We start from the raw sequence: 41,846 nt of genomic DNA on the forward strand, positions 1-41,846 counted from the left end.
CGCCGCTGACCGGTGGACGGCACCGAGCCGTCTGATGACTTGAAGAAGGGGGAGGCCTCGCGGCCTCCCCCTTTTTTGCGTTTTATAAAGAGCTGTAATACAAGAACTCGCCTTCTTTTAGCTTGTCTTACTGTTTGGCTGTATTTTGAGTCCTTCTTTTGTATTTGCGCGATAATAACTCCCATTGGCGTTAGGGAGGACTTGATGTTTACCGTTTTTGTCTTGGGCAATATTGCTTCGGGTAAGTCGACTGCCTGCCGCTATCTCGAATCTCATGGCGCCATGCTTATCGATCTGGACGAGCTTGCCAAATCGCTGTATGTGCCAGGCTCCGATATCGTCAATGCCCTCGCGGAAGAATTTGGCTGGGATATTTTGGATGAGGAGGGCGGCATTCGCCGCAGCATCCTCGCTTCTCGAGCTTTCGCTTCTCCTGATTCGGTCGCACGGCTCAATGGCCTTGTGCACCCCGTTCTCATTGAACAGCTTTCGCTTAGGATTCTCGATCCGGTTTGTTGTACGGTTTCGTCCCCCCGTTATCCCTTTGCGGTTGTCGAGGTTTCTGCCCCGACTGGTTTTGAGGATGCTTTTGGCCTGGCTGATGAAATTCTGGTTATCAGTGCTCCTTTGGCAGTTCGTCGCGAGCGTGCCATTCATCGTGGTATGGAGTCCTCTGATTTTGATGCTCGCTCTGCATGCCAACCTGATGAGGCTTCGCTTTGCAATCTCGCTACGACGGTAATCGATAATGCGGGAGGCGATAATTCGCTCTTTGAACAACTGGACGCATGGCTTGTGCGCCATGGCTTCGGGGATGTAACGGATAAGGAGGAGGCCGATGCCTAAGACACGTTTCTTTACGTGGTATCGCGTTGCGCCACTTGCCGTTGTGCTCGTCTTCGGCTTTATTTCGCTCGTCTACTCGTATGCTCCTGCCGCCTTCTTTAAGCCTTTGTATCCAATTGACTACGAGGCGTATGTAAAGCAATCGAGCATTTCGCACAATCTTGATCCATATCTGGTGTGTGCTGTCATAAAGTCGGAATCGAATTGGGATCCCGAGGCTGAGTCGAATCAAGGCGCTCGGGGATTGATGCAGCTGATGCCCGAGACTGCCCAGGATATGATTGCCAAGGGTCTTGTCGAAGGTAGCGAGTATTCCGCCGACAACCTTAACGATCCCGCTACGAACATCGAGTTTGGCTGTGCGTATCTTTCGTATCTTCTAACGTATTTTAACGGGTCGACTGACAGCGCCATTGCCGCCTATAACGCCGGCATGGGCAATGTCGACGGATGGGCGCAGCAGAGCACGTCGCTTCATAATGCAATCACCTTTCCCGAGACGCAGGCGTATCTGATTCGTGTCAATAATGCCTGGGTTCGCTACAAGACCCTCTATCCCGATCGGTTCGTATAGGACTATGCCTGCCGCCTGCGTATACTGCAGATATATGAGTTAGGAGTATCCATGGCGGAATTTGAAGTTGAGCGTGTTGGAGGAGAGCTCAAACGTTTTGGCGTTGAGGGCTCTGAGGTGCCGTTTGAGGTCGTGTCTCCCTATGAGCCTGCAGGTTCTCAGCCTAAGGCCATTGAGTCGCTTGTGCAGGGTGTGAGGGACGGAGATCGCTATCAGGTTTTGCTGGGCGTGACTGGTTCGGGCAAGACCTTCACGATGGCTAAGACTATTGAGGCCCTGGGGAAGCCGACGCTGGTCATGGCTCCCAATAAAACGCTCGCCGCTCAGCTTGCGAGCGAGCTCAAAGAGTTCTTTCCCAACAACGCTGTGGTCTACTTTGTCTCGTACTACGACTACTATCAGCCCGAGGCGTATGTGCCGCAAAGCGATACATATATCGAGAAAGACTCCTCGATTAACGAAGAGGTCGAGATGCTGCGCCATCAGGCGACCGCGTCACTGCTCTCTCGACGCGATGTGATCGTTGTCGCATCGGTCTCGTGTATCTATGGCATTGGCTCTCCTGAGGACTATGCGGGTCTGGCTCCAAACGTCGACAAGAAGGTGCCGCTCGAGCGCGATGACTTTATCCATGCACTTATCGACATTCAATATGATCGCAATGACTATGACCTAGCGCGCGGCACGTTCCGCGTGCGCGGCGATGTTGTCGACGTGTATCCGCCTTATGCCGAGCATCCGTTGCGGTTTGAGTTCTTTGGCGACGAGGTTGAGCTTATTGCCGAGATCGATGAGGTTACCGGTGAGATGCTTCGTGAGTACGAGGCCATCCCCGTATGGCCGGCATCGCACTACGTGACCGAGAAGCCGAAGGTCAAGGCGGCTCTGAAATCAATCAGTGAAGAGTGCGAGAAGCGTGTGGCCGAGCTCAAGGCGACCGACAAGTTGCTCGAGGCACAGCGTCTGCAGCAGCGCACCGACTATGATCTCGAGATGCTCGAGACCATGGGTTTTTGTAACGGTATCGAGAACTACTCGCGTCATCTGGACGGTCGAAAACCGGGCGAGCCGCCGTTTACCCTGATCGATTACTTCCCTAAGGACATGCTCTGCATCATCGATGAGAGCCATGTGACGGTGCCGCAGATTCGCGGCATGCACGAAGGTGACCGCTCGCGTAAGGTGACGCTGGTGGAACACGGTTTTCGCCTTCCTTCGGCACTCGATAACCGCCCGCTTCGTTTCGATGAGTTTGAGGCAAGGATCCCCCAGTTCATCTACGTTTCGGCCACGCCGGGCGACTACGAGCTGCGGGTGAGCCAGAACGATGTTGAGCAGATTATTCGTCCGACCGGCCTGCTCGATCCCAAGATCGATGTGCGTCCGGTTCGCGGTCAGATTGACGATCTTGAGGACGAGATTCGCGAGCGCGTTGCCCGCAAGGAGCGCGTGCTGGTGACCACGTTGACCAAGCGCATGGCCGAGGACCTGACCGACCATCTGCTTGATGCGGGCATTAAGGTCAATTACATGCATTCTGATACGGCGACAATGGACCGTGTCGAGATCCTGCGAACGCTGCGCGAGGGCAAGATCGATGTTCTCGTTGGCATCAACCTGCTTCGCGAGGGCTTGGATCTTCCCGAGGTCTCACTGGTGGCAATTCTCGATGCCGATAAGGAAGGCTTCTTGCGCAACCGCCGTTCGCTGATTCAGACGATTGGCCGCGCGGCCCGTAACGCCGATGGCGAAGTCATCATGTATGCTGACGTTGTGACCGATTCGATGAAAGAGGCCATCGAGGAGACGCAGCGCCGTCGCGAGATTCAGATGGCATATAACGAAGAGCATGGCATTGTGCCCAAGACGGTGCGCAAGGCCATCAACGACATCTCAAGTTTTATTGCCGAGGCCGAAAAAACCGTGGGTTCCAAGGGACGCTCGAAGGGCGACTCTCTTGGCCATGGCGCATTCTATACGCCCGATGAGTCGGGCGAGGGTGGCGTGCCGGAAACGGTGGCGCCCGAGCAGACACTTGCGGAGCAGTTGGAAGAACTGCCGCATGACGAGCTCGTGCGGATCGTCGAAACCATGGAAGAGGATATGCGTAACGCTTCTGCCGCCATGGACTTTGAAGAGGCGGCGCGCCTGCGCGATGCCGTCGTTCAGATTCGGGCGATGCTCGAGGGTGCGTCTGAGGACGAGACGATCGAGCGCTTACGTTCGCAGGCTCGCAAGGGTTCCACGTTCGCATCGGGCAGAAAACGCCAGGGTGCACGGTTTAAGAAATAGCGAACATGCCCCGAGTTCCCTGCGGAGCTCGGGGCATGCGTCTTTTGCGCGCTGGAATTCGTGCGTTAGAGGTCTGCGATCAGGGCTTCGGCACAACGGATGCCGTCGGTGGCGGCGCTCATGATGCCGCCGGCATATCCAGCTCCCTCACCGCAAGGGTAGAGGCCCGGGGTCGACACGGCATGGCATGTTCGGTCTCGGGTGACGGTGACCGGTGAGCTCGAGCGAGTCTCCACGCCGGTAAGGACAGCATCGGAGCGGTCGTAGCCTCGTAGCTTTTTTCCAAGTAGGGGAAGTCCCAGGCGGAGCGACTCGACGATATGCTGCGGCAGGGCTTCGTCAATTGCCGTCCAGGTCACACCGAGCGGATAGGTGGGCTTTACCTTTCCGGGCGCCTTGCTGGCGCGTCCTGCGAGGAAATCTCCGACGAGCTGTGCCGGTGCGTTCCAGTTGGAACCGCCCAGGCGGTAGGCGGCCGCCTCGCAGGCGCGCTGGAGCTCGATGCCGGCGAGTGGGTCATCGTTGGGAAGGTCCTCAGGCGTGACGTTAACGAGCAGGGCGGCATTTGCGTTGCGTCCGTCGCGGGCATTGAGACTGGCGCCGTTGACGCACAAGTGGCCCTGCTCGGAAGAGGCGGCGACAACCTGCCCGCCGGGACACATGCAAAACGAGAACACGCTGCGGCCGTTGGGAAGATGGGCGACGAGCTTGTAGGGGGCTGCTCCGAGGGCAGGATGTCCCGCCGAGGCTCCGAATTGGGCTCGGTCGATGTCGCGCTGCGGATGCTCGATGCGAACGCCCATGGCAAAGGTCTTTTGTGCGAGGACCACGTTGTGGTCCTTAAGGAGCTCAAAAATATCGCGAGCAGAATGCCCGCAGGCGAGGATGAGGTGCTTTGTCTCGATTGGCTCGCAAGCGGTGTCTTGGGACGATTGGACATCAATACCGGTGATGGCGCCAGACGCGTCGATGCGAATGTCGACGAGCTTCGTTCGATAACGGACGACACCTCCGAGCTGCTCGATGCGCTGGGATATAGCGGTGACGACCGTGGGAAGGATGTCGGAGCCAATGTGCGGCTTGGCATCCCACAGAATATCGCGGGGCGCACCCGCCTCGACGAAGGTTTCGAGGATAAGGCGATGGGCGGGATTTTTGGTTCCCGTATTGAGCTTGCCGTCCGAGAAGGTCCCCGCGCCGCCCAGGCCAAACTGGATATTGCTCTCGGGGTCGAGGATGCGCTCCTTTAGAAAGAGGTCGATCGCCTGCGAGCGGCGAAATGCCGGGTCGCCGCGCTCGATGAGCAAGGGCTTAAGACCTGCTTCGGCGAGCGTAAGCGCAGCGAAAAGGCCGGCGCATCCGGCGCCGACAACGACAGGGCGTTCTTGAGGTACGTCGGAGGCGGGGGAGGGGAATGAAGGCTCATCGTCTTCTATCGCGCGTACGCGCGAGCGGTCACGCTCGGCAACGCTGTCGACCGCTTCTCGCTCGAGGTGGGGACTAGTCAGCTCAACACGAAAGCTCAGGATAAAATGGACGTCTCGTTTTTTGCGAGCGTCGATTGACTTGCGGTGGAGCTCGATGGACTTGATCTCGGAGTCCTTGCAACGTAGGACGCGCTTGGCGACTCGCTTGCCAACAATGAGACAGGCATTTTCATCGTCGGCTTCATCGAGCGACGCGTTGACTTGGGTGATTTCGATCATCGAGGTCTCCTTAGAGGCAAGAAAGAGGCCGTCCGGTATCCCAGACGGCCCGAATGCGTTTTTGATTATAGACTGCGCGGCTACAGGCTGCTTGCAGCGCGAATGCCCGAGATCCAGGCCCACGCAAGGTTAAAGCCTCCGCAATCGGCGTCGATGTCGAGCGCTTCACCGCAGACGTAAAGCGGGGCGTCGACAACGCTGCGCGCGCGTAGGCTGGGTGTTGAGATGCTCTCGACAGATACGCCACCACGCGTGACCTGCGCTGAGCGCTCCTCGGCTGTTCCCTTGACGAGCAACTTAAAGTGCTTGAGGATCGAGACCAGGTGGATGACATCGTTGGAGCCTGGATGGCACTGCTCGAACGCTGTGCAGACGACGCGGGAGAGTTGCGGGGCGAGCATGCCGTCGAGCCAACGGGGATCGCGGGGCGAAAAGCCGCCGAGCAGCTCAACGCGCCGGTTGAGCGTATCGAGCAACTCGTCTTTGGAGAGGTCGGGGAAAACGTCGAGCAGGATCGTATCGCCGTGCTGGATACGACGAGAGAGGTTGAAGACAGCGACGCCCGAGATACCGAAGGTTCGAAACAGCACTTCACCGTCTTCGTGCCAGAGCTCATTATGATTGCGGGCGAGCGTCAAGCGGGCGCGGACGCGCAGGCCATCCAACGTCTTGAGCGCCGCCCGATCGCCAAAGACCGTTGCCGATACGGGGCAGAGGATGGGGCGCAGCGAAGTGAGGGGGAGGCGAAACGTATCGGCGATACCGGTGGGGTTGCCGCCCGTGGCGATAATTACGGCATGTGCCTGCAGGGCCACGTTCTTGCGAGGGACATCAGCGAGCGCTTTCCGAAGCGAGCGGAGCTCCGATTTTCGGTCGTCGTGCTTTTTTGCCTTGAGCGCCCGCGCTGGACGGTCTATTTGGAGTGCCCAGCCTTCGGAAGCTTTGTGCGCCGAGGCAACGTAGGCTCCGCAGATTAAGGTGATACCTAGGCGGTCGCAAACGTTGAGAAGCGCGTCGCGCACCGATTCGGCGCGAAGGGAGCGCGGGTACAGCCGGCCTTCCTCGGAGGTTGTCATGATACCCAGCGAGGAGAAGAAACCCATAAGCTCTTGTTCGGGCTGGGGGCCCATGACGGATGTGACGAATGCTGGGTGGTTATACCGCTGAGGATCGATCGATTCGTTGGAGAGGTTGCAGCGGCCGTTACCGGTCGCAAGGAGCTTAAGGCCGCAGGCGACATCGCGCTCAACGATGCAGACGCTTTTGCCAACGCGTGCGGCCGTAATGGCGGCGGCGAGGCCTGAAGCCCCGCCGCCGATTACCAGGACGTCATAGAAGGCGCTCGCGTTCACTTAGGCCTCGTCGGTCTCGTGCGGGGTAATAGCCTCGACGGCAGAGACTGCCTTGGGCAACATGCCATCGGGCAGCGCGGTCTCGACCTCGCCCTTATCGCAGGCCTCGGCGAGTGCCGGATTAATGGGAAGCTGCCCCAAGATGTCGAGGTTATAGCGCTCTGCGACCTCGGGGAGCTTGCTCTTGCCAAAGACCTCGATCTTCTTGCCGCAGTCGGGGCACTCAATATAGCTCATGTTCTCGACAATGCCCAGAATGGGGACGTTCATCTTCTCGGCCATGTTGACCGCCTTGGCGACGATCATCGAGACCAGATCCTGCGGGCTCGTGACGATGACGATGCCGTCGACGGGCAGCGACTGGAAGACGGTGAGCGCGACGTCGCCTGTTCCCGGAGGCATGTCGACCAGCAGGTAGTCGATGGGGCCCCACGAGGTCTCGCTCCAGAACTGCCTAATGGCGCCTGCGATGACCGGACCGCGCCAAAGGACGGGGTCGGTCTCGTTTTGGAGCAGCAGGTTGGAGCTCATGACCTTGACGCCGTGCTCGGAGATTTCGGGCAGCATAAGGTTGCCAAGGGCATGGACGTGGCGTCCACTCATACCGAACATCTTGGGGATAGAGGGACCGGTGATGTCGGCATCGAGGACGCCGACCTTGTGGCCGTGACGGGCAAGCTCGGTGGCGATGGCACCGGTGACAAATGACTTGCCGACACCGCCCTTGCCGGAAAGCACGGCGATGACGCGCTTGACCTCGGACAGCGTGTTCTCCTCAAATTGCGACGGCGACGTTTGTCCGCCGGCGGCCTGTGCGTGTTCGCAACCCATGTATGACTCCTTTGTATATGCTGGGGCCGGGGCCCCGCGATGTGACACGAGCGTCATTGTACCCTCGTTTGCGAGCGGGAGTCATTTGCGATGCGTTTGGGCCGAGCGTGCTTGCAATACGATGGGCCCAAGCGAATGGGCGGGCTTACTGAACTTTGCTGGCGAACTCGAGGTATTGCATGCGCTGCAGCTTGTCGATCGTCGAGGCGTAGGGGCTGTCTTCCGATTCCAAGTCGTAGCGCAGCCCGTCGGCACCGAGATAGCCGGCGACATTGATGGTGGGCACATCTGACCTTGTCGCAAGCAGGGCCTTTTGGTAATTGGTGAGCGGGGCGCCGATCTTATTAAGGGTAATGGCTGCAATCTCGTTTGCCCCGACGGTGTCGTAGACGTTGAGCTCGGTATTGCCGGCGATCTCATAGTTAGCCCAGACGAGATATGTCGACTGATAGATACGGAAAGCGTGGCTTGCCGTATCTTCCTGAGGGTACAGCTCGTCGTTGAGAGTCGTTGCGGCGCTCGGCTGATGGTCGCCAAAAAAGACAAGAACAACCGGTCTGCCGATGTTGCGGAGCTCGTTGATAAAGTACTCGAGGTCCCGGTCGGATGCGTTGATGCAGGTGAGATAGGTGTTGAGCGCGCTGTTGGCGCCTTCGCTGGCTCCCTCGACCCAATAGTTTGTCAGCTCTTCGGCGGGAACGGTGCCATAGTCGTAGCCGCCGTGATTTTGCATCGTGACGTCAAAGATGAACTGCGGCGCTTCGTCGGTTCTAAGCAGGTCGAGTATCTTGTCGTAGGTGGCGTAGTCGCATACGCCGGCATGGTAATAGGGCGCACCTTCGAAATCGCCGATTGAAAGAAAGTCTCCAAAGCCCAGCTGCTGATAGATTTTATCTCGATGGTAGTTGACGGGGTTTTGCGGGTGCATAGCGGTAGTGGTATACCCAAGCTCTTTAAGGTCCTTTGCCAGGCTGTTTACGCCATTCATCTGATACAGCTGATAGGGGATCTTGCCTAATCCGACAAAGGCCGTTGTCGCTCCGGTCAAAAATTCGAATTCGGAGTTCGCCGTTCCGCCACCGGCGACCGAAGCGAGCATGGTGCCGCGAACAAGTGTGTCGGGAAGCGAGTTGTAGAATGCGGGGCCGGAGTACCCGGCCGCCTGGAGCTGCTCAAAGCACGAAAGGTCGCTAAAACTCTCGTTCATGATGGCAACAATCGTCGGCTTGATTTCATTGAACTGGGCAACGGCCGCCGCGCGCTGTTCGCTCGAGCCATATGTGCTGTCGTAGACGGCGGCGAGCTCCTGCTCGATGCTCTGCGCCTCATCGGGCGTATAGTCTTCGGGCTTCTCAATGGGCAACTCGTTGACCATTTCGGTGAACGAAGTGATAAAACCCTGAGACGCATACGTGGTGATGGGCTGCCAACGGTCAAATCCAAAATCCAGCGCCTGCTCCAAGTCGATGTTGGAAAAGCCTGAGAGCCCCACAACGGTCACTAGCAGAAAAGCACAGAGGTTAGCGGCGATAGCGGGGAAGACATGGGTGGGCGTACGGAGCTTTCGCGGTCGGATGAGCGAAAGAAGCCCCAGGGAAATCTCCAGCAGGGCGAGAGAGGTTACGATTCCGGCGGTAAAGGTAAACTCGTATCCCTCGCTCACTTCCATTGCGGTGCCAAGGGCCAAGATATCGCTTGGCAGGATGGCTTCGCCTTTAAACGTTATGACGAAGTGCTCGGCAATGCCAAGGACGCAACAGACGACGGGCACGAGGACCATGACGCCTCCATGACGCTGTCCCAGCAAATAAAGGGAGAGCAGAACCGTCGCGAGCAACCCGACGGAAAACCCGAATGAGTTGGCGGGAATGCGATAGAACGTTTCGTTGCAGGCAATTTCGATTGAAACGAACGAGAGCGCTGAAACAGCGGCGATGACAAGGATGTCGCGGCAAATACAGGCAACCGTTCCCGTCGCAAGGTCGGTTTGGTCGATAAGTCCCGAAACCAAGGGCTCGACAAGAAGTATGACGGCGGTAGCACCGAGCGCCGAATAAGAAAGGACCCATAGGGAATTGTCCTCATTTACGAGCAATTGATTCGTAATCCATGCAGCTACCATGCCGAGCGGGATGAGGAGCGTCGCGCACCAAAAGACGCGGGCAATGGGCGGCTTTTCATTGTGTTTGATTGAAAAATATACGCGCACCACGACGATGGCCACGATAAGGACGGCGATGAATATGGGCAGATTGGCCATGTCGCTCGAAGTGATTTCAAGGGGGATATCTTCGGTCATGGACGTTCCTCTGTTACGGCAAATTAAGTTCAGTATTAGATTACTGTAACCTTTCCACGGCATTTCGAGAAACAAAGCGCCCGATACGCAAAGCTAAAGGTCTGCGAATCTTGTATTACGAACATCTGTGCGCGTCGAGTGCGCTAAACTCATCGGCAGTATGATTCGATGCAATAGGAGGCAAGGAGCTTCCATGTCTGATTCTTCTATCGTTATTCGCGGCGCTCGTGAGCACAACCTCCGTGATATCGATGTTTCCATTCCGCGTGACCAACTCGTGGTCATTACCGGTCTTTCTGGCTCGGGCAAGAGTTCGCTGGCATTTGACACTATCTATGCCGAGGGCCAGCGTCGATACGTCGAGAGTCTTTCGAGCTATGCGCGCCAGTTCTTGGGCCAGATGGACAAACCCGACTTGGATTCAATCGACGGCCTTTCGCCGGCGGTGTCGATCGACCAAAAGACGACGTCTAAAAACCCTCGCTCGACGGTTGGCACCGTAACCGAGATTTATGACTATCTGCGCCTGCTGTTCGCCCGTGTGGGCACCCCGCACTGTCCCGAATGCGGCCGCGTCATTGAGCGTCAGACGACCGACCAGGTTGCCGACAAGGTCTTGGCGGCGGGGGAGGGCCGTCGCGCGTTTGTGCTGGCACCGGTGGTGCGCGGGCGAAAAGGCGAGTACACCAAACTGTTTGAGGACCTTCGCGCCGAGGGCTTTAGCCGCGTGCGTGTCGACGGTGAAGTGCGCTCGCTCGACGATCCGATCGATCTGGACAAGAAGTTCAAGCACGATATCGAGGTCGTGGTCGATCGCATCGTGATCCGTGAGAACTCTCTGGGCCGTATCGCCGAGTCTGTTGAGCAGGCGACCGCGCTGGCTCACGGCAATGTAAACGTGTACATGCTGCCCGATCGTGATGCTCCCGAGGGGACCGAGGGCGAGCTGCTGGAGTATTCGTTGACCTTGGCGTGCCCGGAGCATGGTCACTCCATTGACGATCTTCAGCCGCGTGATTTTTCGTTCAACGCTCCCTATGGCGCATGTCCTGAGTGCGACGGCCTGGGCTTTAAGAAAACCGTTGATGCCGAGGCGCTGATCGAGGACCCCTCGAAGTCCATTGCCGACGGAGTCTTTGGTAGCCTGTTTGGCAATTCGAACTACTATCCGCAGATTTTTGCTGCGGTCTGCAAACACTTTAAGGTGAGCACCGATACGCCGTGGGAGGACTTGCCCCCTCGCGTGCGTCGTGCATTCTTGGATGGCCTGGGCGATACGAAGATCTCGGTCGACTACCAAAAGCTCGACGGACGTCGCAGCCAGTGGGATACCAAGTTTTCGGGCGTTCGCAACATCCTGTACGAACGCTATACCGAGACGACGAACGAGAACACCAAGGCGCGCTTGGAGAAGTACATTCGCGAGGAACCGTGCTCGAGCTGCCACGGCGCTCGTTTGCGCCCTGAGATGCTCGCCGTCACCGTGGGTGGCAAGTCCATTTACGAGGTTTGTTGCCTGTCGTGCCGTGAGTCGCTCGAGTTTTTTGAGGGCCTGGAGCTCACCGAGCGCCAACAGTTTATCGGCGGGCGCATCGTCAAGGAAATCCTGGAGCGCTTGCGTTTTCTGGTCGATGTTGGACTCGACTATCTGACGCTCGATCGTGCCTCGGCGACGCTTTCTGGTGGCGAGGCACAGCGTATTCGCCTGGCAACGCAGATCGGCGCGGGTCTCATGGGCGTGCTCTATATTCTGGACGAGCCCTCGATCGGTCTTCATCAGCGTGACAACGAGCGCCTGATCAAGACGCTCGAGCGCCTGCGCGATATCGGCAATACCGTTATCGTCGTCGAACACGACGAGGATACAATCCGTGCCGCCGATTACGTGATCGACATGGGGCCCGGCGCCGGCGTCAACGGCGGACACGTAGTCGCGGCGGGAACGCCTGCCGATATCATGGCGTGTCCTGAGTCGATGACGGGCGCTTATCTGACCGGCAAACGAATGATCCGGGTGCCTGATGAACGGCGCAAGCCCGGTCGCGGCTGCCTTAAAATTACGGGCGCTCGAGCCAACAACCTCAAAAACGTTACTGCCAAGATCGAGTTTGGTACGCTTACGGTTGTTACCGGCGTGTCGGGATCGGGCAAGAGCTCCCTGGTTACCGACACCATTGCGCCTGCCCTTACGAACGCCATTCACCGTTCGACGCGCCCTGTGGGTCCGTATAAGAAAATCGAGGGCATCGAGTGTATCGATAAGGTTATCGATATCGACCAGTCGCCGATTGGCCGCACGCCGCGTTCCAACCCTGCTACCTATATCGGCCTGTGGGATGATCTTCGCGCGCTGTTTGCGAGTACGCCGGAGTCGAAGGCGCGCGGCTACTCGCCGGGTCGTTTCTCCTTTAATGTGAGTGGCGGGCGCTGTGAGGCGTGCAAGGGCGACGGACAGATCAAGATCGAGATGCACTTCCTTCCCGATATCTACGTTCCTTGCGAAGTTTGCGGCGGTAAACGCTACAACCGCGAGACACTCGAGGTCACCTACCGTGGCAAGACCATCTCGGACGTACTTGACATGAGCGTGGCCGAGGCACTGGCTTTCTTTGGGAATATCCCGCAGATCAAGCGAAAGCTCCAGACGCTGTACGATGTAGGCTTGGGCTACGTGAGCCTGGGCCAGCCCGCCACGACGCTTTCGGGCGGCGAGGCACAGCGTGTGAAACTCGCCAAGGAGCTTCATCGACGCCAGACGGGCAAGACGTTCTATATTTTGGACGAGCCGACGACCGGCCTTCATTTTGAGGACGTCCGCCAGCTGCTCGATGTGCTGCAGCGCTTGGTCGATGCGGGCAACACAGTGCTGGTGATTGAACACAACCTTGATGTCATCAAGGTTGCCGACCGCCTGATCGATATGGGTCCCGAGGGCGGTAACGGCGGCGGAACCGTCGTGGTTTCGGGCACACCGGAGCAGGTTGCGGACTGTCCGCAGAGTTATACGGGCCAGTTTTTGGCGCCGTTGCTCAGGCGTGACCGGGAGCGTCAAGCTCAACTTGATGCTCAATAAATAGGCGATTCAGTTTATGGGCGCCATCGACTCCTTGTGATTCGATGGCGCTTGCTGTGCCGAAGTGACGTATGCAGCCGAATTGGACATATACTTAATCCTTGCGTCCGAATGCGAGGGAAAGGATATGTCATGGCAAAGGCTGTAAAGACGCCAAAAACCAATGCGATGCGCGAGCTGGAAAGCGCCGGCATTTCCTATGTTCTACATACGTACGAAGACGATGGCGATGAGTCGGTGGGCCTGGGGGTCGCGATTTCGGAGCAGCTTGGCGAGGAGCCCGGTCAAGGATTTAAGACTTTGGTCTGTGTGACACCGTCCAACGACTATGTTGTGTGCTGCATCCCTGTTGCCGACGAGCTCGATTTAAAGTCCGCCGCGCGTGCCGCTGGGGAGAAGTCCTTGGCCATGATGCATGTGAAGGATTTGCTTGCAGCGACTGGCTACGTTCGCGGCGGCTGCAGCCCGGTCGGTATGAAAAAACGCTACCGGACGCTTATTGATGAGACATGTGTCCTTTGGGATACCATTTTTATTTCGGGAGGCAAGCGTGGTTATCAGCTCGAGCTTGCACCCGATGATTTAATTGCATTTTGCGGGGCGACGGTTGCCGCGATTACGAGAGAGGACTGAGCGATGCCGCAGGAAGAATTGAAGCGCGGAGCTCATTTTGCAAAAGAATCTGCGCCTCAGACACCCTCATCCGAAGCTTCTTCGTCGCGAGACGACACTGACGACATGGGCTCGTCGGACTACTCCACGGTTGGTCGTTCCGCCGGGCTTATGACCATCCTGACCATCGTGTCTCGCGTCACCGGTTTTATCCGCACGTGGGCAATGGCGGCCGCTATCGGCATGTCGCTGCTCTCGTCCTCCTATCAGGTCGCCAACAACCTGCCCAATATGCTCTACGAACTCGTGATGGGTGGCATGCTCGTGACGGCGTTTTTGCCCGTGTACATGGGCGTGAGGCGTGAGCAGGGTCGCGAGGCCTCGAACGAGTACGTGGGCAACCTGCTCGGCATTCTGCTTTTGGTGCTGGGTGGCATTTCGTTGCTGGGGACCGTGTTCGCCCCGGGCTTTATCTGGACGCAATCGTTCCTTTCGGGTGACGGCGGCAGCATGGATACCGCTGCGTTCATGTTCCGTTTCTTTGCCATCCAGATTCTGTTTTATGGTTTGGGCTCGGTGTTCTCGGGCGTTCTCAACGCACACCGCGACTACTTCTGGTCGACGTTTGCCCCGGTCCTCAACAATGTGATCGTCATTGCGAGCTTTATGGGTTTTGCGCCCGTGTCCGCACAGTTTGGCGAACGTGCCGGCATCATCTTGATTGCGGCCGGTACGACCCTCGGTGTCTTTGTTCAGATGGCATGTCAGATTCCCGCGCTTGGCAAGCACGGCGTGCATCCCCATATCCATATCGACTTTAAGGACCCCGCGCTTCGCCAGACGATTGCGCTCGGTATCCCGACGCTGCTTGCCACAGTGTGCATGTTTGTCTCGACTTCTATCACCAACGCTGCCGCGCTGGTTGTCCAGCCCGAGACTGGTCCTTCCGTCATCGCCTATGCGCGCCTGTGGTACACGCTGCCCTATGCGCTGATTGCCGCCTCGCTTTCGACGGCGCTCTATACCGAGCTCTCTCATGACGCACAGGAGAAGGATTACGACAGCGTTCGCACGGGCATTTCGCGTGGCGTCGCCCAGATGCTGTTCTTCCTGATTCCGTTCGCGCTGTACCTGATTGTCTTCGCGCGTCCGCTCAACATGATTTACTGTGCCGGCAAGTTTGATGAGTCCGGCGTGGCGCTGGTGTCCGAGTTCCTTGTCTACCTGGCGTTCTCGCTGCCGCTCTACGGCGTGGTCGTGTTGATGCAGAAGAGCTTCTCTGCCTTGCTCGATATGAAGCCCTATAGCCGCTATTGCCTGTATTCCGCCATCGGCCAGGCCGGCTCGGTTCTGCTGTTTGGCGTTGTGCTGGGCTTCGGTATGCCGGCAATCGCGCTTTCGTATGTCGTCGACTACGTGATCTTGGTCGGCTGTTCGCTGTGGTGGCTGCGTCGTCGCCTGCGTGGTCTTCAGGTCAAATCTATCCTGCATGGCGGCTTCTTTGGCCTTTTGCTCGGTGGCCTGGGCGCTGCCGCAGGCGCCGGCGTCATGTGGGCGCTTGAACTCTTTGTCGGGGCACTTGGTGGCTCGATTCTGATTACTCTTGGCTACGTTTGCGTTGCGGGTGTCGTCTCGCTTGCTGTTACCTTTGGCCTTGCCGTCGTCCTTAAGATGCCCGAGGTCTCGGCGTTGCTTCGTCGCAAGTAGGTGCGCGTGGCCGGTCACGACAACATTCCAACGCTTGCCGAGCAGGTTTCGCGCGTTCCTACACAACCCGGTTGCTACCTTTGGAAAGATGCCAAGGGCGATGTCATCTATGTGGGCAAGGCAAAAAACTTGCGTGCCCGTATGCGTCAATACGTGACGCTGCAGGACGAGCGTCAAAAGATCCCGCTCATGATGCAGCTGGTGGCGAGCTTCGACTATATCGTGGTGGAGACCGAGCACGAGGCATTGGTGCTCGAGCGCAATCTGATCGGCCAGTACCATCCGTACTTCAACGTCGACCTTAAGGACGATAAAAGCTATCCCTTTATCGCCATCACTAAAAGCGATCTATTTCCCGCTATTAAATACACGCGCGAGCGCCATAAGCCCGGCACGCGCTATTTTGGCCCCTATACCGATAGTCGTGCGGCGCGTGAGACCATCGATACGCTACGCAAGGTCATTCCTATTTGCTCGGCATCCTGTGCGGAATGGCGCCGCTGCCGCCGCATCGTCGAATCTCATAAGGGCGAAGAAGACATCGTCAATATGATTTGCGCGCAAAACGGGCGTCCCTGCTTTGACTACCATGTCGGGCGCGGCCCGGGTGCGTGTGTCGGCGCGATTTCCCCGGCAGACTATGCCAAGAACGTCAAGCGTGTCGAGCGCTTTTTGTCGGGCCATCGCAAGGATGTCGTCGATGAGCTGACCTCCGAGATGACGGATGCCGCCGAGGCGCTCGACTTTGAGCGCGCGGCACGCGTCAAACGTCGTTTGGAGGTCATCAGGGGTCTGGACGATCGTCAGCAAGTCGTTTTTCCCTCCAGTGTCGATATCGATGTCATCGGTTTCTATCGCGAGGAGACCATCTCCGCCGCTTGCGTCTTTGTCGTGCGTGAGGGTCGAACGGTTCGAACCTGCGAGTTTATTCTCGATAAGGGTTTGGATGTCGACGAAGAGGAACTTCAATCGGGCTTTCTTAAGCGCTATTACGACGAGACGGCTGATATTCCAGCTGAGGTCAACCTTTCCGTCGAGCTTGAGGATGCGGAGGCGCTGGGGGAGTGGCTTGCGGGCAAGCGTGAGCGTTCCTGCCATCTCCATAGGCCGCAGCGTGGCGAAAAGCACCGTCTGCTCGATATGGCATCCAAAAATGCGCGCCATGCCCTCATGCGCTACATGATGCGAACGGGGTACGCTGACGACCGCACCAATCAAGCGCTCCTGGAGCTCGAAAGTGCGTTGGCGCTGCCATCGCCGCCGTTGCGTATCGAGTGCTTCGATATCTCTACACTGCATGGCACCTTTACGGTCGCCTCGATGGTGGTGTTTACCAACGGGCGCGCCGACAAGAGCCAGTACCGTCGTTTTAAAATTCAGGCCGAATTGGACGAGGCAAACGACTTCGTGTCGATGTCCGAGGTTTTGGGACGACGCTATGCTCCCGAGCGCATGGCCGACGAGCGCTTTGGCTCGCGCCCCGATTTGCTCGTTGTCGATGGCGGTAAGCCGCAATTGACCGCTGCGATCAAGCAACTTGAGGCTCTTGGGCTCGATATACCAGTTTGTGGCTTGGCGAAGGCCGACGAGGAAGTTTTTGTGCCTTGGGACGAGACTCCTGTCGTGCTGCCGACCGGGTCTGCTTCGCTCTATCTAATTAAGCAGGTACGCGATGAGTCCCACCGATTTGCCATCACGTTCCATCGCGAATTGCGCGACAAAGCCATGACGGTTTCGGTACTCGATGACGTTCCAGGCGTGGGACCCACCAGAAAACGTGCCCTTATGCGCCATTTTGGCTCGATGAAGCGTTTGCGCGCGGCGAGCGAGCAAGAGATCGCGGAAGTTCGCGGCATACCTGCCGATGTTGCCAAGGCGGTCCACGAGGCGCTCGTTGCATGGAATGCCGAGCGCGCCGAGGCGGCGGCTGGCCATTCCGATAGCTAAACACGAGCCTAAACTACTGATATACATGATTGCGTGATTTTCAACCATTTATTTCGCCATGATTGCATGCTGGTTTCGGGTTTTATTAACGCTAAAACGTTTGACTAGTCATGGTGAACAACCCTGCTATCCTGCGGGTTGACGAAGACTGATATCTCACCTCGTCGATACATACTGTCTGGCGAATCATTTGTCAATGAATTCGGTGAACGGTAGTAAATACCGTTCAAGCGTATGTATGTATCGGTCGCCGAGCGCGGCACCTCAGTTGGGTTCGTCGGTAGGTAAGGTATATATCGTCCGCAAGTTGCGCGGGGGCACGTCTAGGTGCTCCCGAGTAAGATTCTCTATTGATAGGAGAAGACATGGCCATCATCAACAAGGGTATGTCCAGGCGTTCGTTCCTCGGCCTCACCGGCAGCGTCGCTGCTGTCGCCGGCCTTGGTCTCACTGGCTGCGGTGGCAGCTCTAGCGACGAGGGTTCCGCTTCCGGCTCCACCGATTCCGCCAACCGTGGCGGCGGCGTGATCACCGCTGGTTCCGCTTACGCTCCGTCCAGCTTCGATCCCGCCAGCACCGGCTCCGCTGTGGGCCTGGGTGCTAACTGGCACGTCGTCGAGGGCCTCTACGGCATCGATTACCACGACTACAGCACCTTCAACGAGCTCGCCACCGACGATCCCAAGTCTGTGGACGACACCACTTTCGAGGTCACCATCCGCAAGGGCGCCAAGTTCTCCGATGGCACCGAGGTCACCGCTGATGATGTCGTTGCCTCCTACACCGCTTGCGCCGCTTCCGCTACCTATGCTCCGTTCTTCCAGCCCTTCGAGTCCATCGAGGCCAAGGACGCCAGCACCGTGACGGTCAAGACTAAGGTCCCCAACTTCTCCCTGCTCAAGGATCGTCTGGCCATCGTCCGCGTTACCCCGGCCACCCAGACCGAGGAGGATCGCGCCAAGCAGCCGATCGGTTCCGGCCCCTGGATGTACGACTCTATCTCCGATACCGAGATCACCTTGGTTCCCAACCCCGAGTACAACGGTGAGTATGCTGCCGAGGATAAGAAGATCCAGTACAGCATCCTGACCGACCCCACCGCTCGCGTTACCGCTCAGCAGGAGGGCTCCACGCTCGTTATGGAGCTCGTTACCGCTGACGCCGTCGACCAGCTCGAGAGCGCCGGCTGCAAGATCGATAACGTTCAGGGTTTCGGCACCCGCTTCATCATGTTCAACGTCGCCAAGGAGCCTTGGAACAACGTCAAGGTCCGTCAGGCTGTCATGTATGCGCTCGACACCGAGAAGATGGTCAGTAACACCTTCGCCGGCCTTGCCACCGCTGCCAGCTGCTACCTGCCCAAGAGCTTCACCAACTATCATGAGGCTTCCACGGTGTACAAGACCGACGCCAAGAAGGCTAAGAAGCTCATCGAGGAGTCTGGCATCACCCCGGGTGCCATCACCCTGCGCACCACCGACAACGAGCAGATTAAGGGCATGGCCGCCCAGGTCAAGAACGACCTAGATGCTCTCGGCTTCGATGTGACCATCCAGACCGATACCTCGCCGGCTACCTACGCTGCCATCGACGGCGGCGAGGCCTACGATATCCTTCTTGCCCCTGGCGATCCTTCCTGCTTCGGCGCTGATCCCGACCTGCTGCTCAACTGGTGGTACGGCGACAACGTCTGGATGCAGACCCGTTGCCCGTGGAAGGAGTCCGCTGAGTGGCAGAAGCTCCACGGTCTCATGGACGAGGCTCTTGCCGCTGAGGGCGATGAGCAGCAGAAGAAGTGGAACGAGTGCTTCGACATCATTGCCGACAACGCCGTTCTGTACCCTGTTGTTCACGTCAAGACCGTCTCCGCTTTCTGGGACGATCCGTCCACTGCGCCCAACGGCGAGGCCCTCGATGGCTTCAAGGGCATCGGCACGACGAGCATGTCCTTCAGGGGCGTTGCGACCGTCAAGGCGTAAGACTCGCTTGAGTCTGTATGCAGGATGTCGGTCGTTGGGACCGTATCCTCATAGTTGAAACAAAGACCCGGGCGGCCTCGATGTCGCTCGGGTCTTGTAATGAGTATCCATACTCATATACCAGTTGGTCCTACCGACAAAAGAAAGGGGAGAGAACGTGAACAACTTTCTACGTTTGATTGGAAGGCGTCTCGTGGCGCTGCCGATCATGGCATTGGGCGTCACCGTCCTGGTGTTCTTCCTTATGTCGTTCTCCAAGACCGACCCCGCCTATACGGCGTTGGGTGACGGTGCCTCGCCCGAGGCGGTTGCCGAGTACCATGAGAAGTATGGTCTGGACGACCCCTGGCCCGTGCGCTACGTGCGCTATATGGGCGATTTGATCCATGGTGACATGGGCACCTATGGTGCTGCTCGCAACTCCGTTGCCAAGCGCATCTCCACGGCCCTGCCCGTCACGATGCAGCTGACCTTCATCGGTCTTGCCATCGGCGCGGTCGTCTCGTTTTTGCTCGGCGTCATCGCGGCACTGTATCGCGATAAATGGCCGGACCAAGTGATCCGCGTCTTCTCCATCGCCGGCTTGGCAACCCCGTCGTTCTGGCTTGCCGTCCTGTTGATCCTGCTGTTCTCTTCCTACCTTAAGGTGCTCCCGGCGTCCGGTGCTCTGCCTCACTTCACCACTAACCCGGCTGGCTATCTGGGACGTATGATCATGCCCGCTATCGCCCTGGCATTCCCGCTGACGGGCCAGATGACTCGTATCGTGCGTACCGCCATGGTCGAGGAGCTCGACAAGGACTACGTCCGCATGGCCCGTGGCGCCGGCGTTCCCGAGAAGGTCGTCGTCGGCATCAACGTTTTGCGCAACGCGCTGATCACCCCGGTCACCACCCTCGGTCTTAAGATCGGTTACCTCATGGGCGGCGCCGTCGTCATCGAGGTTATCTTCAACCTCCCCGGCATGGGCACTGCGATTCTGCAGGGCGTTCAGGGCAACGAGGCGAACCTGGTTCAGGGCGTCGTTATCGTCGTTGCTCTTGCCTTCATCATCATCAACATCGTGGTTGACATGCTCTACCTGCTCATCAACCCGCGCATCAGGACGGTGTAGATTATGGTAAAGATTCGAGAGAAGCAAACCGAGCAGCTCGAGAAGGCTGCCTCCAAGGGGCTCAAGCTCGGTGGCTGGAAGAAGATGACGTTGTCTTCTAAGATTGCCGCCGTCGTGCTGGTGCTGGTCGCCCTGACTGCGATTCTGGCGCCCCTTCTTGCCCCCTATAGCCCGGTCGAGATCTTTACGGCTCGCCAGGCTCCCGGCAACGGATTTATCTTCGGTACCGACGATAAAGGTCGCGACATTCTGTCGCGCATGCTCTACGGTGGTCGTTACTCGCTGATCATCGGCTTTGGCGCCACTGCCATGGCTCTGGTCTGCGGCTCGGTCGTGGGCGCCCTCGCGGCGGTTTCGCGTAAGTCCGTTTCCGAAGCGATCATGCGCATCCTGGACATCATCATGTCCATCCCGGGCATCGCCCTCGCGGCCGTCTTCGTCTCCATCCTGGGCAATTCCGTGCCGTCGATTATCTTCGCCATCGGCTTTATGTACACTCCGCAGATTGCCCGTATCGTGCGCGCCAACATCGTGTCCGAGTACGGCGAGGACTATGTCCGCGCGGTCATCGTTTCCGGCGCCAAGGCTCCGTGGATTTTGATCAAGCACGTCCTGCGCAACTGCATCGCCCCGATTATGGTCTTCACCGTTACTCTGGTCGCCGATGCCATCATCTTCGAGGCCTCGCTGACCTTCATCGGCGCTGGTATTCAGGAGCCTACCGCTACCTGGGGTAACATCCTCGCTGACGCCCGCGGTGGCGTGCTCGCTGGCCGTTGGTGGCAGGCGCTGTTCCCGGGCCTGGCCATCATGATCACCTGCCTGGCACTCAACATCCTGTCCGAGGGCATTACCGACGCCATGGCCGCTGCTCCCTCCGCCGCCCTGGATCCGACCGACTCCTCCAAGCGCCGCGAGGCCGACCTGCTGGTCTCCGACCCCGTTCGCGCCTACAAGGAGCAGGCTCAGTCCCTCTCCGCTCGCCTTGGCGCCCTGCGCGATGTCGAGCTCAAGCGTGACGATCGCCATGTGCCCGACGAGTCTGTTGAACCGATTCTCTCGGTCCGTGACTTCTGCATCCAGTTTGAGCATCACGGTGATATCAACGTCGTCGACCATGTCAACTTTGACGTCCGTCCTGGTCAGACCATGGGCCTGGTGGGCGAGTCCGGTTGCGGTAAGTCCATCACCACGCTGGCCATCATGGGCCTGACCGACGATGACGAGCATCTTTCCGGCGAGGTTCTCTGGGAGGGCCGCGACCTGCTCAAGATGAGCAAGAAGGAGTGGTTCGGCCTTCGCGGTACCGATATCGCCATGGTCTATCAGGACGCCCTGTCCTCGCTCAACCCCTCCATGCTCATTTCCGCCCAGATGAAGCAGCTCACCAAGCGTGGCGGCACCCGTAGCGCCGAGGAGCTCCTGGAGCTCGTGGGCCTCGACCCCAAGCGTACGCTCGAGAGCTATCCGCATGAGCTTTCCGGTGGCCAGCGTCAGCGCGTTCTGATCGCTATGGCCCTTACCCGCGACCCCAAGCTGGTCATCTGCGACGAGCCTACGACCGCTCTGGACGTTACCGTCCAGAAGCAGGTCATCAAGCTGCTCAACGATCTTCAGGCCAAGCTCGGCTTTGCCATGATCTTCGTTTCGCATGACCTGGCGCTGGTCGCCGAGGTTGCCCATAACATCACGGTTATGTACGCTGGCCAGGTTATCGAGCAGGCGCCCACCAAGGAGCTGCTCACTAACCCGATCCACGAGTACACCCGCGGTCTTCTGGGTTCCGTTCTGTCCATCGAGAGCGGCTCGGGCCGTCTGCACCAGGTCCCCGGCGCTGTTCCCAGCCCGCGCGATTTCCCCAAGGGCGATCGCTTCGCGCCCCGCTCGAGCCATCCGCGCATTGGCCTGGACACCCGTCCGGTCTTCAAGCGCGTGCCCGGCACCGAGCACTTCTATTCCGAGCTCCCCGACGAGGTGCTCAAGGCAAATGGTTTGACCCCTCACGCGGAGGTGATGTAGATGAGCGAGACCGCAGTCAACGGCGTCGAGCCGATCATCTTCCTTGATGACGTCCACGTCACCTTTAGGACCCGTACCGGCTCGATTCTGCACCCCAACCTGGTTCACGCCGTCCAGGGTGTAACGATTAAGCTCATGCCCGGACAGACCATCGGCATCGTCGGCGAGTCCGGTTGCGGAAAGTCCACCACCGCCAACGTCATGTGCGGCCTGCAGGCCCCCACGAGCGGCAAGGTCTACTTTAAGGGCAAGGACGTTACCAAACGTACCGCCGAGGACCGTCGCCACATGGGTCGCGTCATCTCGGTCGTGTTCCAGAACCCGGCCACGGCGCTCAACCCCCGCATGGTTGTTCGCGAGCAACTGCTCGACCCCATGCGCGTCCACAACCTGGGTACCGAGGCCGAGCAGGAGAAGCGCGTCAAGGAGCTCTTGGAGCTCACCGGTCTGCCCAGCTCCGCCGCCGAGGTTCTTCCCGGCCAGCTTTCGGGCGGCCAGCGCCAGCGCGTCGCAATTGCTCGTGCCCTGTCGCTGAACCCCGATGCCATCATCGCCGACGAGCCCACCTCGGCTCTGGACGTTTCGGTCCGTGCGCAGATTCTGAACCTGCTGACCGACCTTAAGAAGGAGCTCGGCCTGGCCATGGTGTTCATCAGCCATGACATCCAGACGGTCCGCTATATCTCTGACGACATCATCGTTATGAATGGCGGCAAGATCGTCGAGCAGGGCGAGGCCAAGCAGGTCTTCCAGCACCCTCAGGATCCCTACACCAAGATGCTGCTCGGCGCTGCGCCGTCGCTGCTGCATCCCAAGCTCGGCGAGTAGCCTCGCTTTCCCTCCCGTGCGCCCGGTTCCCTTACCGGGCGCACCTCCGTTGCGATTTCGAAAGGTTGGGTTCACGAGCCATGCCAAGTGCTCAGGAGCTACAACAGCAATTTGGTGAATATCGAGGCGCTATGCCCCGTCCATCGGATTTCGATCTCTTTTGGAAGGACCGCATGGCCGAGGCCGACGCCGTCGGGCTTGACTATGCGATCGAGGCGGCATCGGTCGCCGATGCCGCGACCTGCCAGCTTTTCGACCTCTGGTATACCGGCATGTGTGGCGCGCGCCTGCATGCCAAGTACCTTAAACCCGTCTCGGACGAGCCCGCGCCATTGGTGCTTCAGTTCCATGGATATCCGGGTGCAAGCCGCAGCTGGTTTGAGCAGGCGTCGTTTGCGGGCATGGGCATGGCACTCATCGCCCTCGACTGCCCCGGCCAAGGAGGTCCCTCCGAGGACATTGGTGGATTTGAGGGCACAACGGTTGCCGGTCATATCGTCGCCGGTATCGACGGCGACCCGGCCAACCTCTACTATGTCCGCTTGCACCAAGATATTCGCATCCTGTGCCGCATCGTTCGCGAGCTCGAGGGCATCGATCTTGCGCGTGTGTTTGTGAACGGCGCGTCGCAGGGCGGCGGTTTGGGCATTGCGACCTGTGCGCTTAACAGCGAGCTTATCAATCGTGCCGCCATCCTCTATCCCTTCCTGTCAGATTTCCGCCTGGTCTGGGATTTGGATGCCGACGACATTGCCTACGAGGGCCTGCGCTATTGGTCTCGCTGGTTTGACGAGGACTCGACTCGTATTGACGAAGGCTATGCCAAGCTGGCGTACTTCGATTCCAAGAACTTTGCCCCTATGGTCAAATGCCCCGTGCTGTTTGGTACTGGCACAGCCGATATCGTCTGTCCGCCAGCGACGCAGTTTGCGGTCTATAACAACCTGACCTGCGAAAAGCGTCATGAGTTCTTTGAAGGCTTTGGCCACGAGGAGATTCAGGATTTTGACGATTTGATCATTCCGTTTTTCTGCAAGGGAGGGGAGGCTCATGTCTAAGTGCGAGAGCAATGTTGACGAGCTGATTGTCCCCGGACTCGTGGGAATTCCTGGAACGGTTTCGTCAAGGCTCGCAGAATATCGGGACTGGCGCGGTGATGTCCAAGCAGATGTTTCTGATTTAGAGACATGCGCTTCGAATCTTGAGATTCAAGGCCTGGCCATTACGGCGATTGACTTTGTTAACCCCTGCGCCCGTTACTCGGAGGTCTCCTTTGAGCTCGGTGACGATGCGATTCACGCTCGTTTGATCGAGCCTGTCGGTCGTGCCCGAGTATCTGAGCGCGTGCCGTTGTGCCTGATGTTCCACGACATCGATCGGCCTGTGCGCGGCTGGCATCACATGACGAGATTTGCCGCCATGGGGTATGCCGTCCTCGCGCTGGATGACGATGTTGCTGGTGCGGACGACCTGCAGCGGGGGATTTCTTCGCCCGCTTTTGTCGAGCGCGTCCGTTGGGGTTGCGCGCTGGCGAAGGTGGCGCGCAATCTTGATGGCATGGACCCCGACCGCATCTTTGCATGGGGCGAGGGTCTAGGCGGCGGAGTCGCGCTGGCGGTTTCTGCTCTGGACGAGCGGGGTCTCGCCTGCACGGCGGTTGCCAATCCGCTTCCTGGCGGCCTCGAGGCGCTGTCGTCTCGGGTGCGCGGATCGGTGCTCATGGGCACATCGCTCATGGATACCGTGAGCGATCCCAAGGATCAGTTTGCCGTATTCAACGGTCTTGAGTGTGACCGGAGACATATCATCTATGCCAAATACGCTCACGAGCGCATCAATGCGTTCGAAAACGAAGTCGTCGACTTTTTTAACCAAACGTTCTACTCGTGTTCTTTGGCCTAGACGGCCTGGACACTGCCAACAAGAGTGGGCGGCATAGGGCTGCCCACCAGACAACTAAGGAGATTCTTGTGGCAACTCAGAAATTCACCGGCGTTATCCCTCCCGTCGTTGTTCCCGATACCGAAGACCACCAGCTCGATGTTGCCTCCTTTGAGCGCAGCATCAACCGCATGATCGATGCCGGCGTCGATGGCTTGTTCTTCCTGGGCTCCTCGGGCGAGGTCGTCTTCTCCACCGACGAGCGTCGCCGTCAGATCATCTCCGAGGCCGTCCGTATCGTCGACCACCGCGTTCCCGTTCTGGTCGGCATCATCGACACCGAGACCGAGCGCATGATCGAGCACGGTAAGGTCGCTCAGGAGCTGGGCGCTGATGCGCTTGTCGCCACCTGCCCGTTCTATGCCCTGCAGGGCATGACCGAGGTCGAGGAGCACTTCCGCATCCTGCATGAGGAACTCGACCTGCCCATCTTCGCCTATGACATCCCCGTGTGTGTCCACACCAAGCTCCCGTGGAAGCTCCTTGCCAAGCTCGGTGCCGAGGGCGTTCTGGCCGGCGTCAAGGATTCCTCGGGTGATGACATCTCGTTCCGCTACCTCGTTCAGGAGAACGAGAAGAACGGCCATCCGATGAGCATCCTCACCGGTCACGAGGTTGTTGTCGACGGCGCCTACCTCGGTGGCGCCGACGGTTCCGTTCCGGGTCTCGCCAACGTTGAGCCCGAGGGCTACGTGCGTCAGTGGAAGGCCGCTCAGGCTGGTGACTGGGCTACCGTCAAGGCCGAGCAGGATCGCCTCAATGAGATTTCGCACATCTGGGATGTCACCTCAGGCGTCCAGGGTTATGCCGGTGGCGTCGGCGCCTTCAAGACCGCTATGAACCTCATGGGTATCTTCGACAGCCCGACCATGCCGCGCCCGGTGAAGGCCATGACCGGCGAGAACGTCGAGGCGATTAAGAAGGTCCTCCAGGACAACGGCCTCCTGTAAAGCTTCCCCGGGCACCCGACCTCGCCGTTCAACCGTGCGGCCATGACCCATTAGATCAATGGTCACACGGTTTCTTGGCGATCTCGGGCACCTGGAAAACCTTTTCCGCGCTGTGACGGCTAGCCTGACGGCGCATTTCCTGTAGTTGTTTTTTATCTCCTAAGGAGAGCGACATGGAGAACAAGTACGTCTGCTCTGTCGATATCGGCGGAACTAAGATCGCGACTGCCATCATGGAGTACCCGGCTGACGGTAGTGTGCCCCATCCTGTTTTTGAGGCCGAGGTTCCCACCGAGGCCCAAGAGGGCGGCGAGGCCGTCTTCCAACGTATCGAGGCGTCCATCAAGGCTGCTCTCGAGGCGAATCCCGATGTCGAGGTCCTTGGCGTCGGTATCGGTGCCGCCGGCGTCGTCGATCCCAAGACGGGCGCCATCGCGTATGCCAACGAGATCATGCCCGGCTGGTCCGGTGTTCAGTTGGGGCCGCGCCTGCGCGAGGACCTCGGTCTTCCCGTTGCCGTTGTAGGCGACGTGCAGGCTCATGCTCTGGGCGAGGCCCACTGGGGCGTCGGCAAGGGCAAGTTCTCCGTCATGTGTCTTGGCATCGGTACGGGCATCGGTGGCGCATATGTCGAGAACGGCCGCGTGATGCAGGGCTTCCATGGTGCTGCTGGCCATATGGGCCACATCGAGTGCTCGGCTGCCGCCGGTATTCCCTGCGCCTGCGGGCGTTCCGGCCATCTGGAGTCGGTTGCTTCGGGCACTTCCATTGGTCGTATGTACGATGAGCGCTTTGGTCGCGTCGACCCCAGCCGTCCTTCGGTCGGTCGCGATGTGAACGACCTGTGCCGTGCGGGCGACGCAAAGGCGACCGAGGTCATCCATGACGCCGGCTTTGCGCTGGGTGCCAGCTTGGGCTCGCTCGCTAACATCCTGGACCCTGAGGTCATCGTGCTTTCGGGTGGCGTGATTCACCAAGGTCCCGATTGGCGTTCACAGACGTGGAAGGATTCGGTACACGAGGGCTATGCCAGCCAGGCGCTCGATCCGCTTCAGGACACGCCGATCCTCATCGGTTCTCTGGAGGGCGATGCTCCGCTCATCGGTGCCGCCGAACACCTTCTTGCGTCGTTGAAATAAACATAGCTACCAAGTGCGCCTTCTGAGGTGCCGCAGATTGACGTGAAAGAGGAGCGAAGCGTACTTCGGTACGCGAGCGACGGTTTGAACGTCAAGGTGCGGTGTCTCAGAAGGCTGTTTTTGAGAAAGGTTGAGTCGAACATGACCGTTGATCCTTTGATCCAGTCCCTGAAGGGCAAGCTCGTCGTGAGCGTTCAGGCGTATATGGGCGAGCCGCTTCGTACGCCTGAGACCATGGCTCAAATGTCTCGCGCTTGCGAGCTCGGCGGCGCCGCCGCCATTCGCTGCCAGGGCCTTGCCGACATTGCCGCCATTAAGGGTCGCTGTGAGGTTCCTGTTATCGGCCTGTGGAAGGATGGGCACGAGGGCGTTTACATCACGCCGACGCTGCGCCACGCTCGCGCCTGCGTTGCTGCGGGTGCCGATATCGTGGCGATCGACGCCACCGATCGTCCGCGTCCCGATGGCAAGACCGTCGAAGATACTTTCCGTCCGCTGCACGAGGAGGGCGTGCTCCTGATGGCCGACTGTGCCACCATCGAGGATATTCGTCGTGCTGTCGACATGGGCTTCGACCTGGTGTCCACCACGCTGTCTCATGGTGTTGCCGCCATCGACTGCACCATGGCCGATGGCCCCGATCTGCCGCTCCTGCGTCAGGCGACCGAGGAATTCCCCGGCCTTCCCATCATTTGCGAGGGTCGTGTGCATACGCCCGAGGAGGCTCGCGCCGCGATCGATGCTGGCGCCTGGGCCGTTGTCGTCGGCACCGCCATCACGCACCCCACGAGTATTACGAGTTGGTTCAAGGCTGCGCTTGAGGCGTAAGACAGGCCTCGTATCCGCTCGGGGCGGTATACTCAATATAGGCAATTGACCGCGCGGGATCCGGGTTGCTGGGTCCCGCGCTTGTTTTCGGGAGGCAACACATGCAAAAGGGAGATGCCATGGATGCGGCGGAGCGCTCGGAGCGCATCCCCGATATCGTCATCATCACCGGAATGTCCGGATCAGGCCGCACACAGGCCATGCACGTGTTCGAGGACATGGGCTATTTTTGCATCGATAACCTGCCTCCGCGTCTCATCGCCCAGCTTGCCGAGCTCGTCGGCATCAATACGGGCGTGGGCAGGCATCTCGCCGTCACCTGCGATTTGCGTAGCCAGGGACTGTTTGACGAGTTGCTCGATGCGGTCGCCGCTCTCGAAGAGCGCGAGATGAGCTGCGACATCGTGTTCCTGGAGGCTTCTGACGAGGTGCTGATTCGTCGCTACAGCGAAAATCGCCGCCGTCATCCCATTGCCAAGCCGGGGGAGACTACGGCCGATGCCATTCAGCGCGAGCGCCTTCAGCTGCAGGGCGTGCGCGACCGAGCCGATATGATTATCGACACGAGCCGTCTGCGCACCTCTGCGCTGCGCAACAAGCTGCGTATGGCATTTTCCGAGCTGTCCGACCAGCAGCTTATGGATGTCCACGTGTTCTCGTTTGGCTTTAAGCACGGCATGCCCGTCGAAGCGGATATTATGATCGACGTCCGCTTCCTGCCCAATCCGTTCTACGATCCCGAGATGCGCACGATGACCGGTCTCGATAAAAAGGTCTCCGATTTTGTTCTGGACCATCCCAAGACGCAGGAGTTTTGGAAGGCTTGGACACAGCTGCTCGATACGGTCATGCCCGGTTATATCGCGGAGGGTAAGCCGCAGCTTTCTATCGCCATCGGCTGCACGGGCGGCCAGCACCGCAGCGTTGCCATTGCCGAGGCCACGGCCCGTTACCTGGAAGGCGCTCAGTATCATGTGAGCATCTCCCACCGCGACCTGTCGCGCGCCAACACGAAGGCATAGGCCTGCATGTCGTTTACCGCTGAGGTGCGCGACGAGCTTGCGCGCTGCGAACCCGAATGTGAATACTGCGACTTGTCGACGCTTGCCGCCCTCACGCGCGTGAGCGGTACGCTCTCGCTTACCGGCTCTGGGCGGTATCGTTTGACGGTTGCGACTGAGACGGGAGCCGTCGCGCGCACGATGATCACGCTGACGCATCGTATCCTTAAGCTCAAAACGGAGTTCACCGTCCGTAAATCTGTATTGCATAAGGTTCGAAACTACCTCATCACCTTGCCTGATCAGCCAGACCTGGATAAGGCCTTGGTTCTGCTGGGTATCCTCGAACGTAGGGGAGGACTTGTCGCCGGCGTACCCCGACATATCGTTGCCCGTCCTTGCTGTAGACTTGCCTATATCCGCGGCGCGCTCATCGCGGGCGGCTTCGTGGCCGATCCACGCGGCGATTTTCATTTGGAGATTGCTGTGCAGGGCGAGCAATATGCCAAGGGGCTTTGCGATCTGTTGGAGCAGATTGGGGTCCATGCTCGTGTTAATGCACGGCGGGGGTCATATGCCGTGTACATTAAGAGCGCCGAGGAAATCGAGCATCTATTAAAGCTGATTGGCGCCAAGCGCAGCGTTGCCGAGATTGAGGAGGCGCGCGCGGTCAAGTTGGTTAAGAACGATGTGAACCGTCGCGTGAACGCCGAGCTCGCCAACCAGACCAGAAGCGCCGGTGCCGCCCAACATCAGCTTGCGCTTATCGATGAGCTCGAACAGCGGGGTTTGCGCGACACGCTTCCGGACGCCTTGGCAGTCTTTTGCGACCTGCGCGAGCGCTATCCCGATCTGTCGCTGCGCGATCTGGGCGAGATGGCTGACCCTCCCTTGTCGAAGTCTGCCCTGTACCATCGCGTTTTGAGGCTTGAAAAGCTCATTGAAGCAAACAAGTAGTTTGAAGTATCGACTTATATACGGATTTAGCTGCTATTTTATTCTTTAAAACGTTTTAACGTAAATTTGATTTTCAATTTCGAGCATTCTCGTGAAATTCAAGTCAAAAAAAAGGTATATTAGGCGAGTGGTTAGTTTGTGGGCCTCAACGGCGGGCGCTGTAGCTCGCGGGGGCCTTACGAAAGGAGACACAATGGCAGTAAAGGTTGCTATTAACGGCTTCGGTCGCATCGGTCGTCTGGCTTTCCGTCAGATGTTCGGTCATGAGGGCTCCGAGATCGTCGCTATCAACGACCTCACCTCTCCCGATATGCTCGCTTACCTGCTGAAGTACGACTCCACGCAGGGCAACTACGCTCGCGATCACGAGGTCGTTGCTGGCGAGGATTCCATCACCGTTGACGGCAAGGAGATCAAGATCTACAAGGAGGCCGACGCCAACAACCTGCCTTGGGGCGACCTCGACGTCGACGTCGTTCTCGAGTGCACCGGCTTCTACACCAGCAAGGCTAAGGCTCAGGCCCACATCAACGCTGGCGCCAAGAAGGTCGTCATCTCCGCTCCGGCCGGCAGCGATCTGCCCACCATCGTGTACAACGTCAACCATGAGACGCTGACCGCTGAGGACAACATCATCTCCGCTGCTTCCTGCACCACCAACTGCCTTGCCCCGATGGCCAAGGGTCTCAACGACTTCGCTCCCATCGTGTCCGGCATCATGACCACCATCCACGCCTTCACCGGCGACCAGATGCCGCTCGACGGCCCGCAGCGCAAGGGCAACTTCCGTCGCTCCCGCGCCTGCTCCGAGAACATCGTCCCGAACACCACGGGCGCTGCCAAGGCCATCGGCCTGGTTCTCCCCGAGCTCAACGGCAAGCTCATCGGTGCCGCCCAGCGCGTCCCGACGCCGACCGGCTCGCTGACCAACCTCTACGCCGTCGTTGACAAGAAGGTCACCGTCGACGAGGTCAACGCTGCCATGAAGGCCTACGCCGAGACCATCCCCGAGACCTTCGCCTACAACGAGGACCAGATCGTCTCCCGTGACATCGTCGGCGAGACCCACGGCTCCATCTTCGACGCCACTCAGACCATGTGCTCTGACCTCGGCAACGGCCAGACCCTCGTTCAGGTCACCTCTTGGTACGACAACGAGAACTCCTACACCTCTCAGATGGTCCGCACCATCAAGTACTTCGAGAAGTTCGTTGCTTAATTTAGCTTTTAGCGAATAGCTCGTTGAGCGTCTAAAGAAGGGCGCGGCCTCATAGGGCTTACACCCTAGGGTCGCGCCCTTTTTATAGGAAATCGTCTGCCGTAATGGGAGGCAGACACGTACGAAAGGTAGAAGCAAACATGGCCTTTACCAAGAAGACCGTCCGCGACATCGATGTCGACGGCAAGCGCGTTCTCGTCCGCGTTGACTTCAACGTGCCTATCAAGGATGGCGTCGTTGGCGACACCACCCGTATCAAGGCTGCCCTGCCCACCATCAACTACCTCGTTGAGCACAACGCTCGCGTCATCCTCATGAGCCACCTCGGCCGCCCCGAGGGTACCGGCTTCCAGCCTGAGCTCTCCCTTGAGCCTGTCGCCAAGAAGCTCGCTGAGCTCTCTGGTCTCGACGTTGCCTTTGTCGCCGACACCTACGGCGAGAAGGCTGCTGAGGCTGTCGCCGCCGTCGAGCCGGGTAAGGTCCTCGTTCTCGAGAACGTCCGTTTCGACAAACGTGAGAAGAAGAACGACCCCGAGATCGCCAAGAAGCTCGCTTCCTATGGTGACGTCTTCGTTCTCGATGCCTTCGGCACCGCTCACCGTGCCCAGGGTTCCGTCGTGGGCCCCGCCGCTTACCTGCCCGCAGTCGCCGGCTTCCTGCTTGAGAAGGAGGTCGACACGCTGACCGGTATCTTCGCCGAGCCCGAGCGCCCCTTCGTCGCTATCGTCGGCGGTTCCAAGGTTTCCTCCAAGATCGGCGTTCTCGATCACCTTATCGACTCCGCTGACACCCTGATTATCGGTGGCGGCATGGCCTACACCTTCTTCCTGGCTCAGGGCCTTTCCGTCGGTCAGTCCCTCAAGGAAGAGGACTGGGTCGAGCGCGCCGGCGAGATGCTCAAGAAGGCCGAGGAGAAGGGCGTCAAGATCCTGCTCCCCATCGACAACCGCGTTGCCGATCACTTTGGCGAGGACGCTGTTCCCGAGGTTGTCGCTTCCGACGCTATCCCCGACGATCGTGAGGGTATGGACATCGGTCCTAAGACCGAGGAGCTCTACGCCGAGGCCGTCAAGGGCGCCAAGACCGTGTTCTGGAACGGCCCCATGGGCGTCTTCGAGTTCGACAACTTCGCTCACGGCACCCAGGCTATCGCCGAGGCTGTTGCCGAGGCCGACTGCACCTCGATCATCGGCGGTGGCGACTCTGTCGCAGCTGTCAACAAGTTCAACCTGGCCGACAAGATGAGCTGGATCTCCACCGGTGGTGGCGCTTCCATGGAGCTCGTCGAGGGTAAGGCCCTGCCCGGAGTGGAGGCGCTTCTCGATGCCTAATCGCACCCTTCTTATCGCTGGTAACTGGAAGATGAACAACGACGTCGCCGAGGCCGCCAAGCTCGCCGACGAGCTGGCTCAGGCTCTGCCCGAGGTTCCGGCTGGCGTCGAGGTGCTCGTCTGCCCTCCGACCATCGACATCACCACGGTTCATGACCGCATTCAGGCTGCCCCCATCGCCCTCGGTGCACAGAACGTGTACTGGGAGGCCAAGGGTGCCTTCACCGGTGAGTCCTCTTGTGACATGCTCAAGTCCGCTGGCTGCACCTACTGCATCATCGGCCACTCCGAGCGTCGTGACTACTTCCACGAGACCGACGAGGACCAGAACAAGAAGGCCAAGGCTCTCGTTGCCGCCGGTCTTGTTCCCGTCTTCTGCTGCGGCGAGTCCCTCGAGGTCCGCGAGGCTGGCACCTATGTCGAGCACGTCGTGAACCAGGTCAAGGCTGGCCTTGCTGGTCTTGAGATCACCTGCCCCAAGCAGGTCGTCGTCGCCTACGAGCCCATCTGGGCCATCGGCACCGGCAAGACCGCTACCGCCGAGGACGCTCAGGAGGTCTGCGGCGCTATCCGTGAGACCCTCAAGGAGATGTTCGGCGAGGAGCTCGCCAACGGCATCCGCGTTCTCTATGGTGGCTCTGCCAAGCCCGGCAACATTGCCGAGCTCGTCGCCAAGCCCGACGTTGACGGCGCCCTCGTGGGCGGCGCTTCGCTCAAGGCTGCCGACTTCGCCTCTATGGTCGTCAAGGCAGGCGAGTAGGACATATGGCACAGCGTCATCTTCCCGCACTCCTGATCATTATGGACGGCTGCGGCCTGGCTCCGGCCGATGGCGAGAACGCCGTCGCCGCTGCCAAGACGCCCTTCCTCGATGGCCTGTACGAGAAGTACCCCCACACCACGCTCGGCGCTTCGGGCGAGGACGTGGGTCTTCCCGATGGCCAGATGGGCAACTCCGAGGTGGGTCACCTCAACATCGGTGCCGGCCGCATTGTGTTCCAGGAGCTTTCGCGCATCAACAACGCCATCAAGGACGGCTCCATCGCCAAGAACGAGGTCTTCGTCAAGGCTATGGACGACGTCAAGGCTGACGGCAAGACTCTCCACCTCATGGGCCTTATGAGCCCTGGCGGTGTTCATTCTCACATGAACCACGTCGAGGCTCTGGTCAAGATGGCTGCCGAGCACGGTGTCAAGACCGTTCGCGTCCACGCCTTCATGGATGGCCGCGACGTTGACCCGCAGTCCGGCGCTGGCTACATGAGTGAGTTCTGCGCCTTCCTGGCCAAGATCTCCGAGGAGACCGGTTGCGACGCTCGCGTTGCCACCGTCTCGGGCCGTTATTGGGCCATGGACCGCGATAATCGTTGGGAGCGCATCCAGCGCGCCTACGACGTCATGGTCAACGCGTCCGATGCCGATACAGACCCCGTTGCCGGCATCAAGGCCTACTACGAGAAGGACCCGCGCGGCGACGAGTTCGTCGAGCCCTTCGCTGCCCACAATGAGGGCATCCACGAGGGCGACGCGGCCATCTTCTTCAACTTCCGTCCCGACCGCGCTCGTCAGATGACCCGCGTGTTCACGGACAAGGAGTTTGACGGCTTTGAGCGCGAGCAGATCAAGCTTTCGCACTTTGTGACGATGACCGAGTACGATCCGACGTTTGACGTTGAGGTCGCCTTCCCCAAGACGTTCCCCGAGAACGTCCTGGCCGACGTTATCGCCGCCAATGGGCTGAAGCAGCTGCACACCGCCGAGACCGAGAAGTACGCCCACGTGACGTTCTTCCTCAACGGCGGCATCGAGGAACCCAAGGAGGGCGAGGAGCGCGTGCTCGTCGCTTCCCCCAAGGTTGCTACCTACGATTTGCAGCCTGAGATGAGCGCTCCCGAGGTTACCGAGAAGCTTGTCGCCGCCATCAACGAGGATCGCGCTGATTTCTACATCGTGAACTTCGCGAACTGCGACATGGTTGGTCACACCGGTGTCTTCGACGCCGCCGTTAAGGCCGTTGAGGCTGTTGACGATGCCCTGTCCAAGGTTGTCCCGGCGATTCTCGCCAAGGGCGGCTTTGCGCTGATTACCGCCGACCACGGCAACGCTGATCACATGTTTGACGTTGCTTCCGACGGTTCTAAGCATCCGTTTACGGCTCACACCACCAACCGTGTACCGTTCATCATCGTTGATGAGAAGGCCAAGCTCACCGGTATTGAGGACGGTCGTCTTTCCGATATCGCTCCGACCATGCTCACCATGGCTGGTATTGAGCCTTCCGCCGAGATGACGGGACGCGTGCTCGCCACCGAGGCCTAAGAGAAAACTCCAAGCGTTTTCTTGCAGGGGGTTGCCCATATTCGGGCAACCCCCTTTTTGGTATTTCTGCCATTTCCGCACCGTCCCCGAGTGGCAGGTAGGGGAGAGCGGGGGATTGTGGTACAGTACTGGAGTTTGAATTGTTCTATTAAGGAGCTTATCTATGGGTCCGTTCCAGATTCTTCTGTTTGTCGTTTGGGCTGTTTCTGCCGTGGCGCTGACGATTCTCGTCCTGATGCATTCCGGTAAGGGTACCGGCGTTTCGGATATGATCGCTAGCTCGCTGTATAACTCCAGCTCTGCCACAGGTGTTATGGAGCAGAACCTCGACCGCCTGACCGTCATCATGGCTGTCGTGTTTGCCGTGTGCGTCGTGCTGTGCATGTTCTTCTTCCCGCAGGGCATCGTGGGCTACTAATCACGAGCCGCATAAGTACTTGTAAAGGGTTCCGCAAGTGCGGGACCCTTTTTTGTTTACATATTCGTAACAGAGTCAAAAATATCACCACATACTGCGCCCAACTAAAGAAATTCTTGACCGTTAACCGGAATTAGCCCCAAATCGTGCATAAAATGCGCTACTGTATTGCAAAACGTTGGCCTGTTGTGCATAACCAGCCATAGCAGCGGGCAGCGTTTCGATGGTTCGGATCGGATTGTCTCGACATGTGTCCGACTGAACATTTCTTTGTCCTATCTCATAAGGAGGATGGCATGGCTGATTCTATGTTCCACCAGCCCGTTATGGGTCGTCGCGCCTTTGTTGGCGGCACCCTTGCTGCGAGCTCCATGGCTTTTCTTGCCGCATGTGGCAAGAAGGGCGGCGACGCTTCCGGTTCTGAGTCCGGTTCGACGCTGAACTTCTACATCAACAACCCGGTCTGCATCGACCCCTACAACGTCCAGGAGGACCAGGGTACTCAGGTCGAGTATCAGCTCTTTGACGCTCTGACCTCTTACGACGCCGAGAAGGGCGAGATCGTTCCGCTGGCTTGCGAGTCCTTTGAGTCCAACGACGACGCCACCGAGTTTACCTTCAAGATCAAGAAGGCCAAGTTCCACAACGGTGACGACGTTACCTCTAAGTCCTTCAAGCTCGGTTGGGAGCGTCTGGTCAACACCAAGTCGGCCATCGCTACCGAGTATGGCCCTTCCGAGGTCTCCTATCACCTTTCCATGGTCGAGGGCTATGACGATCTGCTTGCCGGTAACGCCACCGAGCTCAGCGGTGTTACGTGCCCTGACGATGAGACCCTCGTCGTCAAGCTGTCTTCCGCTTACGCCGACTTCCCCTTCGTCGCCTCTCACCCGGCTCTGGCCCCGGTTCCCGAGTGCGCCGAGTCCGATGTCAAGAGCTTCTACCTTGCCCCGGTCGGTAACGGCCCGTTCATGATGGACGGCAAGTGGGAGGATGGCCAGGAGATCAACGTCAAGAAGTTCGACGATTACTATGGCGACAAGGCCAAGATCGATGGCATCCACTTCCAGGTCATCAAGGACATGGAGACCGCTTACAAGGAGTTCCAGGCCGGTAACCTCGATGTCTGCGACGTTCCCGTCGCTCAGATCGATGCCGCCAAGAAGGATCGCGGCGTGTCCAAGGACGGCTACACCATGGGTGACGGCGAGCGCATGCTGCTCGGCGCCGAGCCTTCCACCTACTACCTGACCTGCAACAACACGGCCGAGCCGTTCAACAACGCTGACCTGCGTAGGGGTATCTCCCTGGCCATCAACCGTGAGGCCATCTGCAAGACCATCTTCAAGGGTACCCGTACCCCCGCCGACGGCATTGTTCCTCCGGGCATCGATGGCTACAAGGAGGGCGCATGGGAGTTCTGCGCCTACGACGTCGACAAGGCTAACGAGTACCTCGACAAGGTTGCTCCTGCCGGTGCCAACGGTGACCGTGGCATTAGTGTGACCCTTTCCTACAACCAGGACGGTGGCCACAAGGAGATCATGGAGTCCATCATCGGCGACCTCGCCAAGGTTGGCGTTACCGCTGTCTCCGATACCCCCGAGTGGTCTGCCCTGCTCGAGCAGTATCAGAACTTCAACTATCAGTTCGGTCGTCTGGGCTGGATTGCCGACTACCCGATCATGGACAACTTCCTGTATCCGCTGTTCCACTCCGACTCCCTCGGTGGCGACAACCGCTCTGGTTACAACAACCCCGAGTTCGACGCCAAGGTCGACGAGGCTCGCACTACGGTTGACGACAAGGAGCGCGTCGCTAAGATGCAGGAGGCCGACGCAATGGTCGCTGCCGACTGCCCGGTCATCCCGGTGATGTTCTACACGCACACCATCGCCGGCTCCGATCGCATCAAGCACCTCTATGTCGATCCGCAGAAGCACGCCGATCTGGGTACCGCTGAGCTCGCTTAAGAGTTTGCAGCTTCCGTGAGGGTCAAGTATTTACGTAGACCTCATGGGAAACATACAGTTCTCCCTAACCTGGGGTAAACTGGCTGATGGTAATTTTGGGATGCCGGTCTGGCGATCGGCATCCCATTTAGGTTAATCCCTAGATAGGGGAGTGGTATGGGTAAGTACATCGTTAAACGTGTGCTTCAGTTCATCCCGGTGTTTTTGGGCGTTACGCTGATTCTGTTCGCCCTCCAGAATATCGTGCCGGGAGATCCGATCAAGCTGATCGGTGGAGACAAGGCTCTGTCCCCCGAGGTGGAGCTTCAGCTTCGTGTTCGCTATCACCTGGTCCAGACGGACGAGGACGGCAACGCGATCCTTGACGAGAACGGCGACCCCGTTCAAACGTCGCTTGTGGACCGTTACTTGTATTACATGAACGGCCTGCTTCATGGCGATCTGGGCAATTCGTATCAGCGCAAGCTGCCGGTTACGGAAATCTTCGCCCAGAAGTATCCGTATACGGTCAAACTTGCCGCGTGCGCCATCGTACTCGAGGCGATCATGGGTATCGGTGCGGGTATCATTTCGGCGGTAAAGCGTTATTCCTTCTGGGATATTTTGGTAACGCTCACCACGTCGATCCTCGTTGCGGTCCCGGCCTTCTGGCTCGGTATGTTGTTGCAGCTGTTCTTTGGCGTCATCCTCAAGGACGCCACGGGCGGTGCATTCTCCATGCCGATTTCGGGTGCCGGTGGTTCCAGCTCTCAGTATCAGGATTGGATGCACTATGTGCTTCCGACCATTACGCTGGCTTCGGTTTCGACCGCTTACGCTGCCCGCATTATGCGCTCGCAGCTGCTTGACGTCATGAACCAGGATTACATCCGTACGGCAAAGGCCAAGGGTCTCTCCAATCGTGCGATCATCATCAAGCATGCGCTTAAGAATGCACTCATCCCCGTCGTTACCTATATTGGTGTCGACTTTGGTGGCATGCTTTCGGGCGCCATCCTGACCGAGACGGTCTTTAACTGGCCCGGTATCGGCTATGAGGTCTATCGCGCCATTAGCATGCGTGACTGGCCCATCGTTATGGGCGGCGTTACGCTCATCGTTGTCGTCGTCATGGTGATCAACCTGCTCGTCGACATTAGCTATGCATTCCTCGACCCGCGCATCCGCCTTGGCGGTCCGTCGGATAAGGCCTAAGGGAGGTACGTCTCATGCAGGAAACTGATTCTCAGTCTCAGGAGCAGGCTACCGCCACCAAGGTCGCATCTGCTCCCGCCAAGTCCCGCACGCTGTGGGGCGACGCTTTTAAGCGTCTTCGTAAGAACAAGCTCGCCGTTATCGGTGTCTGCTGGATCATCATCGTCGTTGTGGTTGCCCTGACCGCAGATCTGTGGGCTAAGCCCTGGCTCGGTTCTCCGACGGCTTCCGACTCGACCACTATGGCCGAGACGTCGCTGCTGGCTCCGTGTGCAGAGCATCCGTTTGGCACCGACGCCCTTGGTCGTGACATTCTTGTCCGCGTTATCTACGGTGCGCGCGTTTCGCTGTCCGTCGGAATTATGGCCACCGCGATCTCCACGCTGATTGGTCTGGTCATGGGTGCTCTGGCCGGTTTCTACGGCGGCATCTGGGATACGATCATCATGCGCTGTGCGGACATCTTCCTGGCGTTCCCGTACGTGCTGTTCGTTGTCGCCATGATCGCCGTTATCGGCCGTGGTCTTCAGAACGTCTTTATCGCCATCGGTATTCTCGGCTGGCCTTCGATTGCGCGCGTCTTCCGCTCTGCGATCTTGACCGTCAAGGAAAACGACTATGTTGATGCTGCGCGCGCGATGGGTGCATCTGATGCTCGTATCGTTGTACGTCATATCTTCCCGAACTCCGTCGCCTCCATCGTGGTCTACGCGACCATGAACATTGGTGGCGCCATTCTGACCGAGTCCGCTCTGTCCTTCCTCGGCATGGGCGTAATTCCGCCTACGCCTTCGTGGGGCTCCATGATTCAGGACGGTCAGCAGTATCTTCTGACTGCTCCCTGGATGATGATCATGCCCGGTCTGGCAATTCTCTCGACGGTGCTCGCCTTCACCCTGCTGGGTGACGGTCTGCGCGACGCCCTCGACGTCAAGATGAAGGACGCATAAGGATGAAGAAGAACAAGAACTATGTGGACCTGAAGGACCAGCCTGTTCCCGAGGGCCAGCATCTGCTCGAGGTCGATGACCTTAAGATGTATTTCCACACCGAGGACGGCGTTGTTCGCGCTGTCGACGGTGTCTCCTACACGCTCGATCGCGGCGAGACCCTGGGCGTCGTCGGTGAGTCCGGCTCCGGTAAGTCCGTGACCGCCATGACCATCATGGGTCTTATCTCGATGCCTCCGGGAAAGATCGAGGGCGGCGACGTTCGCTATCGCGGTCGTTCTATCCTCGAGATGACCGAGGAGGAGATGCAGCACATTCGCGGCAACGACATCGCGATGATCTTCCAGGATCCTATGACCTCCTTGAACCCGGTCTATAAGATCGGCAAGCAGGTGGGCGAGGGCCTTCGTCTGCACCGTGGCTACTCCAAGCAGGAGGCGCTCAAGCGCGCTACCGAGCTTTTGGACCTCGTGGGTATCCCCGAGCCCGAGAAGCGCGTCAATGAGTATCCGCACCAGTTCTCCGGCGGTATGCGTCAGCGTGTCATGATCGCTATGGCTCTTGCCTGCGATCCCGATATCCTGATTGCCGACGAGCCCACGACGGCTCTGGACGTTACCATTCAGGCTCAGATTATCGAGCTCATGCAGGAAATGCAGGAGAAGAACGGCAACGCCATCATCATGATTACCCATGACCTGGGCGTCGTTGCCGATATGGCCGATAAGATCATGGTTATGTACGCCGGCCGTCCCGTCGAGTTCGGTACTGCTGAGGAAATCTTCTACGAGAGTCGCCACCCCTACACCTGGGGCCTTATCCGCTCCATCCCGGAGCAGGCCATCGAAGAGAAGAAGCCGCTTACGCCGATTCACGGCAACCCGCCTTCGCTCATGAACCTGCCTGAGGGCTGCGTCTTCTCTCCTCGTTGTCCCTATGCGACGGACAAGTGCCGCAAGCAGCGCCCCGAGCGCGTTGTCACCGAGTCTGGTCATTACTCTGCTTGCCACTACTCCGGTGACTCCGAGTTCCTCAAGAACGCTCCTGAGACGTCCCGTACGCGTAAGGATTCCAAGAAGGGAGGCGAGGCGTAATGGCAGATACCAACGAGCGTACTCCGCTACTGAAGGTCGAGCACCTCTCTAAGGAGTTTCCCGCTGAGTCCGGCATGTTCGCCAAGCGCTTCTCCAAGCGTGTCGTCTCTGCAGTGAATGACATTTCGTTCGAGATTTATCCGGGCGAGACCTTTGGCCTGGTCGGCGAGTCTGGTTGCGGTAAGTCCACCACGGGCCGCACCATCATGCGCCTGACCAAGCCGACGGCCGGCAAAGTGTTCTTCCAGGGCAAAGACGTTGCCGAGATGAGCAAGCACGAGATCAAGGATATGCGTCGCGAGATGCAGTTCATCTTCCAGGACCCCTATGCTTCGCTCAACCCCCGTATGACCATCGGCGAGATTGTCTCTGAGCCCATGACCATTCACGGCGTGGGTACCAAGGAAGAGCGTATCGAGCGTGTTCGCGAGCTTCTCGACGTCGTCGGACTGAACCCCGAGCACATCAACCGCTATCCGCACGAGTTCTCGGGCGGCCAGCGTCAGCGCGTCGGCATTGCCCGCGCTTTTGCGCTGAAGCCCAAGCTGATTATCTGCGACGAGCCGGTTTCCGCTCTGGACGTGTCCATTCAGGCTCAGGTTCTGAACCTGCTCAAGGAACTTCAGGACAAGTTTGGCACGGCGTATCTGTTTATCGCTCACGACCTGTCCGTCGTGCAGCACATCTCCGATCGCGTTGCCGTTATGTATCTGGGCAAGATGGTCGAGGTTTCGGACTGGAAGACACTCTATAGCGAGCCGCACCACCCGTACACGCAGTCGCTGCTGTCTGCCGTGCCGGTGCCCGATCCGGATATCCAGAAGACCCGCAAGCGCATCATCCTCGCCGGCGATCCGCCGTCGCCGCTGGATCCGCCGACCGGCTGCCGTTTCCACACGCGCTGCCCGATCGCGCAGGGCATCTGCTCCGAGAAGCTTCCCGAGTTTAAGGAAGTTGCCCCGGGCCACTGCTGCGCCTGCCACTTCGCGGAGCCGTTCCCGATCAAGGAATCGCACATCGACCTGTAGTCGGTTGTCTGTCCGGGCCCGTGCTGGACTTAGTTTTCAGAACGTCCTCGACCATGGAAACCCCCTTATCCTGCTCCTTCGGAGCTGCGGATAAGGGGGTTTCCTGGTCTGCGGAATGTTCTGAAAACTAAGTCCAGCACGGGCCCTGCGGTAACTCGGCAGGGGGAGTGCGATTCCCTGATCGCTCACTTAGTTTAATAAGAAATTGAGCGAGGCCGGAGCTTTAGCTCCGGCCTCCCCATATAAGGGCTCGGCAAAGCCGAGCCACTAAATTCTTATCAGCCCCAGAATATGTTTAGGAACTTTGCCTGGAGCATGTTAACGC

General features: G+C 58.7%; 32 protein-coding genes. 28 read left to right on the top strand and 4 right to left on the bottom strand.

The window, feature by feature from the left end; all coding sequences use genetic code 11:
• Nucleotides 1-204 precede the first annotated feature (204 nt).
• Genes coaE through uvrB form a run of 3 tightly spaced genes read left to right on the top strand, consistent with a single transcriptional unit; the run spans nt 205 to nt 3,712 of the window.
• Nucleotides 205-846, top strand: coding sequence for a dephospho-CoA kinase (gene coaE / locus PMW67_RS07345; protein ID WP_117564883.1), 642 nt, complete (start codon nt 205-207; stop codon nt 844-846).
• Nucleotides 839-1,420: a lytic transglycosylase domain-containing protein gene (locus tag PMW67_RS07350; RefSeq protein WP_271739318.1), complete on the top strand. Its 582-nt coding sequence runs from the start codon at nt 839-841 to the stop codon at nt 1,418-1,420. The genes coaE and PMW67_RS07350 overlap by 8 nt, the downstream gene beginning before the upstream one ends.
• A gap of 51 nt (nt 1,421-1,471) precedes the next feature.
• A complete protein-coding gene (gene uvrB, locus PMW67_RS07355) occupies nt 1,472-3,712 on the top strand; it encodes an excinuclease ABC subunit UvrB (RefSeq protein WP_089573604.1) in 2,241 nt (746 codons plus the stop codon).
• A gap of 65 nt (nt 3,713-3,777) precedes the next feature.
• On the opposite strand, the gene PMW67_RS07360 is transcribed toward uvrB, so the two are convergent.
• From PMW67_RS07360 to PMW67_RS07375, 4 genes are all read right to left on the bottom strand, one after another.
• Entirely contained in the window at nt 3,778-5,418 is a 1,641-nt protein-coding gene (locus tag PMW67_RS07360) for an NAD(P)/FAD-dependent oxidoreductase (RefSeq protein WP_117655644.1), read from the bottom strand.
• An 80-nt stretch (nt 5,419-5,498) separates the two neighbouring features.
• The gene (locus PMW67_RS07365; RefSeq protein WP_117564881.1) at nt 5,499-6,770 is read right to left on the bottom strand and encodes an NAD(P)/FAD-dependent oxidoreductase; all 1,272 of its coding nucleotides are present in this window, start codon (nt 6,768-6,770) and stop codon (nt 5,499-5,501) included.
• Nucleotides 6,771-7,601: an Mrp/NBP35 family ATP-binding protein gene (locus tag PMW67_RS07370; protein ID WP_022094864.1), complete on the bottom strand. Its 831-nt coding sequence runs from the start codon at nt 7,599-7,601 to the stop codon at nt 6,771-6,773.
• A 145-nt stretch (nt 7,602-7,746) separates the two neighbouring features.
• Nucleotides 7,747-9,900, bottom strand: coding sequence for an LTA synthase family protein (locus tag PMW67_RS07375; protein WP_271739319.1), 2,154 nt, complete (start codon nt 9,898-9,900; stop codon nt 7,747-7,749).
• Between the two features lie 193 nt (nt 9,901-10,093).
• Here PMW67_RS07375 and uvrA point away from each other — a divergent pair, with 193 nt between their 5' ends.
• The 25 genes from uvrA (at nt 10,094) to PMW67_RS07500 (ending at nt 41,521) form a co-directional block, all read left to right on the top strand.
• Nucleotides 10,094-12,973, top strand: coding sequence for an excinuclease ABC subunit UvrA (uvrA, locus tag PMW67_RS07380; protein WP_271739321.1), 2,880 nt, complete (start codon nt 10,094-10,096; stop codon nt 12,971-12,973).
• Between the two features lie 132 nt (nt 12,974-13,105).
• Nucleotides 13,106-13,606 (top strand): Cys-tRNA(Pro) deacylase, encoded by a 501-nt coding sequence (gene ybaK, locus PMW67_RS07385; RefSeq protein ID WP_006236166.1) that lies wholly within the window; start codon nt 13,106-13,108, stop codon nt 13,604-13,606.
• A gap of 3 nt (nt 13,607-13,609) precedes the next feature.
• Nucleotides 13,610-15,292, top strand: coding sequence for a murein biosynthesis integral membrane protein MurJ (murJ, locus tag PMW67_RS07390; RefSeq protein ID WP_271739322.1), 1,683 nt, complete (start codon nt 13,610-13,612; stop codon nt 15,290-15,292).
• A 6-nt stretch (nt 15,293-15,298) separates the two neighbouring features.
• A complete protein-coding gene (uvrC, locus tag PMW67_RS07395; RefSeq protein ID WP_334204048.1) occupies nt 15,299-17,239 on the top strand; it encodes an excinuclease ABC subunit UvrC in 1,941 nt (646 codons plus the stop codon).
• 365 nt (nt 17,240-17,604) lie between these two features.
• Nucleotides 17,605-19,218: an ABC transporter substrate-binding protein gene (locus PMW67_RS07400; RefSeq protein ID WP_117746690.1), complete on the top strand. Its 1,614-nt coding sequence runs from the start codon at nt 17,605-17,607 to the stop codon at nt 19,216-19,218.
• A 157-nt stretch (nt 19,219-19,375) separates the two neighbouring features.
• Nucleotides 19,376-20,332, top strand: coding sequence for an ABC transporter permease (locus PMW67_RS07405; RefSeq protein ID WP_022094871.1), 957 nt, complete (start codon nt 19,376-19,378; stop codon nt 20,330-20,332).
• A 3-nt stretch (nt 20,333-20,335) separates the two neighbouring features.
• Nucleotides 20,336-22,351: a dipeptide/oligopeptide/nickel ABC transporter permease/ATP-binding protein gene (locus PMW67_RS07410; RefSeq protein WP_271739325.1), complete on the top strand. Its 2,016-nt coding sequence runs from the start codon at nt 20,336-20,338 to the stop codon at nt 22,349-22,351.
• On the top strand, nt 22,352-23,179 hold the full coding sequence (locus PMW67_RS07415; RefSeq protein ID WP_006236159.1) for an ABC transporter ATP-binding protein: 828 nt from the start codon (nt 22,352-22,354) through the stop codon (nt 23,177-23,179).
• Between the two features lie 80 nt (nt 23,180-23,259).
• A complete protein-coding gene (locus PMW67_RS07420) occupies nt 23,260-24,237 on the top strand; it encodes an acetylxylan esterase (RefSeq protein WP_271739326.1) in 978 nt (325 codons plus the stop codon).
• Nucleotides 24,230-25,081 (top strand): acetylxylan esterase, encoded by an 852-nt coding sequence (locus PMW67_RS07425; RefSeq protein WP_195239179.1) that lies wholly within the window; start codon nt 24,230-24,232, stop codon nt 25,079-25,081. Before PMW67_RS07420 ends, PMW67_RS07425 begins: the two co-directional genes overlap by 8 nt.
• A 68-nt stretch (nt 25,082-25,149) precedes the next feature.
• Nucleotides 25,150-26,070, top strand: a complete 921-nt coding sequence (locus PMW67_RS07430; protein WP_195520698.1) for a dihydrodipicolinate synthase family protein — start codon at nt 25,150-25,152, stop codon at nt 26,068-26,070.
• 173 nt (nt 26,071-26,243) lie between these two features.
• On the top strand, nt 26,244-27,209 hold the full coding sequence (locus tag PMW67_RS07435; protein ID WP_271739330.1) for an ROK family protein: 966 nt from the start codon (nt 26,244-26,246) through the stop codon (nt 27,207-27,209).
• A gap of 141 nt (nt 27,210-27,350) precedes the next feature.
• Nucleotides 27,351-28,037, top strand: coding sequence for an N-acetylmannosamine-6-phosphate 2-epimerase (locus tag PMW67_RS07440; protein ID WP_022094877.1), 687 nt, complete (start codon nt 27,351-27,353; stop codon nt 28,035-28,037).
• A 101-nt stretch (nt 28,038-28,138) separates the two neighbouring features.
• Nucleotides 28,139-29,059: an RNase adapter RapZ gene (gene rapZ / locus PMW67_RS07445; protein ID WP_022094878.1), complete on the top strand. Its 921-nt coding sequence runs from the start codon at nt 28,139-28,141 to the stop codon at nt 29,057-29,059.
• A gap of 6 nt (nt 29,060-29,065) precedes the next feature.
• Nucleotides 29,066-29,995 carry a DNA-binding protein WhiA gene (gene whiA, locus PMW67_RS07450; RefSeq protein WP_260699818.1) on the top strand — a complete coding sequence of 310 codons (930 nt, stop codon included), beginning with the start codon at nt 29,066-29,068 and terminating at the stop codon, nt 29,993-29,995.
• 193 nt (nt 29,996-30,188) lie between these two features.
• The gene (gene gap / locus PMW67_RS07455) at nt 30,189-31,214 is read left to right on the top strand and encodes a type I glyceraldehyde-3-phosphate dehydrogenase (RefSeq protein ID WP_055286941.1); all 1,026 of its coding nucleotides are present in this window, start codon (nt 30,189-30,191) and stop codon (nt 31,212-31,214) included.
• A 140-nt stretch (nt 31,215-31,354) separates the two neighbouring features.
• The gene (locus PMW67_RS07460) at nt 31,355-32,545 is read left to right on the top strand and encodes a phosphoglycerate kinase (protein ID WP_006236149.1); all 1,191 of its coding nucleotides are present in this window, start codon (nt 31,355-31,357) and stop codon (nt 32,543-32,545) included.
• Nucleotides 32,538-33,305: a triose-phosphate isomerase gene (tpiA, locus tag PMW67_RS07465; protein WP_022094882.1), complete on the top strand. Its 768-nt coding sequence runs from the start codon at nt 32,538-32,540 to the stop codon at nt 33,303-33,305. The genes PMW67_RS07460 and tpiA overlap by 8 nt, the downstream gene beginning before the upstream one ends.
• A 5-nt stretch (nt 33,306-33,310) precedes the next feature.
• Nucleotides 33,311-34,864 (top strand): 2,3-bisphosphoglycerate-independent phosphoglycerate mutase, encoded by a 1,554-nt coding sequence (gene gpmI, locus PMW67_RS07470; RefSeq protein WP_055310511.1) that lies wholly within the window; start codon nt 33,311-33,313, stop codon nt 34,862-34,864.
• Between the two features lie 163 nt (nt 34,865-35,027).
• Nucleotides 35,028-35,282 carry a preprotein translocase subunit SecG gene (gene secG / locus PMW67_RS07475; RefSeq protein WP_006236144.1) on the top strand — a complete coding sequence of 85 codons (255 nt, stop codon included), beginning with the start codon at nt 35,028-35,030 and terminating at the stop codon, nt 35,280-35,282.
• Nucleotides 35,283-35,578: 296 nt separating this feature from the next.
• Nucleotides 35,579-37,255 carry a peptide ABC transporter substrate-binding protein gene (locus PMW67_RS07480; RefSeq protein WP_271739332.1) on the top strand — a complete coding sequence of 559 codons (1,677 nt, stop codon included), beginning with the start codon at nt 35,579-35,581 and terminating at the stop codon, nt 37,253-37,255.
• A 156-nt stretch (nt 37,256-37,411) separates the two neighbouring features.
• A complete protein-coding gene (locus PMW67_RS07485) occupies nt 37,412-38,449 on the top strand; it encodes an ABC transporter permease (RefSeq protein ID WP_117637996.1) in 1,038 nt (345 codons plus the stop codon).
• 14 nt (nt 38,450-38,463) lie between these two features.
• Nucleotides 38,464-39,399 (top strand): ABC transporter permease, encoded by a 936-nt coding sequence (locus PMW67_RS07490; protein WP_006236141.1) that lies wholly within the window; start codon nt 38,464-38,466, stop codon nt 39,397-39,399.
• Nucleotides 39,400-39,401: 2 nt separating this feature from the next.
• On the top strand, nt 39,402-40,493 hold the full coding sequence (locus tag PMW67_RS07495) for an ABC transporter ATP-binding protein (RefSeq protein WP_271739335.1): 1,092 nt from the start codon (nt 39,402-39,404) through the stop codon (nt 40,491-40,493).
• Nucleotides 40,493-41,521 carry an ABC transporter ATP-binding protein gene (locus PMW67_RS07500; RefSeq protein WP_022094888.1) on the top strand — a complete coding sequence of 343 codons (1,029 nt, stop codon included), beginning with the start codon at nt 40,493-40,495 and terminating at the stop codon, nt 41,519-41,521. Before PMW67_RS07495 ends, PMW67_RS07500 begins: the two co-directional genes overlap by 1 nt.
• Nucleotides 41,522-41,846 lie beyond the last annotated feature (325 nt).

This window comes from Collinsella aerofaciens (assembly GCF_028209395.1).
In the GTDB taxonomy this organism is placed as follows: domain Bacteria; phylum Actinomycetota; class Coriobacteriia; order Coriobacteriales; family Coriobacteriaceae; genus Collinsella; species Collinsella aerofaciens_AZ.

Coding starts and splice junctions, on each gene's coding strand:
- coaE (WP_117564883.1), top strand. CDS start 205: ATGTTTACCGTTTTTGTCTTGGGCAATATTGCTTCGGGTAAGTCGACT.
- PMW67_RS07350 (WP_271739318.1), top strand. CDS start 839: ATGCCTAAGACACGTTTCTTTACGTGGTATCGCGTTGCGCCACTTGCC.
- uvrB (WP_089573604.1), top strand. CDS start 1,472: ATGGCGGAATTTGAAGTTGAGCGTGTTGGAGGAGAGCTCAAACGTTTT.
- PMW67_RS07360 (WP_117655644.1), bottom strand. CDS start 5,418: ATGATCGAAATCACCCAAGTCAACGCGTCGCTCGATGAAGCCGACGAT.
- PMW67_RS07370 (WP_022094864.1), bottom strand. CDS start 7,601: ATGGGTTGCGAACACGCACAGGCCGCCGGCGGACAAACGTCGCCGTCG.
- PMW67_RS07375 (WP_271739319.1), bottom strand. CDS start 9,900: ATGACCGAAGATATCCCCCTTGAAATCACTTCGAGCGACATGGCCAAT.
- uvrA (WP_271739321.1), top strand. CDS start 10,094: ATGTCTGATTCTTCTATCGTTATTCGCGGCGCTCGTGAGCACAACCTC.
- ybaK (WP_006236166.1), top strand. CDS start 13,106: ATGGCAAAGGCTGTAAAGACGCCAAAAACCAATGCGATGCGCGAGCTG.
- murJ (WP_271739322.1), top strand. CDS start 13,610: ATGCCGCAGGAAGAATTGAAGCGCGGAGCTCATTTTGCAAAAGAATCT.
- PMW67_RS07400 (WP_117746690.1), top strand. CDS start 17,605: ATGGCCATCATCAACAAGGGTATGTCCAGGCGTTCGTTCCTCGGCCTC.
- PMW67_RS07410 (WP_271739325.1), top strand. CDS start 20,336: ATGGTAAAGATTCGAGAGAAGCAAACCGAGCAGCTCGAGAAGGCTGCC.
- PMW67_RS07415 (WP_006236159.1), top strand. CDS start 22,352: ATGAGCGAGACCGCAGTCAACGGCGTCGAGCCGATCATCTTCCTTGAT.
- PMW67_RS07420 (WP_271739326.1), top strand. CDS start 23,260: ATGCCAAGTGCTCAGGAGCTACAACAGCAATTTGGTGAATATCGAGGC.
- PMW67_RS07425 (WP_195239179.1), top strand. CDS start 24,230: ATGTCTAAGTGCGAGAGCAATGTTGACGAGCTGATTGTCCCCGGACTC.
- PMW67_RS07435 (WP_271739330.1), top strand. CDS start 26,244: ATGGAGAACAAGTACGTCTGCTCTGTCGATATCGGCGGAACTAAGATC.
- PMW67_RS07440 (WP_022094877.1), top strand. CDS start 27,351: ATGACCGTTGATCCTTTGATCCAGTCCCTGAAGGGCAAGCTCGTCGTG.
- rapZ (WP_022094878.1), top strand. CDS start 28,139: ATGCAAAAGGGAGATGCCATGGATGCGGCGGAGCGCTCGGAGCGCATC.
- whiA (WP_260699818.1), top strand. CDS start 29,066: ATGTCGTTTACCGCTGAGGTGCGCGACGAGCTTGCGCGCTGCGAACCC.
- gap (WP_055286941.1), top strand. CDS start 30,189: ATGGCAGTAAAGGTTGCTATTAACGGCTTCGGTCGCATCGGTCGTCTG.
- PMW67_RS07460 (WP_006236149.1), top strand. CDS start 31,355: ATGGCCTTTACCAAGAAGACCGTCCGCGACATCGATGTCGACGGCAAG.
- tpiA (WP_022094882.1), top strand. CDS start 32,538: ATGCCTAATCGCACCCTTCTTATCGCTGGTAACTGGAAGATGAACAAC.
- gpmI (WP_055310511.1), top strand. CDS start 33,311: ATGGCACAGCGTCATCTTCCCGCACTCCTGATCATTATGGACGGCTGC.
- secG (WP_006236144.1), top strand. CDS start 35,028: ATGGGTCCGTTCCAGATTCTTCTGTTTGTCGTTTGGGCTGTTTCTGCC.
- PMW67_RS07480 (WP_271739332.1), top strand. CDS start 35,579: ATGGCTGATTCTATGTTCCACCAGCCCGTTATGGGTCGTCGCGCCTTT.
- PMW67_RS07485 (WP_117637996.1), top strand. CDS start 37,412: ATGGGTAAGTACATCGTTAAACGTGTGCTTCAGTTCATCCCGGTGTTT.
- PMW67_RS07490 (WP_006236141.1), top strand. CDS start 38,464: ATGCAGGAAACTGATTCTCAGTCTCAGGAGCAGGCTACCGCCACCAAG.
- PMW67_RS07495 (WP_271739335.1), top strand. CDS start 39,402: ATGAAGAAGAACAAGAACTATGTGGACCTGAAGGACCAGCCTGTTCCC.
- PMW67_RS07500 (WP_022094888.1), top strand. CDS start 40,493: ATGGCAGATACCAACGAGCGTACTCCGCTACTGAAGGTCGAGCACCTC.